The sequence below is a fragment of the Pseudoramibacter faecis genome (genome assembly GCF_036289405.1).
GTDB classification, from domain to species: domain Bacteria; phylum Bacillota; class Clostridia; order Eubacteriales; family Eubacteriaceae; genus Pseudoramibacter; species Pseudoramibacter faecis.
The window spans coordinates 1-55211 of sequence record NZ_JAYFFI010000010.1 but is presented as its reverse complement, the minus strand read 5'-3'; the positions used below and the strand labels follow the sequence as shown (position 1 = coordinate 55211).

The following is a 55211-nucleotide window of genomic DNA, read 5'->3' as shown; positions in this document are numbered from 1 at the left end:
CCAGCAGATTCACGCTGGTGCCCCGGCGCCCCACCGGCTCGAGCAGCGAATACAGCGACTGGCGCACGTGCACCATCGGAGGCCGCTGCCCTTCCCGGGTCAGCGCGTACATATAGCACGGCCGCACCCGCACGCCGGCGGCGGCTTCCGCCTTGCGGCACACCCGCTCCATATCGGTGCCAAGGAGCGCATCCACGCAGGTGATGCAGATCATCACCACGGCGGGCTTTTGGGAAAGGCTTTCCACCACCTCGCACACCGCCTGGGGAATCTTGGTCAGATGCCGCCCGGTAACCAGATCGGTTTCGTCCATCGTCAGGTAAAAAAAACGATGGCGATAGGCCGGCAGCTCCGAGAGCGCCGAGGTATTGCGCCCGCAGCACCCAGGCGAAACGATGAGCATCACCGACTCCGGCACGGCGAGGCCCGCTCGCTTGACACCAAAGCCCTCGGCCCCGGGAGAATTATAAGCCAAAGTTGCCGGCGAGCTGTAAATCAGCCGGGTATGACTGATGAGCGCACCGGGAATATCCGCCTTTCCCCGGGCGGAGAGCTGCGCCGCGGTGAAATAAATCGCTTCTGGTTGGCTATTGACGGCTGTCGTCATGGCGCTCCTCGTTCCATAATCTTTGGGCCAGGCCGGTGAAAATCCCGCTGATCGGCGCCTCCGGCGCCCCTTCGATAACCGTCATTCCCCGATCCTCGCAGGTGTTGATGGCATCGCTTCGCGGAATGTCGGCAATAACCGCGAGCCCCCGCTGGTCGGCAAAGGCGCGCACCTTGGCTTCCTCGTCCGGCACATTGCGCCGGTTGAGCACAATGCCGCCCATCTGCGCGTAATCCCGGTCTTCAAAATTGCGCACCGCCGTGCAGATATTGTCCGCCGCGTAAAGGGCCATCTTCTCGCCGGAGGTCACGATGAGCACGCGGTCGGCATAGCCCTCGCGGATCGGCGCGGCAAACCCGCCGCAAACCACATCCCCCAGCACGTCAAAGAGAATCACGTCCGGCGCTTCCCGGGCGATCAGATCCAACTCTTCCAGAATATTGAAGGTGGCAATAATGCCCCGCCCGGCACAGCCGAGCCCCGGGGTCGGGCCGCCGGTCTCGATGCAGAGCACCCCGCCGAAGCCCCGGGCCGAGATGGCTTCGAGGGTTTCCGGCGCCGCATCCTCCCGCAGCAGGTTCATCACCGGGGTCAGCGGCTCGCCGCCCAATAAATTGATGGTGGAATCGGCCTTGGGATCGCAGCCGATTTGAATCACTTTTTTCCCGAATCGGGCAAAGGCTGCCGCCAGATTGCTGGTGACCGTGGATTTGCCGATGCCGCCCTTGCCGTAAACGGCGATTTTAATCATAACTTTCTCCTGATGCCGGTTCGCTGCCCGGCGGTTTCGGCCGCGCCGCCGCGCAATAAAAAAACTTCCGCCGGCAGACGAAAGTGTGCATGGCCCGCCGAATCGAGGGACCCTCGAAACAAACGGTGCTCGGTGCATAACCAACTTCCTGCTCGGGGTGCGGCCTCGCGGTCAGTAGTACGCTTTGATGGTTTAATAACGCTCGATTGAAAGGCGCAACGCTCCTGATGGGCGTCCGCGTTTTGTCTCGGCGATTTTTGGGCGCGTCACCTTGTGCTTGGTGACGGCCTGCCAAAATGGCATTTTGATGATTGTCTTCATTATAAAGGATGAGACCGCTGCCGTCAAACGGCAACGGCTTTTCTGAAAATCCGGGCGCTTTTTCAGCCGGGAACTATCCGCCGCGCTTGACATCTGACGATTCAATAATATAATATAAATTATTATTTACGTTCAGCACGGCAACCCGCCAGACTACTGGAAGGATCATTTATGGGGGCTTCTATAAAAAATTACATCAAAAAAAATTGGCGACATCTCTTTACCTTTGCCTGCCTGGTCCTTCTGATTTTATTGACCTGGCTCGCCTTCGGCAACGCGGTCAAAACCTTTCCGCCGCTCTTCCGCCTGCTGCAAAAAGGCGACGAGCATCAAATCGCCGCCTATCTCGAGCGTCAGGGCCAGTGGCACGGCATTCTCGTGATCGTTTTGTTTTCGATCATTCAGGTGATCAGCATCGTGATCCCGGGAATGGCTATCCAGATCGCCGCCGGCCTGATTTACGGCTGGTGGAAGGCGTTTTTCATGTGTTATTTCGGTTTTGTGGCCGGCAATTGTCTGGTTTTTATTTTTGCCAGGCAGGTCGGCGACCGCCTGACCCATCACTTTACCTCGCGCAACAAGGACAGCTGGATCATGAGTAAGATCAACTCCAGCAAGCCGGAATTTGTCTTCGGCATGGCCTGCCTGATTCCGGGGATCCCCAACGGGATCATCCCCTACATCGCCGCCACGTCCAAAATCAGGTCCGTCGGCTTTGGCATAGCCGTCGCCGCCTCGAGCTGGCTGCAGATTCTGCTCAACTGCCTAGCCGGCGCCTTCCTGATGCGGGGGCAGTACCTCTTCGTGGTACTCTCTTTCGCCGCACAGGTCCTGCTTATCGTCGTGATGTTCTTAAAACGCGACTGGTTTCTGAGCAAGTTTTAAAAATCGTCATCAAAAAAGGATGTGCCCATTGATATGTACCCAAAATCCTGGACACATCCTTTTTATTTTGCTTTTTTGCGAACGACGCAAATCACCTGAGATCAACGCAAAAGAAATACCGGACCGACAATCGCGAAAATCGCCACAATCCCGGCGGCGATTCTCAGCAGCAGCACATTCTTCAGCAAATCGATTATGGGGATACCCTCCTGATTTACTCCAGTGCAGCGGCGCTGTCCTCCAAGCGAGAGATCACATGGATATTCTGGGGGCAGGCATCTTCGCACTGGCCGCAGGCAATGCAATCCGAGGCCCTGGTGCCGACCTTATCTGTCGCAAAGGCATAGGCCGCCTTGGCATCTTCCGTTTTATGGTAGAGAATTTCCTTATTCATCGCCGTGAAAATATCGGGGATCGGCATGCCAATCGGGCAGCCCGGCATGCAGTAATGGCAGGCGGTGCAGGGAATCGAGTCAATATCCGCGATGGCCTGCTGTGCCTGGGCAATCACCCGCTGCTCCTCGGTGGACAGGGGTTTGAAAGCCCGCATATAGCTCAGGTTGTCGTCCATCTGTTCGAGGGTGGACATCCCGGAAAGCACGGTGATCACCCCATCCAGCGAGGCGGCAAAGCGCACTGCCCAGGAGGCCGGCGATGCGGCCGGATTGGCTTCCTTTAAAATTTGAGCCACCGGCGCCGGCGGATCGGCCAGAAGTCCGCCCTTGACCGGCTCCATCACGACGATGGACACGTTGTGGGCGCGGGCCACTTCGTAATTCGCCCGGGATAAAATCTTCAGATCGTCCCAATCGGCATAATTGAGCTGCAACTGCACAAAATCCACGTCCGGGTGGTCGGTCAGAAGCTTATCCAGCAGGCCCGGCTTGTCGTGAAACGAAAAGCCCCAGTGCTTGATCAGCCCTTTTGCCTTCTGCTCCTTCACAAAGTCCCAGATGCCATAGTCGTCGTATTTGTCGAGGTTGTCTTCTTTGATCGAGTGCAGCAGATAAAAATCGAAATAGCCGGCACCGGTGCGTTCCAGACTGGTATAGAACTCCTGCTTGGCCGAGGCTTCGTCCTCACAGCCCATCCAGGCGCAAAGCTTGGTCGCCAGTTTAAAGGATTCCCGGGGGTAACGCTCTACCAGAGCCTTGCGGGCCGCATCCTCCGATCGGCCGTCGCCGTAAACATAAGCCGTGTCAAAATAATTGAGGCCGGCGGCCATAAAATGGTCGACCATGGCCTTGGTCTGCTCCAAATCGATCTCGGCATCGCTGCCGGCAACCTTAGGCAGGCGCATCAGGCCGAAGCCGAGATGCCCGATTTCCTGAAAATGTTGTTTGTCTTGATTAATCATCCTTTTTCTCCCAGCTCTTGTGTTTTTTGTTTATTATAATACAAAATTTGGACTTCTTTTGCAATTTTTAAATTTAATTCACAGACACAAAAAAACACCGAAACGACTGAAACGTTCCGGTGTTTATCATCATATTTTATTTACTGGTGGGGGCGTAGCGGTGAATCACGGCGGCCGCCTTGTTGATCGGCATGGTTTGCAGGACGATCTTGCCCGGCCCGGTGAGGGTGGTGTTGAACAGCCCTTCACCGCCGAGGAGCACGTTCTTCACGCCCTTAACCCGCACAATGTCCATCCTGACGCTTTCTTCCATCGCCACCAAATAACCGGTGTCGACCACCTTCGTTTCTCCGGCCGCCAGGTCGTAGGTGATGGCCGAACCGTCAATTTCAATAAACACCAGCCCTTCGCCGATGTAGCGCTGCATGATGAAGCCCTCGCCGCCAAAGAAGCCGGCACCCAGTTTTTTCTGGAAAAAGACCTTCATGTCCACGCTTTCCTGACAGGCCAAGAACGCGCCCTTCTGCGCGATCAGACTGTTGCCCGGCGAGATATGAATCGCCTTGATCTCACCGGGGAAACTCGAAGCAAAGGCAATTTCCCCCTCACCTCTCGCAATGTAATGATTAAAAAACATCGATTCTCCGCTGACCATGCGACCCATCATCTTTCCGAAGCCGCCGCCTTTGGTCTGCATCTCGATGGTGTTATCCATCCATGACATGCCGCCGGATTCACACTTGATGCTCTCCCCCGCGGCCAATTTACAAATCGCAACTGGTAAATTACCTCCTGAAATTTTGTATTGCATGCTTTCGCCTCCTTTGTAATGGTTTTGTTTTTTTAGCATATCAAGCGGAGGCTTTTTTGTCAAGCGCTATTATTTTTCGGCTTCGCCGAGGGGCACGCGGTTCACCGCCGTCACCATCTCCCGCACATAGGCCTCGACATAGGACCCGGCGTCCCGGCCGTGTTCGGCCACGAGGTTCACGACGGCCGAGCCCACAATCGCCCCGTCGGCAATGGCCGCCATTTCGACCGCCTGCTCTGGCGTGTGAATGCCAAAGCCGATGCCGATGGGCACATCGCTTACTTCGCGGATCGCCAACACCATCGCGTCGAGGTCCGTCGTGATCGCCGAGCGCATCCCGGTGACCCCCATGGAGGAGACGAGATAGATAAAGCCTTTGGCCTCGGCGGCGATTTTCTGGATGCGCGCTTCGGAGGTCGGCGCGATCATCGAGAGGACCGCCACCCCGTAGCGCTCGGCCACATCGGCGGCTTCGTGCTTCTCTTCAAAGGGAATATCGGGAATGATGGCCCCGTCGATGCCCGCCTCGGCGCAGCGCCTGAAAAACGCGTCGTAGCCGTAATGGAAAAAAGGATTGGCATAGCCCATCAGCACCATCGGGATATCGATGGTCTCCCGTAGGCGGCCCACCATGGCGAAGATGCCGTCCACCGTGGTGCCCGCAGCCAACGCGCGGATATCCGCTTCTTGGATCACCGGTCCTTCGGCGATGGGATCGGAAAAAGGAATGCCGATTTCGATCAGCGATGCCCCGGCATCCGCCATGACGGCAATGAGCTTTTCGGTGGTGGCCAAATCCGGATCGCCGGCAGTGATAAAGGGAATAAACGCTTTGCGATCTTTAAAGGCGTCTGCAATCTTACGCATCGATGTCCTCCTTCAGGTTGATGCCGCGGTAGCGCGCGATGGCCGCCACGTCCTTGTCGCCCCGCCCCGACAGGCAAACGACAATGCTGTCGTCCGGCGAGAGGATCGGCGCAAGCTTCATGGCCTGGGCCACGGCGTGGGCGCTTTCGATGGCGCAGATGATGCCCTCGGTGCGCGCCAGGTATTCAAAGGCGGCCACGGCCTCGTCATCGGTGACGGGCACATAACGCGCCCGGCCAATATCCCGCAGATAGGCGTGCTCCGGCCCGATGCCCGGATAGTCGAGACCCGCCGATATGGAATAGACCTCGCCGATCTGGCCGTCGTCATTCTGGCAGAAATAGGATTTCATCCCGTGGAAGATGCCCAGGGTGCCCGCGGCCATCGTGGCCGCGTGTTTGCCGGTGGCAATGCCCCTGCCCGCCGCCTCGCAGCCGATGAGGGCGACGCCGTCGTCCGGCTCGAAGGCGTGAAACAGGCCGATGGCGTTGCTGCCGCCGCCGACACAGGCCAGCACCGCGCGGGGAAGCTTCCCTTCGGCTTCGAGAATCTGTCTTCGGGCTTCTACCCCGATCACCGATTGATAGTCTCTGACGATTTCCGGAAAGGGGTGAGGCCCCATCACCGAGCCGAGCACGTAGTGGGTGTCGGCCACCCGAGAGGCCCATTCGCGCATGGCCGCGTTCACCGCGTCCTTAAGCGTCATCGTGCCGGTGGTCACCGCGTGCACCCTGGCGCCGAGCAGCTCCATCCGGTACACATTAAGCGCTTGGCGCTCGGTGTCAAGCTTGCCCATGAACACCTCGCAGGATAGGCCGATCAGCGCCGCCGCCGTGGCCGCAGCCACCCCATGCTGCCCCGCGCCGGTTTCGGCGATGATGCGGGTCTTTCCCATCTTCTTGGCGAGCAGGCACTGCCCCAGCACGTTGTTGATTTTGTGCGCGCCGGTGTGATTCAGGTCTTCCCGCTTAAGATACACCTTCGCCCCGCCGAGGTCCTTCGTCATGTTGTCAGCGCGATACAACAGCGAGGGTCTGCCGGCATAATTGACCAAAAGATCCGTCAGTTCTTTCTGAAAGGCCGGATCCTGCTGACTTTTGCGGTAGCTCGTTTCGAGATGAATGAGCTCATTCATGAGGGTTTCAGGCACGTACTGCCCACCGAAATGCCCGTAGCGCCCCCGGGCGTTCGGCACCTTTTCCATGGGTTGATAGCTTTTAGGATTGATCATTTTTTCCTCCAATCATCGTTCAAATCGTTTGTCAGAGCCCGAAAGCGCGCCACGCAGGCCGCGATCTTCGCCGGATCCTTGGCTCCGTCGGTCTCGACGCCGCTGCTCAGATCCACCCCCGCCGGATGAAGCCTGAGCGCCTCGGCGAGATTTTCGGCGTTGAGCCCGCCGGATAAAATAAAGGGCCGGCCCAAATCATCAATCTGCCGCCAGTCGAAGCGCTCGCCGGTGCCGCCCCGGCCGTTGTCGAGGATGATGATATCGGCCGTCGAAGCCTCCGCCCGCCACAAATCCTTCGCCGAGGCCATGGCGAAGGCCTGCACGATGGGGCAATGGACGCGCGCGCGCAGGGCCGCAATGGTCGCCTCGGTCTCGTGGCCGTGAAACTGCACCGCATCGATCACGCCTCGGCGCAGCAGCGCCGCGATCTCTTCAAGGGGATTGTCCGCAAAAACGCCGACCGCGGTGATGGCTGGATCCAGCATCGCGCGCATCGCCGCCGCCTCCCGGTGGCTTACACAGCGGCGCCGCCCCGGCGCAAAGACAAACCCGATTTGATCCGGCCGGCTGGCGTTGACCGCCGCGATATCGACCGGGCGCATCATCCCGCAGATTTTAATGCTCGCCATGACTGCCTGCTTTCAGCGCGCGCAGGGCCGCCTGCCGGTCGTCGGCCCGCATCAATGTCTCCCCAACCAGCGCCGCGTCCACACCGATGGCGTTAAGCATTGCCACATCCGCCGCACGCTTCACGCCGCTTTCCGAAACATAAAGCTTATCCCTCGGGATTTTTTCCCGCAGGCGCAGGGCATTGTCAAAATCCACCTCGAAGGTTCTGAGGTTGCGGTTGTTCACCCCGATGACCCGCGCCCCGGCGGCCAGCGCCGTCTCGATCTGGGCCGCGTCGTGAGCCTCCACCAACGCGGACAGGCCGAGGCCATCGGCAATTTCGATCCCGCGGGAAAGTTTTTTCTCGTCGAGAAGCGCCGCAATGAGCAGCACCGCCGAAGCGCCCAAGCACTTGGCTTCATAAATCTGATACACGTCGACGGTAAAATCCTTGCGCAGCACCGGCACGGCCACGGCGTTCGCGATCTGCTCGAGATAATCATCGCAGCCGAGAAAATAATCCGGTTCGGTCAGGCAGGAGACGGCCGCCGCCCCCGCCGCCGCGTAGTCCCGGGCGATTTCGAGATAGGGAAAATCCGACGCGATCAGCCCTTTGGAGGGCGACGCTTTCTTCACCTCGCAGATGAAGGCCAGCTCCGGCCCGGCCAGGGCCGCCTCGAAGGGAAAACCCGTGTCCGCCGACAGGGCCTCAACCCGGACGATCATCTCGCGAAGCGGCACGCGCTCTTTCGCAGCCGCCACCCGCCGCGCCGCTCCCGCCGCGAGGGTCTCCAAGATATCCGCCATTTCAAGCCTCCTTGAGCTTGGTGGTCAGCGCGACAAAATCGTCCAGCTGTTTGGCTGCCGCCCCGCTGTCGATCAGCGTCGCTGCCTTTTCAATCGTATCGGCCAAAGGGGCGCCCGTGGCAATGTGGATGCCCGCACCGGCGTTGAGGAGCACGGCGTTGCGCCGGGCGCCCGGTTCCCCGGCGAGCACCGAGCGGACGATGGCCGCGTTTTCCGCCGGGGTGCCCCCCGTCAGCTCCTGCTTGCGGCACAAAGCCATACCGTAATCCTCCGGATAAAGGGTATAATTCGTGAAGCGGCCGTCCGTCACCTCGCAGACCGTCGTCGGCGCGGATGCGGAGATTTCGTCCAGTCCGTCCTGGCCGTAGACCACCATCGCCCGGGTCACCCCCAGGTTGCTCAGCACCCGGGCCAGCGGTTCCACCAGGGATTCGTCGTAAACCCCCATGAGTTGCATCGTGGCCCCCGCCGGATTGGTCAGCGGGCCGAGGATGTTAAACACCGTGGGGATCGGCAGTTCTTTTCGCACCGGCGCCACGTATTTCATCGACAGATGATAGTTCTGGGCGAACATAAAGCAGAAGCCCAGCGCGTCGAGCACCTGCTTACTTTTTTCCGGCGGCAGATCGATGGCCGCGCCCAGAGCTTCGAGGCAGTCGGCCGTGCCGCAGCGGCTGGTCGCCGCGCGGTTGCCGTGCTTGGCTACCGGCACCCCGCCGGCCGAGACGACGACGGCGGCCACCGTCGAGATATTAAAGGAATTGGCCCGGTCTCCGCCGGTCCCGACGATTTCCAGCACCGGCCGGTCGTTGAGCAGCTTCACCGCATGACTGCGCATCCCCTTGGCGCAGGCGGTGATCTCCGTGATGGTAGCCTCTTTGATGGCCAGCGCCGTCAAAAAAGCCGAAATCTGATTTTGGGTGCAGTCCCCGCCCATGATCTCGTCCATGGCCGCTTCTGCGACCGCTCCGCTTAAATCCTCGCCGTCTGCCAACTTGACAATGGCTTCGTTAATCATCTGATCCTCCTGATTTTTCGTAAAATCCATCTGATCCTTCTGGTGTCCTGGTGAACCGGCTGGGAACGGGGCGATGCTTCTTAACAGCCTGTGCCGCTTTAAGCCATTAAAAAACGCCCTCGATGAAAATCAATTCATCAAGGGCGAGGCCTGTCATTTTTAATAATACGAAAAAGTCCCGCGGTGCCACCTTATTTTGTGTTCCCACACGCTTAGCAGGATACCAACATATCCCCGGCAACTAACGCATGCCCTCGCGTCGCGGCGTACTCGGCTGTCAGCCTTTGCCCGCGCCCTCTGCGGTCCATTTGCGAATCGGCGTTCCGCCCGGATCCCAGCATCCCGAGCTCTCTGAAAGTGCCCCTTTCGTTTGATCTCCGCATCGACGGTTTTCATAAAAGATTGGCTTTATTATAGGCGCCGCTTTTTCTGCTGTCAAGCGCCGCGGTGTATTTTTTGCGAAACAAGCTCAGCGCAGGGCGACCGCAAAGGTGTTCTCGCCAAAAGCTTCGCCGCCGTCGCCAAAGGCCGCCGCATAAAAAGTGCGCAGCGCCCAGACCAAAGGATTATCCGCAAGCCCGTCGGAGAGCACCTTCGGATCGGTGGTCAAGAGCTTCGCCGAATCGCCGCCGGCAAAGTCTGCCATGGCCTGATCGGAAATCTTGCGGATCACCGTGATGAGAAAGGTCTGAGCATCTTCCCAGTCCAGCGTGATCGCGCCTTCCGCATCGCCGATGTCCTCCAGGGTATCCATGATGCCCTCGAGCTCATACGCCAGCGCCGCAGACGCCCCGGCAACCACTTCGTAGCGATTTTGCACCCGGCCTGCGTCGAGTCCGTGGGCCGCCGCCTCCTCCGGCGAAAGGTCCCCCGCCGAGATCGCGGCCTGCTGGCCGTCCCGGGGCAAAAGCCGCATTTCAAAAATCCGTTCGTCTTCTGTCGTGAGGATCATATTGCTTCCTTTCTATCTCCATGCTATTTCGATGCCTTGTCCTCGTGGTTCCCGCCTTATCGGCGAATATCAATCTGGCAGCTGGCCATGGTTTCGAGGGCCGCCGCGTGTTTTGCCGGCGTGACCCCGGCGCAGCAGGCCGCGTCCACGGTGATGGGCGTCTCCGGCAGCGCCGCTTTGATGAGCAGCGCATTGGACACCACGCAAATATCCGTGCATAAGCCGACGAGCTCGATTTCGATCTCGCCCTGAGTCCGGGCGACCACCATAACGTTCATCAGATTCAGCGAGCCGAAGGTCGGCTTGTCGATCACATGATCCGCCGGGATCAGGGCTCCAATATCCGGATACAGCTGCCAGCCCGGAGTGCCGGCGATGCAGTGGGCCACCGGCAGGTGACGGCCTTCCCGGGTCTCGAGGTAATTTTCCGGGTGGGTGTCCCGGGTGGCATAAACGTCTTCCGGCGGATAAGCCTTGATTTTGGCGACCACCTTTTCGACGATGGCCTCGGCCTCCGGGGTGCCCAGACTCCCGTCGATAAAATCTTTTTGCATGTCCACCACGATTAGAATTTTGCGCATGGCTTTCTCCTTGTGAATATGAAATCTACGGGTTGATTTTGCTGCCGATAAAGGCGAAGAAGCGGGTCAACAGCCGCATGCAGGGGATCACCGCGATGGCAAAAACCACGAAGAGCATGAAGCACTGCGGGGAAACGGCATGGATATCAAACAGACCGCGCAGGGCGACGATTGCCGCCACAAGCCCGACGGCGCAGCCCACGATCACCCCGATACGGAATTTGTTCATGGGCATGGAAATGTTGTGCAGAATCATAAAACCGACGATGGCGAGCAGCAGCGTGGCCGCCACGGAGATATCCTTCGCCGCGACCCCGAAGGTCTGCCCGAAAACCACCAGCGCCGCGATGGCCAGAAAATCGGTGAGGGCCGCCGGCATGGCCCGCAGCAGCACCGTCTTGGCAAAATCGCCGCGGATGCGCCGGCTGTTGGCTTCCATCGCAAGGAAAAACGCCGGGATGCCGATGTTAAAGCCCGAAATCAACGAGATCTGCGACGGCGTCAGCGGATAGGTCACCACCGAAATAATGGTGAAGATCGACAGCAGCAACGAAAAGATATTTTTCACTAAAAACAGCGTCGCCGAGCGCTCGATGTTGTTGATGACCTGACGCCCCTCGGCCACGATCTGGGTCATGTGGGAAAATTCCGAGTCGAGCAGGGCCACCTGGGCCGCCTGCACCGCTGCCTCGGAGCCGGCCGCCATGGCGATGGAGCAGTCCGCGTCCTTCATCGCGAGAATGTCGTTCACCCCGTCGCCGGTCATGGCCACGGTATGCCCCTGGCTCTTTAATGCGCCAACGATCTGGCGCTTTTGTTCCGGCGTGACCCGGCCGAACACCGTCGTCTTTTTTACCGCGTCTGCGATTTTGTCCGCATCGGTGAGGATTTGCGCGTTTACATAGCGCTCCGCCCCGGCGATGCCCGCCCGGCGGGCCACCTCGGATACCGTCACCGGGTTGTCGCCGGAGATCACTTTCACCGCCACCCCCTGGGATGCAAAATAGGCGAAGGTGGCCGGCGCCGTTTCCCGGATCGGGTTTTGCAGCATGATAAAGAAAATCGGCGTGACGGTTGCGGCCAGGCCGTCTTCCGGCACCGGCACCGAACCCGCGCCGTATTCCCCGAAGACCACCACCCGCAGGCCCCGGCTGGCGTAGGCGTCGACGCTTCTGCGGTAGCGGGAGTAGTCCCCCGCGAGCACGATTTCCGGCGCGCCGAGCACATAGGTCGCGTCATCAAGCTGCACGGCGGAATATTTATAGCGCGACGAAAAGGGTAGCGCGCTGACAGCCTCGATCTCAACCTTTCCGAAATAATCGCAAAGGGCGCGGTTGGTGGCGTTGTCGTCGGGCAGCGCCCCCAGATAGCGGCCGACCTCGGCCCCATAATCCTCGATGGCGCGGGCCGTCATCGGGCGGGCGGCCACCGCCTCGGCGACGAGCATATCGTTGTCGGTGATGGTGCCGGTCTTGTCCACACAAAGCACGTCCACCCGGGCCAGGGCCTCGATGCTCTTCATGTCGTGGAGCATCACCTGCCGGCGGGCCAGCCGCACGGCGGAAACCGCGAGGGTGACCGAGACGAGCAGGTAAAGCCCCTCGGGAATCATGCCGATCAGCGCCGCCACCGCGGATTTGACCGCCGGCGCGAAGCCTGTCCCCTGGATGCCGATGCTCTGCACCAGCAGGATGGTGCCGATGGGGATGATGAGGATGCCGGCCACTTTGACAAACCCGTCGATGGTGCGCACCATTTCGGACTGTTCGCCATCGCCTAAGCTCTTGGCCTGCAGGGTGAGCTTGGCAATATAGGCGTCGGCGCCCACGGCGGTCAATTCCGCCCGGCACTCGCCGCTGACCACGAAGGAGCCGGACATCAGGGCATCCCCCGCCGTCTTCGTGATTTCATCGCTCTCTCCAGTGAGCAGGGCCTCGTTGACCGCCACTTCCCCGGCCAGTACCCGGGCGTCCGCTGGAATCTGGACGCCGGCGGACAGCACCACCACATCTCCGAGCACGAGGTCGTCCGTGGGCAGCGTCACCGGACGGCCGTCCCGCAGAGCCGTGGCCGTCGGCGCGTTCATAATCGACAGGTTATCGAGAACTTTTTTTGCGTGAACCTCCTGAAAAATCCCGATGAGGGTGTTGGCCACGATCACCGGCAGGAAGGTCAGGCTGTTAAAGGCGCCGGCGATGACGAGCAGCAGCGCCATCACCAAAAAAATCAGGTTGAAATAGGTCAGGGTATTTTCCCGGATGATGTCCTTCACCGTTTTGGCCGAGCTGTCCACCTGGGCGTTGCCCTGGCCCCGGCGGCGCCGGCTCTCGGCCTCCCGGCTCGTCAGTCCGGTTATTTGTTGATTGGCTTGATTCATGTTGATCGGTCTTCCATTCTTAAAAATTCACGGCGGTTTGATTGGCCTTTATTATAACACAGCTGGGCCCAAACGCATCCCCTTCTCCCGGGTTTTGGCACGAAAAAACCTCCGCGTTTGTGCGGAGGTCTGGGCCCGGGCGCTATTTAAGCTTGAGTCTGGCCATCGCCCGGGAGAGGGCCGCCCGGCTTTTGTGGTACTCGTGGAGGCTCTGCTTTTGGCGCAGGCGCTCCTCGGCGCGTTCCTTGGCCGCCCGGGCGCGGTTCGCGTCGATCTCTTCCGGCTTTTCTGCCGTATCCACCACTACCGTCACTTTGTTGTCGGCCACCTCGGCAAAGCCCATGCCCGTCACGGCGATCTGGGTGTTTCCGGCATCGTCCACCATGCGCAGCACGCCGTTGGTCATCGCCATCAACGTCGCCTCGTGATGAGCCAGGATCTGCTTCTCCCCGTCGGTGCAGGGGATGGTCAGCGAGGTGCAGGGCCCGTCGTAAAAAACGTGGTCCGAGGCCACAACCTTCAAATTAAAAACGGTCATAGCGCACCTCAGCTTTCGCCCTTGAGCTGTTTATCTTTGGCCCGCACGTCGTCGATGGTGCCGACGTTAAAGAACGCCGCTTCGGCCACGTCGTCGAGTTCGCCGTCCAAGATGGCCTTAAAGCCGCGGATGGTTTCCGCCACGGGCACATAAACCCCGGCCGCGCCGGTGAATTGCTCCGCCACATGGAAAGGCTGGGACAAGAAGCGCTGAATCTTGCGTGCGCGGGTCACCGTGAGCTTGTCCTCGTCGGAAAGCTCTTCCATCCCGAGGATGGCAATGATGTCCTGCAGCTCCTTGTATTTTTGCAGCATGGCCTGAACCCGGCGCGCCGTTTGGTAATGTTCTTCCCCGACCACGTCGGCCTCGAGAATGCGGGAGGTGGATTCCAGCGGGTCCACCGCCGGATAAATCCCCTGTTCCACGATCTTTCGCGAGAGCACCGTGGTGGCGTCCAAATGAGCAAAGGTCGTAGCCGGGGCCGGGTCCGTCAGGTCGTCGGCCGGCACATAAACCGCCTGCACCGAGGTGATGGAGCCGTTTTTCGTGGAGGCGATGCGCTCCTGCAGCTGGCCCATTTCGTTGGCCAGCGTCGGCTGGTATCCCACCGCCGAGGGCATGCGCCCCAAAAGCGCCGAGACCTCGGAGCCCGCCTGGGTAAAGCGGAAGATGTTGTCAATAAAGAGCAGCACGTTCTGGTGCATTTCGTCCCGGAAATATTCCGCCATGGTCAGGCCCGTTTCCGGCACGAGCATGCGCGATCCCGGGGGCTCATTCATCTGGCCGAAGACAAGCGCCGTCTTTTCGAGCACGCCGGACTCGCGCATTTCGGTATAAAGGTCGTTGCCTTCCCGGGAGCGTTCGCCGACCCCGGTGAAGATGGAATAGCCGCCGTGCTCGGTGGCGATGTTGCGGATCAGCTCCTGAATGAGCACCGTCTTGCCGACGCCGGCCCCGCCGAAGAGCCCGATCTTGCCGCCCTTGGCGTAGGGCGCGAGCAAATCGATAACCTTGATCCCGGTCTCAAGCATTTCCACCGCCGGGCTTTGATCTTCGAACTTCGGCGGCTCCCGGTGGATCACCCAGCGGGGAGTGTCGGCCAGCGCCCCGCCGTTATCCAAGGGTTCCCCGGTGACGTTAAAGAGGCGGCCGAGCACGGATTCGCCCACCGGCACCTCGATGCTCTTTCCGGTATCGGCCACGTCGATGCCGCGGGCAAGGCCCTCCGCCGCGTCGAGCAGAATGCAGCGCACGGTGTTGTCCCCGATGTGCTGAGAGACCTCCATGATAACATGCCGGCCGTCATGATCGGCGACCAGGGCGTTTTTAACGGCGGGCAGTTTCTCGTCCGCGAAGGTCACGTCGATAACCGATCCCATGACCTGTGTAATTTTTCCCTTCATCATTTTCCTTTCTGGGCTCTGGCGCCGCCGATAATTTCCGTAATTTCCTGGGTAATATTGGCCTGGCGCACGCGGTTGTATTCCAGCCGCAGCTCCGCCAGAATATCCTTGGCGGCATCCGTCGCGTTTTCCATCGCCATCACCCGGGCGTTTTGCTCCGAACAGTAGGATTCCACCAGCGCGCCGTAAACAAAGCCGACCACGTAGTCCGGCACGACGGTGCTGACCACCGCTTCCGCTGTCGGGTAGAGATCGAAGGTGTTCTGAATATCCTCGGCGGGCTCTGCCATCGTATTGGCGTCCAGGGGAAGCAGCCGAAATTTTTCGGCCGTTATCGTCGCCGCGTTCTGCATTCGGGTGTAAATTACATACACGTCGTCGATGTATCCTTCCCGGAACAGGTCGAAAATGCGGGTGCCGATGTCCCGGGCGCGGCCGAGGCTCGGATCCTGCGCGGTGTACATAAAATTCACATCAAAAGGGATGCGCCGCCGCCTTAAATAATGGACCCCCATCTGCCCGATGACATAAATCTGGTTGTTGGCCGTCTGCGCGAGGGAAGCCTCCAGCAGCTTGAAGATATTCTGATGGTAGGCCCCGGCAAGACCTTTGTCCCCAGTAATCACCAAGTAGGCCGTCTTGCGGTTTTCCGGCGCGATAGCGGGTCTTGCGTCGAAATACGGATGCTCAACATCCGGCAAGTGGTGCATCGCCAGCGACAACGCTGACTGAAGGGTATCAAAATAGGGCTCGGTGGCCTCCCGGGCCTTTTTCGCCCTGCGCATCTTGTTGTTGGAAATCATGTACATGGCATTCGTTATTTTCATCGTGTCCTCGACGGAGCCGATGCGGGTTTTCAGTTCTTTTGTGGATGCCATGTCAGGACCTCGACGCCATTAAATCCTTTGCCGTCGCTAAAATTTTTGCTTTGAGCGCGTCGTCTAATGATCGCTGCGTCTCAATGGTGTGGGCGATATCCGGCGCCTGGGTTCTAAACCCGTCGAGCAGGACGCGCTGTTCGGCTTTGATGCGCTCCACCGGCACCCCGTTCAGGACGCCGCCCTCCACACAAACCAGCGAGAGCACCTGATCCGACAACGACATCGGGCTGTGCACCGGTTGCTTGAGCAGCTCCATCAAGCGCTGGCCGTAGCCCAGCTGGGCCTTGGTGGCGTCGTCCAGATCGGAGGAGAACTGGGTGAAGGTCTCAAGCTCCCGGTATTGCGCCAGGTCGATGCGGATGCTGCCGGAGGCCGCCTTCATGGCCTTCGCCTGAGCCGCGCCGCCAACACGGGAAACCGAAAGCCCGACGTTGACGGCCGGGCGGGTGCCCGCGTGGAACAGCGCACTTTCGAGGAAGATCTGACCGTCGGTGATCGAGATGATATTCGTCGGGATATAGGCCGAGACGTCCCCGGACTGGGTTTCGACAATCGGCAGCGCCGTGATGGAGCCGCCGCCCAGCGCGTCCGACAGATGGCTCGAGCGTTCGAGCAGGCGGGAATGCAGATAAAAAACGTCACCCGGATAGGCCTCGCGTCCCGGCGAGCGGCCGAGCAGCAGTGACAGGGTGCGATACGCCACCGCATGCTTGGACAAATCGTCGTAAATGATGAGCACATCTTTGCCGGCGTGCATATAGTGCTCGGCGATGGCCGTGCCGGTGTAGGGCGCGATGTACTGCAGGGACGCCGGATCCGCCGCGGAGGCCGACACGATGATGGAATAATCCAGCGCGTCGTGGGCTTCGAGGGTGCGAGTCAGCTGGGCCACGCTCGAGGCCTTCTGGCCGATGGCCACATACACGCAAACCACATCCTTGCCCTTTTGGTTGAGCATGGTGTCCACTGCGATAGTGGTCTTCCCGGTCTGGCGGTCGCCGATGATCAGCTCCCGCTGGCCGCGGCCGATGGGAAACATAGCGTCGATAGAGAGAATGCCCGTTTCCATCGGCGTGTCGACCGGCTGGCGGTCGAGGATCCCCGGCGCGGGCGACTCCACCGGACGACTGCTGTCCGACGGGACAGCACCTTTGCCGTCGAGGGGGTCCCCCAGCGCATTCACCACCCGCCCGAGAAAAGCGTCCCCCACGGGCACGGCCATCTGCTCGCCGGTGCGGTGAACTTCCATCCCCTCGGCCACGTCGCGGTCCCGGCCGAACAAAATGCAGCGGATCAGATCGGATCCGATATCGAGCACCATGCCCCGCTCCCCGGATTCAAAGGTCACCACCTCGCCGTAAAAAGCCTTGTTCATTCCGTAAACGGAGACGATGCCGTCGCCAACAGTGAGCACCGTGCCCACCTCGCGGACGTTGTCGTCCCGGTTGAAATTGGCGATTTCATCCTCGAGTACGCGGATGATTTGTTCTGAATTCATCTTCTCACCTCCGAGCGTATGCGCTGCGATAGCTGGCCGAAGCTACCGGCGACGCTGTGATCGTAAACATAATCCTGAATGCGGATTTTATAGCCGCCGATGAGCGTCGGGTCTTTCACCACCACCCAGTCGATATCCCGCACGCCGAATTTTTCAAATACCAACACCCTGAGCATGGCGTGGCTGGGTTCTTCCCCGGCGTACCACAGGGTGCCGACGCCGCGGCCGGCCTCCACCGCCCGGCGCATCAGATAATTTTCGAAAATCGCGCCGATGCGGCCGATGGCCCCGTGGCGGCAGAGCACGCAAAGATACGGAACGATGGCCTCGGGAAAGATCCGCGCGATGGCCCGGGCTTTATCGGCGCTGGCCGCCGCAGGATTCGCCAGCACCCTTTTAAGCGCCGGGTTTTCCGCGAGAATGGTCCGCGTGTCGTCAATCACCGCATCCGAAAGCTTTAGGGCCATCAGCACCTCGGTGTCATTTTGAACCGCTTGATCAGCGAATTTCGCCATGGCAGACCTCCGTCGGCACCTCGCCGCTTTCCAGGGCTTTGCGCGCCGCCTGCATCGCCAGATCCGCGATGGCATCCTGAACTTCTCTTTCGGTTTGGGCGCGTTCTTCCGCCAGCTGCCTGCGGGCTTTCGCCATCAGGGCATCGGCTTCCCGCTGTGCTTCTGCCATTTTGTCCGCCGCCATTGCTTCCGCCTTGGCGCGGGTTTCTGCCATGAGCTTCGCGCTTTCTTCTTTGGCGTTTTCCATCGAAGTTTCGTACTGCGTTTTTAAATCCTCGGCCGCTTCTCTGGCCATTTTCGCCTGAGCAAAATCGTCCTCGACGATCCGGCGGCGTTTGGCCAGCGTCTGCTGCAGCGGCTTAAAGAGAAAATGGCGCAGCAAAGCGTAAAGAATCAGCAGGTTGATCACCGTAAAAAGCAGATTGATATCGATCTTTAACATGCCAGCTCCCTGCCCTTTCTAATCTTCCGATCGGCCGTTAATATCAAAAGCTTCATCAGGGAGTTAGCCCAGCATGATAATGATAAGCAGGCCGATGACGAAACCGTAAATAGCGGTGGCTTCCGCCAAGGCGCAGCCCAAAAGCAGGTTCTTGGTGATCTTACTTTCCGCTTCCGGCTGACGGGCGATGGCATCCATCGCCTTGCCCGTGGCAATGCCGATGCCGATCCCGGCGCCGATCCCCGTTAAAACTGCAATCCCGGCACCCAGTGCTACTAATAATGCATTCATTTTTTGACTCCTTCACTTTTCGTTTGTTTGAATAACGATTTGAAAACATAATCACCGCAAACCTACGCAATGGCCTCTTTCATAAAGAGCGCCGTTAAAAATACGAAAACATAGGCCTGAATCAGCCCGTCGAAAATGTCGAAATACATATTGAAAGGGATGGGCAGCACCGCCGGGCAAACGGCTTTGATAAGCTCCATCACCACAAAAGATCCCAGCACATTGCCGAACAGCCGCATACACAGCGACAGCGGCCGGATCCCGATTTCAAGAATATTGAACGGCGTCATGATGGGCATCGGCTCCGCAAAGCTCTTGAAGAACCCCTTGGCGCCCTTTTGATGCCACCCCGAATACTCGATCAGCACGATGGACATCAGCGCGAGGCCGATGGTCACGTTCAAATCCTTGGTCGGCGGCTTGAAGCCCGCCATCCCGATGAGATTGGACACGGCCAGATAAAGCAGCACCGTCGTTAAATACGGAATATAGCGCTTGCCGTCTTCCCCGAGGATCTCGTAAAAGAAATCGTGGCACCAACCCATCACCGACTCCAGAATCAGCTGCTTTTTGCCCGGGTGCTCGGCGGAAAGGCCATGCGTCATGAAAATCGCGAGCCCCACCAGAACCGCCATGATGATCCAGGTGACCACCACCGATTCGGAAATGCCGATGGTCACGCCGCCCAGTTTCAGACGGATGGCCGTCGCCACGTGCAGCTGAGCCTGCAAATCCTTTGAAAGATTGCCCAATTGATCACTTCCCTTCAGCGTCAGTCCGCTTGATAAAATACATGCCGCCGCCCGTCAGGCGGCTGCCGGGTCAGGCCCGGTCTGCTGTCGGCTGCGACGGCGCGAGCTGCTTCGCAAAAATCCTCCGGAAGAGCATCCGGACGAAGGGCCCGCAGAAAAACAGCTGAAAACAAAGGGCCATCGGGAAATTCATCGCGAGGGTCTGCAGCCAAACCGCCACGATCTGATTCCCCGGATGCTTGAACAAAAGCGTCGCCGCGAGGCTCATCAGCGGGCACATGACGCACACCGTCATCGCCGAGATCCCCAGGATGATCCAGGCGGGATTGTCCCGGCCCGGGGTGAACAGGCGAAAGGTCAGCTTCATCGCTAGCCGCCCGGCCACGAGCATCTCGAGCATGACGGCCACCGGCCACATGATCTTCAGCTCCAAAAAGGCCTTTAAAAAGACGGCGTTCTGCATCCCGCCGATGTTCAGGCAGATATTGTAGCAAATCATCGCGTAGACCATCAGGCCGGCCATCATCAGCGTTAAAATAAAGTCTTGAAATTTGTTCTGGGGCATTTTTCCCTCCGCTATTAATATGAAAATGAATTTAAGCACTAAAAAACAACACACGATGACTGCTCCAGAGTCTTTTTTCGTGTGTTGTTCGCACATGGCTCTTCACGTGTCGTTTCCAATTCGATACCGAAAAAAATCATGTCCTGATTTCATGGCTTATTAAATTGGGATTAGTATAAGCCTTTTATTTTTGTTTGGCAAGAGCTTTTTTTAAATTTTCAAACACGTTTTCATGGTTACAGGCGATTGAAAAGCTTATCGCCCTCCACTGAAAATGATATTTTTTTATCAGAGTCGATAACTCGGCGCCTTCGTGCGCTAGCGTTTTGCCAAGCGCCCTGAATATCCGCCGCTGAATACGGCTGTTTTGGCGCTTTTTCGCCATTCCACCCCTCGTTAATTTTTCTTCAAATGTGCGAGAAACACGCGAACAATGCGCATTGCCCCTTTTTTGTCAAGCTTTTTTCGCCGGCCGTGCACTAAATTTGGAACACCGGCGGCTTAAAGCGAAAGCGTCTCGAGGTCGTCGGGCACGTGCAGATCCCCGGCGTAATAGCATTTTCCTTCCGCGGCGTAGCGGGCTTTGCGGCGGGCGAGATCGCTGTCCTCCGTGTGATAGAGCACCAGATGCCGAACTCCGAGAGCCGCCGCGAGCTCGCAGGCGTTTTTCACCGTGGAATGATGCTTTTCGGCAGGGCGAAAGCGTTCGGCTTCGGCCTCGAGGCAAAAGGCCTCATGCAACAGCCAGTCGGCGCCCCGGGCGTATTTCTCCGCCGGGGGACGGCAGGGCTCGTCGCCGCAGCACACCAGCCGCCGATCCTTTGCATCGGCCATTACAAAGCCGAATTGCTTCGCCTTGACGGAATGGATATCAAAAAAGGTGAACGGCCGGCCGAGGATCTCCCGGGTCTCGCCGTCCGCCACGGGGATCAGGTGAATCCGACCGCCCAGAAAGCGGGTCTCCCCGGGATCCAGCAGGCTGCGGCAAAGGACCGAGATCAGGGTGATGCCTTCGTCGTGGGCGTGAATGCGCGCTTCGCCGGGATAGGCGCCCCTGCCCATTTGCCGGGCGATGCACCGCACCATCCAAATGACGCCGAGCAGATGGTCGATGTGTTTGTGGGTCACCACGATATCGTGAATATCCGCCATATCGATGCCTGCCCGCTCGAGCTGCGCCAAAATCCCGGATCCACCGCCCCCGTCTACCAGCAGGGTCTTATCACCGTCGCGCAGGGCAAAACAGGTATTGTAGCACCGAGTCGCCATGGCGTTGCCCGTGCCTAAAAAAGTACATTGCATCTCGACCTCTCACGCGATATCGCATTGCTCGCCCGATCGTCTTTTGATGCGACAGCGGGTCTTGATCCCATGAACGGCGACCAATCCCCCAGCCAGCGCCGCATAGCACAGCCAGATATTGGTCATCAGGCAGATGGCCGCCAGGCTGACGAAGGCCATCCACACCAGGGTCGAGCGCAGAGAAAACAGATAGCTGGCCTGGCGCTCCTCCTGATAATCCTCGAGCAGATGACGGTATTCCTCCGGCAGCTGATCTTTCAGCGACGCCATGAGCCGGGCCGGGTTTTTAATGTGATACATCACGCGCATCATCCGGGTGATGTCCCGGGCTCCGGGATGAGGATTGTTTTTCATCACCTCTTTAATCGCCTCGTTAAAGCCGTCCCGCTCTTCCTGAACCGCGTCGTTCTCCCGCCGCACCATCAGCAAAATGCCGATGTTCAGCGCGTTGATGGCCAAGAAAAGCCCCAGATACAGCCCCTTGACACCCCAGTCTGCCGGATGCTCGCCCAGGGCCAAAGTCGCCGGCTGGAACAGGGTAATAAGAAACATCAGCAGGAAGTGGAGCAAAATTTCCGAGCTGTTGCCCACAAAGGAATAATAGGTGAAAAAATTGGTGTGGACGTACCAGATCATCCCCAGCACCACAAAGCTGATGAGATAACCCGTGAGCCGGATGACAAAGGCCTGGGTGGCCGCCGAGCGGAGATTGCCCAGCGCCGGCACGGCGATCTCCAGCGCCATGACGGTAATCGCGATGGCGAGCACCGCGTCGAAAAAGGCCAGCATGCGTTCCTGCCGCTTCTCGATTAACGTTTCTCTGGGATTTTCAAACATGATCCTGCTCCCTTTCCGAATTCTGCCCGCTGACTTCCCACCGCGGCGATCCCAAATCTTCCCGATATTCCAGATAATTCAAAAACACTTTGACCGCAGCTGAAGCCGTCCCGCGATTTTGCAGCGCGAGACCAATCTGACGATACGCCGGGTGATCCAGCGGGCGAATCACCACGTTGTAGGGGATGCGGCGCAAAATCAGACTGGGCAGGATGCTGATGCCAAGTCCCTGCTCCACCATGGACATCACCGCATAATCGTCCCAGACCGTGAATTTCACCTGCGGGGTCAGGCCGCGTGCCTCGAAGACGGCCGAAATCTCCGCCTTGCCGCCTTTTTCCAGCAACATGAAGGGCTCCTTGGCAAAGGCCGCCACGGGAAAGGCCGCCCGCCCCGCCAGGGGATGATCCTTGGGGATCACCGCCATGAGCTCGTCCGCCGCGAGGGGAATCGTCTCGAAGGCCGGCCGGGTCGGCAGGCGCAAGAACCCCAAATCCACCCGACCTTCGGCGATCCAGCCCTCAATCTCCGAATAGTCTCCCAGCAAAAGCTCGTAGTCGATGCCGGGATAGTCCTGCTCAAAGCGCTTGATAATGCGGGGCAGCCAATGGGTGGCCACGCTGGAAAAGGTCCCGATGCGGATGAGTCCCTTTTGGATGCCGTTTACCGCGTCTACCTGCTCTTGCATGCGAAAATATGCCTGGCAAAGTCCTCGAGCATAGGGCAAAAGGCGCATGCCGTCGGAGGTCAGGCGCACGCCGGTGCGGTCCCGCTCCAGCAGGATGAGCCGCCATTCGTCCTCGAGGTCGCGGATCATCCGGCTGATGCCCGACTGGGAATAGTCCAGGGCCATAGCCGCCCGAGAAAAGCTCCCCAATTCCACGGTTTTAACAAAGGCCAAATATTTTTGTAAATTAGCGTCGATCATTTATCTGGTTTCCTCATGCTATGTATGCGATTATTTCGTTTTTCAAATCGTTCCCGTTGTGCTAAGCTGGGGGTAATCCTCAAAGAAAGCGAGAATCACCATGCATGCCTTGCAGTTTAGTTCCAACCGCGGCGCCGCCGTCGCCAAATACACCGCCGGTCTTTTGCTCTTCGGCCTCAACGGCATCGTCGCCGATAAAATTCACCTTTTCAGTGCGGCCATCGTTTTCTGGCGCACCCTTTTCGGCACGATGTTTCTGTTCGCGCTCTTTGCGACAAAAAAGCGGCCCCTCTCCCTCAAAAAGCACCGGCAGGACCTGCTTTTCGCCGCACTGTCCGGCGTGGTTATGGGACTGTCATGGATCTTTTTATACGAGGCGTACCGGCGCATCGGCGTGGGACTGTCCTCCATCACCTATTATTGTGGGCCGGTGCTCGTGATGCTCTGTGCGCCTTTTGTTTTCCGGGAGCAGCTCTCCCCCCGCCAAATCCTCTGCTTTGCCACCGTGTTTGCCGGCATTCTTCTGGTTTCGCTTCCGGGCTTGACGGACTATTCCCGCATAAGTGCGGTAGGCCTCGCCTGCGGCTTTGCCTCCGCTGTCCTCCATGCGCTGATGGTTATCTTCACGATGAAGGCGCCGCACATCACCGGGCTTAAAAACGCCCTGCTCCAGCTGGCGGTCAGCTTTCTAACGGTGGCGCTTTATCTGTTGCCGACCCAGGGGCTCACGTTTCCCGTCGGGGGCGGCCAGTGGTTTTGGATGCTCTTTTTGGGCATCGTGAACACCGGCATGGGTTGCTATCTATATTTTTCTGATCTGGCCCGCCTCCCCGTCGACACCGTGTCGATCCTCGGATATCTGGAGCCGCTGTCGGCGGTGGTTTTCGCGGTGATCCTCCTCGGCGAACGCCTGAGCCTGGGCGAGCTTTTCGGCGGCCTCTTGATTTTAGGTGGTGCTGTGCTCGCCATTCGGCGCGCGCGAGCCCCAACTGCCATGAGCCGCCCTGTGCAGTGTACCATACTGGGCCCATCCTTTTAAAGCCGGAACACAAAAAACCGGCCAGAGCCGGTTAAATATTGAGAAATCAAATTCAAAATCATTCGGCATCCCCGCCGTCTTACAGCAGCGTGATGGAATAAAGTGACAGCCGCGCGGCGGTCACCGTGATAAAGGCGAGAGTGATCGCCCACTTCACCGAGCGGTGCCAATTAGTATAATACCACATGAGAAAAACGCCGACAGGCCAGATGAGCATCAACATCGCAACGACAGGCCACACAACAGGCATGCCTTTTTTACTTAACGTCATCGTATTGGACCTCCCTTTTTCTTTGGTGCCCCCATCCTACGCCCTCCCTCCCGCCGCGTCAACCGGATGACAAATAATTAGCCGCCAATGTTTTTATTTCAGTGTAACTTGCACCGGTTACAGGTTCGTCGCCGATTGCCTCCTCGCGGCCGAAAGCCGCTTTGAAAATTTTCATCCGCGGCTGTAGCGCCGAATTATTCCCTGTTCAGGCCAAAATAATCTGCCGAACTTGTGTTATAATATCCATCAAACACAGGTTACCGGCGCCCGCTGCGGCGCTTGATTTGAAACAGGAGCATCGTTATGAAAAAAATGGTTCTGATAGGGCGCTCCGAATGTGGCAAGACCACGCTCAAGCAAGCCCTGAAAGGCAAAAAGATTCAATACGAAAAAACCCAGGCCGTCAATTATTTTGACGTCATCATCGACACGCCGGGCGAATACGCCGAAGAGGCCGACCTCGCTCGCGCCCTGGCTCTGTATTCCTACGAGGCGGATATCGTGGCGCTACTCATCAACGCCTGCGAGCAGTATTCCCTGTATCCCCCGGCCATCGACGGCGTCTCCGCCCGCCCGGTCATTGGCATCGTCACCCAGATCGACGCCCCCGGCGCCAATGTGCCCCAGGCCATCGCGTGGCTCAAGCTCACCGGGGCCAAACCCATTTTCCCGGTATCCTCCTGGACGGGAGAGGGCCTTTGGGACCTGCTCATGTATCTGCGGGAGCCCGGTGATGTCTTCCCTTTCACCAAAGAAGAACTCGAATCCCCCCGGGAGGTGCTCTCCACCAAATATGACGCGCCGAGAATCGGCTCGGAAATCGCCGATATGAGCGATACTGATTTTATCGACATCAACGACAAGCTTCGCGTGTCGGAGAACAAAGCCCATTCCCTGGTTAACCACAAAAACAATATGCACAACAAGCAGCGCGCCTGATGAAATCGCCCGGTGGCTTCGGCCGTCGGTTTTTTATGCGCAGTTTTGTGTTAGATGGCGTTGACTTCCCAGGCTTTTTCCGGTACAATGACTTTATTGTCAAACGACGTTTACTTTTTGCTGCACTTGCACCGTCGATGACGATCCGCCGAGAAAGAGGAGGCTTCCCATGAAATTTACCATTGCCCACGAAACGGCCCGCCGCCTGCGCATCCGCCTGGAACGGCGCAAATTGTCCCGCCTCACCGCGGATAAGCTCCGTCTGACCATCGCCGGATGGCCGGGCATCGACGGGGTGGCCATCACGCCTCAGATCGCCTCCGTCGCCATCGAATATACCGGCGAGCGCAGGGCCCTTCTGACCCGGCTGGCGGCACTGGATCTTTCACGCCTTGCGGTTTCGACCCGATCCCGGCAAAATTTTATCTCCGAGAAACGCTGCCGACAAAAAAAATGCGCTCCCGATCTCAAGCACCGGCAGGCCGGCCGGATTTTGATGAAAGCCGCCTTTGATCTGCTGGCGCCGGCGCCCTTCCAAACCGGCTATCACCTTCTGCAGATGGTCAGACTCGCCGCGCGTTAATCCCGGTTCAAATCCCGGGCTTTTTTTATTTTTTGAGATGGTTTACCGCTGGCAAGTTTTCGCCGCCATGGTACAATAGGAACGTTATCCGGACGAAACGCGCAGATCTGCGCGCAAATCATCCCACGAACCATCTTCTGAAAGGAGGCCGCCATGCCGACTGACATGACCCGGGGACCTATCTTCCCGATGCTGATGCGCTTTATGCTGCCGCTGCTCATCGGCGATATTTTTCAGCGGCTTTACAACATGGCCGACACCATCATCGTCGGCCGCACTCTGGGCGAAAACGCCCTGGCCGCCGTGGGTGCCACCGGTGGCTTTATGTATCTGGTGACGGGCTTCGCCATCGGCATCACCGCCGGCTTTACCGTGCTCACGGCCCAGCGCTACGGCGCGAAGGATGCCGAGGGCGTGCGCGCCTCGGTTTCCGGAGGGATCCTTTTGGGGCTTGGCCTCACGGCGCTGCTCACCGCGCTGTTTCTCCCCATGGTGCCGGTCGTGCTCACCTGGATGAACACCCCGACCGCCATCTTCCCGGACGCGGCCACCTATATAAAAATCATCTGCGCCGGGACCGTCTGCACCGTGTTTTACAACCTGTTCTCAGCCTACCTGCGGGCGGTGGGCAACAGCCGGGCGCCGCTGTTTTTTTTGATTTTCTCCGCCTGCCTGAACGTGGGGCTGGATTTGCTGTTCATCATCCGCTTCGGCATGGGCGTGGCCGGCGCCGCCCGGGCCACCGTGCTGGCCCAGGGGATTTCGGCGCTGCTCTGCGCCCTTTATATCTGGCGGCGGGTGCCCGGGCTGATCCCCCGGAAGAGCGAGTGGCGCCCCCGGGGAGCGGTGCTTCGCTTTGAACTGAAAATGGGCCTGCCCATGGCCCTGCAATACGCCATTACCGATTCGGGCATCATGATTCAGCAGGCGGCCATCAACCTCTTCGGTGCCACGGCAGTCGCCGCTTTCACGGCCGCTTCCAAGATCCAGAGCCTGCTGATGCAGGGCATGATCGCCATGGGCCAGACCATGGCCACCTATTGCGGGCAGAACCGCGGCGCCGGCCGCTTCGACCGGATCAAAGCCGGCGTGCGCCTGGCGGTGATCATCGAGTTGATATATTCGGTGATCGCCATGGGGCTGATGGTTTTCCCCCTGCGCGCGCTGATGGGATTGTTCTTCTCCGGCGACGCGGGGCTGCCGGCGATGATGCCTTGGGCGGGCGCCTACGCCCGCATCTGCATCACCTGCTACGTCCCCCTGGCGATGATTTTTATTTTTCGCAGCGGCATGGAAGGCTGCGGCTACGCCATGCTGCCGCTGGCCTGCGGCCTGACGGAGCTTCTCGCCCGGGGCCTCGCCGCCGCGGCCGGCATGCGGCTGCACAGCTTTCCGGTGGCCGCGGCCTGTGACCCGGCGGCCTGGCTTGCGGCCGGCATTGTCTCCGTGCTTATGTTTCGCTGGATGTTTGCCGATATGCGCCGCAAAGCCGAAGCCCGGCCGGTCCGCCAATCGATTTCGTGAAAGGATTTCCCCATGCACGCATCATCTTCATCATCCGAAAACCCTGCGGCCCGGACGCCGGCACTCGGCTTTCGCCGGACGCTTGCCAACGGCTGGCGCCATTTTTTAACCATCACCCGCCACAAGGCGCTGGTGATGCGCCACTGCTTCCGCGTCGGCCTTTACAAACAGGGCCTGCTCCACGACTTGAGCAAGTACAGTCCCAGCGAATTTATGACCGGGGTGCGCTTTTATACCGGGACCCACAGCCCCAATGCCGAATCCCGCCGCCAAACGGGCATCTCCCGCGCCTGGCTGCACCACAAGGGGCGCAACAAGCACCATTTTGAATATTGGATCGACATGAGTCTCGACGGCGATCACCGGCTGGTCGGCTTTCGCATGCCCTACCGCTACGTGGCCGAAATGTTTTGCGACCGGCTCGCCGCCTCCAAGGTCTACCGGGGCGCGGCCTACGATCCCGGCCATCCCTGGCAGTATTATCACGCCGGCATCGAGGGCTCGCCCTATCTGCATCCTAAAACCCACGAGGAGCTGTCCCGGCTTTTGATCATGCTGCGGGACGAGGGCGAAGCGGCCACCTTTGCCTGGCTCAAAGGAGAGCTGCGCCGCCGCAAACGCGCCCGGGACTACTACGGCTGAGAGGCGTCCGGCATTCAGCCTGAAGGACATTAAAGCACGGCCGCCGACATCCGACACCCCCGGATGTTTTTTATTGCCCGGTTTTGCCGTATCCGTCCTTAGGATACTCTCTTCAAAACGAAGCGCAAGGGCAAGTCGGGGAAATGTGTCCAAAAATCGGGACAGACACTTCTGCCCCGCCGGCTGTTTTTTCGCTTTTCTCGCGTGCGCGCCTTTTATATTTATGTTTTATATATAACAATAATGAAAACCGGCCAAATTGGCCGCATCGGGAGCGCCGGCTGTCCGCGTCGGTTCCTGCCGGACGGGCGCTTTTTGTCCCACCTCTCCCGGAATTTTTGATGCGCCGTCCCCACGCCGATGCCCTTCAGAGAAAGTCGCCGCAGCAAAGGGTAATCCAAAAAATAAAACGCGACCGCCTCCCATCGGACGATCGCGTTTTTTGCCGCGTTTTATTTTAAAGCATCCGGCGCACCGGATGGCCCGCCATCCAGGCCGTGACATTTTCGAACACCATATCGGCCCGGCGGTCAATGGATTCCTTCGTGTCGAAGCCCACATGGGGGGTGCACACCAGATTGGGCGCCCCCAACAGCGGATGACCGGCCGGCAGCGGCGGATCCGCCTCATACACGTCGATGCCCGCCTGGATGCGCCCGGCCCGCAGGGCCGCCGCCAGGGCCTCGGTATCCACCACCGGCCCCCGGGCGGTGTTGATCAGGATCGCTCCGGGCTTCATCGCATTGATGGCCTCCGCGCCAATCAGGCCGCGGGTGTCCGGCGTGAGCGGGGTATGCACCGAGACGATATCCGCCTCGGCCATCACGGCGTCAAGCGGCTTGTAAACCAAGCCGAGAGCCTTTGCCTCGGGCTTTTCGCTGCGGCTGTAGCCGATGAGCCGGCAGCTAAAGGCCTTGAAAATGGCCGCCGTGCGCAGACCGATGGCCCCGGTCCCCACGATGCCAGCGGTCTTGCCCGCCAGCTCGAATCCGGCGAGGTCGCCCTTGCCCGCCCCGGCCTGCACCGCCGCGTCGCAGCAGGTAATATTTCGCAGGCAGGCCAGGGTCAGCCCGATGGCCAGCTCCGCCACGGCGTCGTCGCAATAACCGCCGGTGTTGGCGATCACGATGCCCCGCCGCCTGCAGGTATCCACATCCACGTGGTCGATGCCCACAAAGGCCACGGAGATCATCTTCAGATTCGGCGCCGCGTCGATCACCGCTCCCGGCAGGGGATGATTGGCGATCATCACCACGTCGGCGTCGCCGATGCGCGCGGTCTGTTCGGCCGCGTCCGCCGCCAGCGTATCGTAGGCCGTAAAGGCGTGCCCTTGATCCGTTAGGGTCTTGCCCAGCGCGTCAAGCTTTTCCCGACCGATGCCCAAAGGTTCCAACAAAACAATTTTCATGATTGCCTCCCGTTCTCATCAAAATTTTGGTTTGGTTTTATTGTAGCACAATCCGTGTCCGCCGCGAACCTCAAAAAGCCAACGCGGCCATTGAATTTTTTCGGAGCGGCAGCCTTCCCGACATTGCCCTTGCGCTTGCCGGCATTTCGGCTACAATAAAACCGTCCCCGCTTTTAGCAGCATGCCGCAATTCGAACACACGCCTTCGCCGCCCTTCTCGAAATGAGCATTATCGCTGCAGCCCGTATTTTTATTCCGGCGGCCGGCGATTACGCGCGGGCGCGTCTTTGGCGACATCAGAATCGACAACCGCGACGAGACCGTGCTTCAAAATCGCTCTTCGGGCCGCTTCCGCATCACATCTGCGCACTTCGATAAAATAAATATCCCTGTCGATTGGATGCCCGGCGCCGAAATCCCGCGGGTCGACCATGCCGCCAATCCCGTTAATGCCCACCGGATCCGCATAATAATGGCCGGCCCGCACCGGACGAATCCCTTCCTGCTTCAAGGCCTTCCTGATCTGCCGCCAGGTGTCCCGGTCTTTCTTCTGATAGATCATCGTCATCTTTTGTCGGAAAAACATCGCGCGTCACCTCCTAATTGCGCATCGTTCTCAGGATCGCCTGAAGCAGAGAACTGATCCCGTCCGCCAGTTGCGATATCTTTTGGACGCGAACATAATCGGCGCCGTAAATATCCCGGACATTTTCCACATACATATTGGGTCCGGTGTATACAGCGCCCACATGAATCCCTCCGGCTTTTAATTGTTTCACCGCGCTTTTGGTGCTTTTGATGCCTTCCAGACCGCCGTAGCCCCGATCAAAAATGCTTCCCGTCTCCGGAGGCATCCTGGTGCTGTCATCCGGATGGGCATCCGTCATCACCAGAAGAATCCGTTTTGTTTCGTCATCTCCCCCGGCCATCAGCCGGCCGGCGGCAAGCAATGCCAGACCGTCGCGATTCCACCCGGCGGCGGTGTAATGGAAGATGCCGCTGAGATCCCGATCGCCGTAATCCTTAAGCATCTGCAGCACCGTGTAGCCTCGCAGCGAATGAAAGGCTATGATCCTCGTTTGAATCTGCACATTCGTTAAACTCTTGACCAGAACATGACTTTGCGCGGCAATCTGTTCCTGATACGGCAGCCGGGATGCCGACGCATCCAGGAGGATGGTCACCGCCAGGGCATTCTCGACCTCGTCGCCCGGCCGGGTAAACACCGTCGTTTCCCCGAGCAGCTTCAGCCGATACGCCTTTCGAACATCCAGCCGGCCCGCGCGGGACACGACCGGCAGCGGCGCCATATAGCTCGCCAGAATGGTTTTGAGCGCCGCCGTCAGCTTTCGCGTTGCCGCCGCCATCGCCAGGCGAAACTTTTGATAATAAGCACGGTTCGCCGCTGTCTGCTGCCGCATCTGCCGATTCACCAAAGCGGCTTCCTTCAGCTTCAGATGCGCCGGCGGCGATTTCACCTTCGCAATCCACAGCCGGCAATAGGCGTGATCCTCCGTGCACAAATCGTTTTCCAGGATTTTCATCGCGCCCTCGGGATAAATGCACGGCCCAAAGCACGCCTGGATATACGCCGCATCGCCCGCATCTCGCTCCGATTCGTGACGGTCCCCGAAGCGTCCGCCGCCGGCTTTGTCCGCATCCGAAAAGAACAAATCGTTTCGCGTCAAAAGCGAATCCTGATGGTAGATTTCGCGACGCAGCACCCTGTCGAGAAAATCTTTCAGCGGTCCTGACACGTCGCGTCCCCGCTGCGCCTCCAGATTAAAATCCGAAAAATGAAACCCCGTCATCAAAACATCCTTCAAATGGCTGATGACCGCCTGTGTCGACGCCCCTTTTTGCCGATATGCCAGCATGGCCGCCAGTTTCCTGGCTTTCGGCAAAAGCCGCGGCGGTTTGGCTTCGAGCACCGACGCCCATCGGTAAGCCGCCTGTTCAAAGCCCTGCGCATTCTTCTGCTCGCGATACGCCGTCCGGCGCGCATCTCGCGCCTGCATAAAGCTCCGGGCGTGCTCTTTTCGCAGTGACGTGAGCACAGGGCGCTGCGTCCGCTCCTGATAATAGAGCCAATTTTCTAAGGTCAGCCACACCAGCGTATCGTAGGCCGCCGCCCTCGCGGCATGCTGATAAGAAGCAAAAAACACCGCCATCTCTTCAGGATCCAGCCATTTCAGCGATAACCCGATCACGATATTAAGATAAAAATCCGCCGCATCGTCTTCGCCCAACGCCATAAACGGCGGATCCAGATCATATTGTCCCGCCGCATTCCATATGATGTTCAGGGCTCTTCTCTGCTGCGGGCTGTTATACCGATTCATCATCTTTCAGCCGTTAAACACCAGCGCCGGCGTGAGATCCGACGGCATCCGCGCGCGAATAACGTCTGCGATCAATGCCCGCTCATAGGGATCGAAGCTTTTGTTCACAACACACATTTCCAGCGCCTCGCCCATGGTCAAGCCGTTTCGAACCAATCGCAGACTCTCCAGAATGCCCCGGAGATCCACCGCCCGCTCTGAAATTTCCGCCTGCGCCGCTTTTTTCTGCAGCTCATAAAACAGCGTAACCAGCTGCTCGCCAATCTCGGGCTGGATGTCGGGATGAGCGGTTGCCATCAGTTTTTTCAGATCCGATTCCGCAATAACCGGCATCTCTATCACGGCAAACCGCGACACGAGGGCCTCGTTCAGGTCCCGCGTCCCCGCGTAGCCGTTATTCATCGTGCCGATAAACCGCGTCGCTTCGGAAACGTCGATCTTCTGATACCCCGGCACATCAATGACGCGACGGTAATCGAGGGTCGCGTGCAAAACCGCCAGCGCTTCGTTTTTCGCCATGTTCACTTCATCCAATATGCCAAATCCGCCGCTTCGGGCACAGGCGTAAATCGGTCCCGGCCGGAAAACAACCCGGGACCCGTCATACGTATCGGTCCCGATCAGGTAAGCCGCATCCACATTAATATGAAAGCTCACGTTCCATTCCGGCCTTTCCATGACAAAGGCCAGGCATTCCGCCAGCACATTTTTCCCCGTTGCCTTGGGCCCCGTCAGAAGCAGATTGCTGCCCGCGAGCAGCGCTGCCAACGCCTGGTGCCACACCTTTTCGCCGTAATAAATATATTCCGGTTTCGGCATTCGGTTTTCAAACGCGCTGTCGGGCTGGTTCTCCCGACGGAATTTCCGGACTTTCTCCATAACTTCCGGGGAAACGCCGACCTCCCGGAGCAAGTTGTCCGCCTTCATCACATCATCTCCTTATGTCCGCCGTGCGCTTTATTGATAAGCCATGACCAGAAAAAGCGGCTTGACCGCGACAACCTCATCGTATTCTTTCTGGGAGACCGTCACCTGATCGTTCAGCGCCTTCAAATCCGCCTTCACCGTCTCAAACGCCTCCGCCGCCGTCTCGCACCGCCCCATGCGAATGGCGCGAATCATCCGTTCCAGCACGATGGGATGGGCATAATGCCCCGGAATGGGAAAATGATCGATCGTATCGACATAATCCTCGCACGCCTTTTTGGCCGTCTCGTATTCTTTCGCCGCCGTCCGCTTGTTGCGCCGTCCCGTGGGGAGCACGCCGGCGGCCATAATGGTAAACATGAACGCGATGCCAAACAGCACAAAATAAATCGCGACGCCGCGGTGCTGCATCAAAGCATAAACGCCAAAGGCCACCGCCCCCATCGCGAGCAGCAAAATCACAAGCGCCGCGGTCTTATACGTCGCGCCGATGCTGTCGATCACCCGCTTCTGCCTGGCCGCGGCCGCAAGCCTCTCATAAAGCGCCGGCTGTATCTGCAATGCTTCCTGACATCTTTTCAGGTCGGCAACGGCCTTTTCCGCCGATTCAGACAGGTGCGCACGATACTTTTTTCTCTCTTCCCGCTCCGCCGCCCGAAGTTTCCGTTCTGCTTCTTCACTTTGTGTCGGGATGCCCGGATGATGCCTGGCCATGCGCGCGAGCAGAATATCCACGTTCTGTTCATGCTTGAAATTGCATTGGATCTCCCGGCCGTCTTTTAATTTCACCACGAAATAGGCCATCGATCCGAAAACACCCTTCCCCGTAAAGCCGCCCTTGGACATGGCGATGCGCTTCCATACCCGCGCGATATCTTCATAGCGGACGTAATACCGTCGATCGATAAAAAAACTGTTCAGATACAAAGCCTTCTCACCGATGCCGCAGGGGCCGATTTTCAAGCATTTTCGGCGATCCTGCCGAAGTTCCTCGCTTTCCAGCGGCCGTTTTCCGATCAAAGTCGGTTTGATAAGTCCCATGATCATTCTTTCCTTACATCACAACTTCAGCCATCCAAAAATAACCGCACTTTGCGCCAATCCTCAAAAGCTGATTCTCCGTGCCTTCACGCTATTGCTAAACGCCCTCGGCAAAAAGAGGATCCCCCCCCCGGTGCTTTAGACGCCATCCTGATGGATGGGAACACCCCACTAAAAGAAGATCCTCCGCTGCGGTCCGTCTCTTCGCGCAGGCGTTCATTAAACACAGAACGCCAACGCATCGAGAGACCAACCCGAGCCGTTAAAGAACAGGATCGGGGCCGATGTGTCTCTGTTTTCCAAACGGATGCCGGTCTTTTCTCCGCACTGTCACACAGACTGAACAACCTCCTTTTCGCGTTTGATCCTGCTGACATGCCGCATGAACAACGCCAGACAGAAAACGGCGAAGATAATGCCCACCGGATAAGCCACCATCGTGTTATTCGTCAAAGACGGAATCAAGCCCAGGCATTCCGGTGCCATCACAAAGTAGGTGCTCGTAACCGCCGACATGAACGCCGCCGGAACCGCCGCGATCCAGTAATTTTTCTTTTCCCTCGCCAGGAAGGAAGCGCCGCACCAAAGCGTCAGCATCGCCAGGGCCTGATTGGAGAATGAAAAATAACGCCAGATCACCTGATAGGAGAATAAGCCGAAAGATTGTCCAAAGCCGAGAAAACCGCCGATGGCAAAGCAAGGGATACACAGCTTCAGGCGATCGACGGCCCGCTTCTGACTGATGCCAATCCAGTCCGACAAGGTCAGTCTTGCGGAACGGAAAGCCGTATCGCCAGAGGTGATCGGGCAAACCACCACACCAATCATGGCGAGGATCACGCCAACCGATCCCATCGTTTTAATGCAGACATCATAAATGGCCGCCGACTGCCCGGCCTGCAGCGCTGTCGCCAGGCCGGCATTCAGTCCGCCGGTCACCTTATACAGCGAGCAGCCAGCCGCAGCCCACACCAAGGCGATGACCCCTTCAGCCACCATCGCGCCATAAAACACGAAACGGCCTTGTTTTTCACTTTTCAAACACCGGGCCATCAGCGGCGACTGGGTCGCATGGAACCCGGAAACCGCTCCGCAGGCAACCGTGATAAACATAAAACTCCAGATTGGCGTGCCGCTGGGATGCATATTATAAAAATGACTCCACAATTCCGGCGTATGATAACCGTTCAGCGGCAGCCCAATTGCAACGCCGATGGCCATGATGATCAAGCAAATGCCGAAGATCGGGTAAATTCTGCCGATGATTTTATCGATCGAAATAAAGGTGGCGATAAAGTAGTACGCAAAGATGATCGCCAGCCACACCGTTGTCGAGGCAAAGGTCCCGCTGACGCCTCTTTTTACCAGAAGTTCCACTATTAAACCGGCCGGTCCCACGGCAAAAACCGTTCCCACCATGATCAAAAGAATAACCGAGAAAAACCGCATGATCTGCTGCATGGTATGGCCGAGATAAATCCCTGTCACTTCGGCAATCGATTTGCCCTCATTGCGTTCAGACAGCATCCCTGAGAAATAATCGTGAACCCCTCCGGCAAACACCGTTCCAAAGGTGATCCAGAGAAAAACGACGGGTCCCCACAGCGCACCCTGCAATGCCCCGAAAATCGGGCCCAGACCCGCAATATTCAGCAATTGAACCAAAAACATCTTCCACGCGGGCATCACCACGTAATCAACGCCGTCATTAATGGCCACGGCCGGCGTCTCACGGTCGTCCGGCCCGAAGGTTTTGTCTACCAATTTGCCGTATGTAAAATAACTGGCAATCAGGATCAACAAACAAATAAAAAAACTAATCATAAAGTAACAACTCCTTCCCTGAAACAGGTGCGTTTAAAAGTATAAATTCTTTACTTAAAATTATAATTCTTTGTCCTCTTTTTTGCAAGTCCCCATTTATTTCGCCTAATAAAGCTTTTTTCTCTTGACCGCAGCCGATATCCCAAACTAAAGGGCCTGAATTTTGCGCTATGCAAAATCCAGATCTTTGATTTTTGATCCCCTTATGCGCTCAAATCGCTTTGCTGCAAATTCTGAACGGCCGTACTGCCCGCTTTTCTTTCATTCGCTGCCGCCCAATATGCTCAGGCCGTTTATGGCGCCCACTTAAAACTTTTCACCATATGCCGGGCGGCTGCATCGCATTCATCGGAGCCGTCCACATTGGTCTCATAAACCAGCACATAGCGCTGTTCCCCCACGATATAATATTGGGTGCCAACGCGGTCCGCCATCGGGAGATGATACACCAGCACGGTTTCTCCGCTTTTGGTTGTGGTGCCTGACGCCGTGATCTGACCATCGATCGCCCCTGTGTCTGTGCGGCCAGCCGCGTCATAATCGCCCGTCCAAAATCCGTCGCCTGTTCTTTTGCATAGTGGTTGCGTCCGCATGTCACTGAAATGTTGTTCGGGACCCCATTGCCCTTGTAATCGCTGAGAACGAAAAACGGTTTGACCGAGGTCGAGTGGCCGGCGTCTTTTTTCCAGCCTTTCGGGATCGAAAAGCGACCGTAATCGATCGTGACCATCCGACTGGCCGACGGCCTGGCCTTGGTCGGCCCTTGCCGGATTTGACGCCCACCCTTGCCGCATCCGGCCGCACTCATCGCAATGATCAATGCGGTTATGACGATGACAACGCCTTTTTTCAGCATAATCGGATTCTCCCTTCCTTCGGTTCCCATTGCATGACTTGTCTTTTGAACGCGGGTCACGTTCATTTTCTCAAATATAAAAGCAGCCCCAAAATAATCAGAATGATGCCCATGATCACCGCAACCGCCGCTTTTTTCCATTTGCCTTCGCCAATCGCCGTTAAATACATGGTGTCCACCACATCCAAACAAAACATCCCCTGCAGCAGGAGATGCAAAATAAATTTGATGACGCTCAGCTCGCCGCTTCGAAGTTTGCAAATGAGATAACCCAGGCTATAAGGTATCAGCGACAGCAGAATCAAATAATCAAACACCATGATGGCGCCGCCGGACAGCGGGCCGCCGACAAAAAGCAGTGTCGCCGATATTACAAACCCCAATAAAAAAATACCGATATAAAACGGAATCGCCAGATATTTGTTGATCACCATGCCGGCCATCAGGAGGTTTTTGTATCTTGGCGCACTGTGAACCAATGACCATATCAGATTAAAGACGGCCAGGCACAAATACAAAATGCCGACGCATTTCGCCGCCGCACCCAGGCCGGCCTTTGCCGCCGATTGATAAACCGCACTGTCCCATTTGATCAGCAACCAAAGCTCTGCATACAAAAAGAAAATCTGTATCGGTAAAATTCCATATTCCGACAATCGTCCTCGCAAGTCTTGCCCTTTTTCCATCGTGTTTGCCTCTCTGTTCCCGATTTATATTAAATGATATCAACCTTCCCTTTAACATATCGCCTAACATATCGCCGTTTTTTAAGACTCAGCCGTATTTCTATCCCGCCGGATAACATTAAAAGTCACGTCAAACACAGCCCAACACATGGGGACCGTGCGAAACATCCGCGGCCAAAAAATAAAATCAGGCATAAAAAAAACCGCCTCGGCGGCGGCATCGCAGTTTTCACATGGTGGGCCATCAGGGACTCGAACCCTGGACACCCTGATTAAGAGTCAGGTGCTCTAGCCAACTGAGCTAATGGCCCGTGTTTTTTCAGTACTTTGACAGTATAACCGCTGGTGTTTTAAAATGCAAGGCTTTTTTTCATTTTTTCGTTTAAAGACGGCGGCGCCGGGACACGCCTCGGCGCCGCTTTCGTCCGCTACTGTTCAAGCCGGCGAAGCATGGCCTCGGCCGCCTTTTTCCCGGAGAGCAGCATCCCGCCGAATACCGGCCCCATGCGCTGACCGCCAAATGTGGCGTTGGCCGCCATTCCGCTGACATAAAGCCCCGGATAAGCCTCCCGGGTGTTGGCCACCACCTGTTTTTCGCCATGGTCCGCCCACATGGGCTTCTCCCCTTCAAGGCCGCCGCTGGGCGTATTGAGCACCGGCCCCATCCGCTCGACCAATTTGGTCACCAGCGCAGCGTCATGCCCTGTCGCATCGAGGACAACCCGGGCATCCATCATCAGCGGATCCACCATCAAATGGGCCATTTCAACCGTCGACCAGTTGATCACCAGGCCCTCCAGCCGCCCTTCCCGCACGACGTCATCCTCCATGGTCACCAGGTTCATGATGGTCGCGTCGGACTGTGCCGCCCGAAAGATCAGGCCGGAAATGCACGCCACCGAGCTGACGGTATAATGCTCCGCATCATAAGCCTTGCAGGCGATGCCCATCTCCTCCAAAATGGGCAGGACGCTCTTCTGAACGACAATCTGATTCATCATCATGCCGCCGCCCCACATGCCGCCGCCGACGCTGAGCCTGCGGTCCAAAAGGGTGGTTTTGACCCCGGCCTTTCCCAGATAATAGGCGGCGATCAAACCGGAGGGTCCGCCGCCGACAATCACGGCATCGCTGGAAAGCACCTGTTTGAAACGATCGGTATAAGTCGTCAATATGGCTTCCGAAATTTTTGTATCACTTAACATCGTGGCTCCTTTTTCACTGCTTGTTGCCGAAAAGGTCAAAAGGCCGGCCAACAAAAAAACACATCTGCCGGAGCCAATGTGCCTAAAAGTCCCATTGCTCCCTCCGCAGCCACAACGCTGATCAGGTGATGAGGATCGTGTGCTCAATAGCCACTTCTCAGCCCAAAACATGGGCACTCCTGTTATGGTTTGTGTTCATTTGTTTGTGATTGTGTCCGCTCAGGACACCATTAAAGCTTTAATGAGCTTATTCTAATAAATACCCGGAGAACTGTCAAGCGGTTGAACTGTTTTTTATTGGATACGCTGTTAATCAAAGTTTTTCACAAAGGCCGGGGCTTGCGCCTCCTCGGCCAGTTTGAGGCGTCCCGCCCGGGCCACCGCGCGCACCCGGGTCTCGACATAAACCGTGCGCCAGCCGACTTTGCAGGTCATTTCCTCGGCGCGCACCTGGGCGGTGATCTGCGCGCTGCCCTGGCGCTCGGCCTTGGCCCGCACCCGATCCAGCGCCTTGGCCTCGGCATAGGCCACGGCGTCGGCCTTCTCTTTAAAATAAGTCGAGTGCCCGGCGACGTGGGCCACAAAACCGCCCTTCGCCTCGTCCGGACGCACCAGCGCATCCACCCGCTCGGCCACGGCCGCCGTCGCCGCACCCACGGCGCCCGCCACCTCGTAATGCTCGGGCACGATCACTTGCCTCCCGGTTTTCCCCGCGTCGGCCACCGCCGCATACCAAGCCCCCGCCGGTGCGCCGATAGCCACCACCGGTATCTCGGGAAGGACGTCTTTTTCATAGGCCGAAAGAATCGGATCCGCGATGGTCGCGAGCACCAACGCTTCTGCTCGCGCGGCATAATCCGCCGCGGCCATCTTGCAGGCATCGGCCTGGCTTTGGAGCGCCGCCTGCACCGGGGCCGCATCCCAGCGGTCGAGCCGCCCCCGGGCACAAAGCAAATCGGTGGGGGTCAGATCCCCCGCGCCGCCGCGGCACACCGGCAGCACCCGATGGGCGGTCAGCCTCGGGCCGCCCGTCCCCGGGGCGATGGCCGTGTCCCCGCCGAGACCATAAGTCGCAAGCTTAGCCGAATCCACCTGGGTTTGCCAGCTGCCCACCTTCGCCCCCACCGGCGAAAGGGTCAGGGTGTTGTTCTGCACCACGCCGGTATCCGTGGTGGTTCCGCCCATATCCGCCACGATGCCGTCGGCCGTCCCTGCCAGAGCCAGCGCGCCGAGGATGCTCGCCGCCGGTCCGGAGAGGATGGTCTCGATAGGCTTCTCCCGGATAAAATCGAGGCTCGCCAGGGAGCCGTCGCCTTTGACGATAAACACCGGCGCCGCGATCCCCTTGTCCGCCAGCGTGCGGGTGACCGCCGCCACAAACCCGGCGATGATGGGGATCAGGCTCGCGTTGAGCACCGCCGTAACCGTTCGGTCGGTGTAGCCCAGCTTGGTGGAAAGCTCATGCCCGCAGACCACCGGCATGTCCGATACGGCCCGCACCGCCGCTTTGACCGCGAGCTCCTGGCTGCTGTTGCGCACGCTCATCATCCCGGAGATGGCCATGCCCTCTACCTGGGGCGCCAGGCTCGCCACCGCCGCGCGCACTTCCCCGGGCGCAAGGGGCACGACCTCCCGCCCCTTGATGTTGATCTTGCCGGCCACGTGCGCGACGGCCGCCGCGGGCAAATCTCCCTTAGGCTCCCCGCCGATGAGGATGAGCCCGGTCGGCCGGCCCTGGCCTTCCACAATGGCGTTGGTCGCCAGCGTGGTGGAAAGCACCACCCGGTCGATGGCCGAAGGATCCGCGAGTGCGAGCCCGTCGATGCTCGCCCCGATGCCGATTTTCAAGTCGTCATGGGTGGTCGGCGCCTTGGCCTTGGCCAGCACCGCCGCCGCCTGGGAATCCCACAACACCGCGTCGGTAAAGGTGCCGCCGGTATCAATCCCTAAAACTTGTTTCATCCCTGCCTTCTTTCTTTGTGTCCATCCATGGCTGAACCCGCGCTCACGGATTGCAGATCGCGCAGGGGGTATAGCCCTGGCGGATCAAATCGGCCCGGCCGCCGGTATAAGTCTGTTTATTTTTTTCGGCCATGTGGGAAACCGCCGTGCAATTTTGCCGGTGAAATTTGTGAGCCCGCACATTGAGCACGTAAGTCGCCGAGATTTCTGTGTTGTTCTGGCTATGTTGAGAGGTCGTTTGATCGCTCGTCCCCGCGCTTTTTTTGATCGCCGCGGCATCCGTCGGTTGGCTCGCGTCTCTCGTGTTGTAGCCGGTGCTGTAGTCGATCTTCACGCCGGGCTGCACATTGTAGCAATACACATTAAAGCTCACGCCTTCGCCCTTGTCCTCCACCGATTTGGCCTCCATCTGAACGCCGCTCGCCACCAGATTATTGCCGTCGAAAATCGGCGTGACCCGGTAGAGCACGTGGTTGCCCGTCTCCTTCACGTAATCGGCCACCAAGTTCTCGAAAGGAAGCATCCCCTCCACATTCATATAGCGGGTGCCAGTGATGAGGTTGCGCGCGTTGGCGTTTTCCGCCGCCAGCTGATAACCAATCAGATGGCAGCGGTTGTAAAGCATCTTGCCGTCCACAAAGCGATAGGCTGCGTTGTGCCAACCGGTGGGGCGTACCGCGCTGATATCGCCGCGCCGCTCGCCGGCTTTAGGCATCGTCGCTTTGCTGATATTGGCCGTGGCCGTGCCGCAACGGCCGAAGGCATCCAGCGCGCTGTAGGTCTCGAAGCTTTTGGTGGTCAGCGCCGAATCGGCAAAGGTCGGCTCGTTATTGTTGATGGCAACATAGGCATCGCCGCGATATGCCGGAATCTTGGCCAGATCCGCCGTATTTGCCGCGATCTTTTTTGCCGATGCCGATGGATTCTGTGCCGTGCCGTCTTTCAGCGCGCAGCCGCCAAGGATCAGCGCCGCCGCCAACAGCAGCGACAACAGCCCCAGAGCCGCAACCTTTTGGGGCCTGTTTTGAGTTCTCGTCTTCATCGGGTATAAACCTCCTCGGTGATGGTCTCATGGGAGGTGCCGGCAAAATCCTCCCGGCCGGCCAGCTGCCACGTCCTGAGGTCGATATCCAGCGTCACATCCGAAGGGTAGTGCCGGTTCCAACGATAAATCACTAGGCCCTCGGCCTTTTCAGCCCAAGGCGCCAAGGGGCCGTCCTCCGCAAAGGCCACATCCCCCGGTCCGGTCGCGGCGAGAAAATCCGCCGCCAGGTGCAGGCGAGCCGCCGGCAGGCTGCTGCCCTCAAAAAGCACGGCCGCATCCGGCGCCGCATAAAAATCCGCCTCGGGAAATTTTCGGACCAGCCGCGCCATCAGCCCCGCGTCGCGGCTCTGGCGCCGGCGATTAAACCGCAGCCCGCCGCCGTCATCAACACACACCACTAAAATCATGCTCTGCTTCCTCGTTTCGTTTTTTTCGCGGTTTGACTCTACCCGAAAACGGCGCGCTTGTCAATGCGGCGAACGCCCATCAAAAAAGACGAAGGGCCTGCCTTCGTCTTAAGCGCATCGAGGTAGGGGTTTTAATCCTGATCGGTGCCGTAGTGAACGCCGCTCCAATACAGCCGACGGTTGATCTCGGCCTGATCCGGCAGGGTCACCCCGTCGAGCGCCCATTTCAAATATTCGTCGAAGCCGGTGCGGTCCACGATGTAGCCGATGTGTTCCTTGCCGGCCGGCGCTTCGGGATCGATATATTTTTTCGCGTAGGCATAGGTGTTTTCGATGATCTTCACGATGCTGTCCTCGTCTACCCACTTGATAAAGTTCTGGCCCAGGCGCGGATTCTTCTTGCCCGTGCGGCCGAAGAGGGTGAGCCTATAATAGCGCTTGTCGCTGCGGGTCCAGGCGCGGGTCGGGCAGGCCAGCACGCATTCGCCGCAGCCGATGCATTTTTCGTGATTGCGCACCGGGGTGAATATATTGAAGCTTAACGCTCCGGTGGATTTTTTGCGGCAGCGCTTCACGCAGGCCTGGCAGGACACACAACGGCTGGCGTCAAACTGGGGCAGCGTCATCCCCATGACGCCGAAGTCGTGCATGCGCACCTTTGCGCAGTCGTTGTGGCAGCCGGTGAAGGCCACCTTCACGTGCAGATCGTTGGGGAAAATCGCCTTTTCCACCCGGCGGGCCAGGTCAGTGGTGGTGTAGTTGGCGTAGGGGCAGACCCGGTTGCCGATGCAGGCGATGATATTGCGCGTCCCGGAGGATTCGTAGCCCGCGCCAAGCTCGCTCTGGTTGATGCCCAGCCGGTCGATCACCGGCTGCAGCGCGCGGTTGACCTCAGGCATCTTGTCGTAGGGAATGCCGGAGAGCTCAAAGCCCTGGCGGTTGGTGATGAAAATCTGGCCGTCACCGTAGGTCTCGGCAATATCTTTGACGATGCCGAGGGTTTCGGCATCGATCAGGCCGCCGGGCACGCGGACGCGGGAGGCCGCCACGCCCCGGACCTTGGTCACGCGAAAGGCGTTCTTTCTGACTTTTTTGGTGTTGATATCCACAGCGTCCTCCTTAATCGATTAAGCCCTTGCTCTCGGTGTAGTTAAACACCGGGCCGTCGAGACAAACGTATTTGTCGCCGATGCGGCAATGGCCGCACTTGCCCAGGCCGCAGCACATTTTTCGCTCCTGCGACACCCAAACGTTCGCCTCGGGAATGCCGAGTTCCAAAAGGCCGGCTGTCGAAAAGCGCATCATCGGCGGCGGCCCGACCACGATGGCCACGGTATCCGCCGCATCGCGCAGGGCAAGCTTCGGAATGTATTCGGTCACAAAGCCCTGACGGTAGTGATCGTTGCCGTTATTGCTGTCGGTGGTGAGGATCAGATTGATCGTTTTTTCCCAGCGGGCCAGGTCGTCCCGGAAGAGAATGTCGTCCGGCGATTTGAACCCGACGATCAGCGTGAGCGAGCGGCAGTCTTCGGGATGCGTCGCGAAATAATCCACCACGCCGCGCACCGGCGAAAGCCCCGTGCCCCCGGCGACCACCACGATGTCTTTGCCCCTGTAAAGATCGACGTCGAAGCCGTTGCCGTAGGGCCCGCGCAGCAGCAGGGTATCCCCCACATAACGCTCAAACACCTCGTTGGTCACCACGCCGACCCTGCGGATCGTCAGATCCACGAAATCCTCGCCGATGCCCGACACGGAGATCGGCGCCTCGCCGAATTTCGGCACGGACACTTCAAAAAACTGTCCCGGCCGCACGGCCCCGTCATAGCTCAGCCGAAAGGTGTATTCGATATCGGTATGGGGGATGACGGCCGTCACCGTCGACGCGAAGGGAATGTAGGGGTTCATGCCTGGCCTCCTTCCTGGGCGCGCACCTCGCCGTCCACCTTGTTGAGGATCACCGCGAAGTCGATGTATTCCGGACAAACGGCCGTGCAGCGCCCGCAGCCCACACACATGTTATGGCCGAAGCGCGCCCGATGGTCATACACCTTGTGCAGCGCCTTAAAGCGCATTCTCGCGCCGTTGCCTTGGCGGTAGCTGCCGCCGCCGGCCACATCGGTATAACCGTCGATCATGCAGGAGGCCTGCACCCGGCGCCGTTCGCCGATGCGCCCCGCGTCGTCGTAAAACAGATCCTGCATGGTAAAGCAGGTGCAGGAGGGGCACACCAGGGTGCAGCGGCCGCAGGCAATGCAGCGCTCGTCGTATTCCTTCCAGATGTCCGAGGCGCAAAGGGCCGCCCGGTCGGGAATCGCCTCCGAGAGGGCCACCTGCACCGCGTTGCCGTTCACGGTTTGCGGCGTCACGGCCTGCTCGGACGCGCCGATGCCGGCGAGGATGCCCTGCCACCCCGGATCCTTCACATCGAGCAGGAAATCATCCCCCGCCGCATCGATGGCCATGTCGTAATCCGGGGCCACATTGGCGCTCATGGAAACGCAAAAGCAATCCTCAAAACTGTGGTCGCAGCCCATCACCACGAAGCGGCAGTGCTTCCGCAGGCGCTTGTAATAAAAATCTTCCGCTCCGTTTTTCAGGTACATATCGTCCAGCGCTTCGAGGGCGCAGCGGTCGCAGTTGCGCAAAAAGATCACCGCGCCGCCGACTCTGGGAGATTTTGCCTCGGTGGTAGATTCTCCGGCAAAATAAAACAACGTCTGACGGATCGGCGTGAGCGCCTCTTTAAACGAATAGTCGGCGCGACGGTCGAAAACCACCTCGTCGATGGACGTCACCGTGTCATAGCGCACGATATCCGTCTCGGAAAACCGCCCTGTCCCGGTGAAAAGCTTCGGCGCGACCACCGTGAACCCCTCGGCCTGCCAGGCGTTAAACAACGCGTCCATCTGGGCGCGTCCAGCACGAAAACCCATAGTGCCTCCTTCTCTGATCCAATGCAAATCAAAACACAAATTGCGGCCGGCCGCCGCCGTGCAAACTTTGGTCGGACCGCTCAGCGGCTATTATAAGCACATTATAGCACCCTCGTCCGTTGGCATGACAACATTTTGACAAAAAAGTTTAGGCAATTGCGTTAATTTCACGCCGATGAACCGCCCATTGAAACCGCATGAAAAAAGAGGCATTGCTGCCTCTTTTTCATCTCATGAATAATCCGGAAAATGAATGACAAAGCGCGAGCCCTTCCCGACGGTGCTCGTCACTTCGATTCGAATCCGGTGCATCATCGCGCCGTGCTTAACAATCGACAACCCAAAGGCGATGAAATCTTTGGCCGGCGCGTTCAGATTGCCCTTTGTCACAATATTAAACGGCCGGAATAAGTGATAGGAACCATCTTTAACCGTTTTGACCGAAGGGGCGGCCCCATCGACCTTGACCGCCTTGACGCTTTTATCCATCGAGTCCAGAGAAATATAGCCGATGGCGCCGGTGTCGTCTTTGACTTTCGACATCACCACCGCCGTCGAATTGGAAACCGTCGCCACTTTCGTGGTTCGATCCACCTTTTCGGATCCCTTTTTCGCTTGAATGCCGGTCAGCTCGATAAAGGCGCCCGGGTCCCGGAGCCGTCTTCCCGGGAGACGACATGGATTTTCCCGCCTCCGCCGCAGCCTGCCAAAACAAAAACGCCCGCCAGCGCCGCCGCCATCATCGCCATCATTACCTTCTTCATGTTGTTCTCCTTTTAAAATACACGATGCGAGCCCTGCCGCATCCCGTTTGGATTTGTTTTTATGATAAAGGGGTATGTTAAATGCAAAAGCGCCGTCGTGTTAAATCTGTGTAAAATCGGCACACAAAAAGCCCCGGTTTCGGATGTATCTCCAAAACCGGGACTTGCTTTAACCGTCACGCGCCTGCCGTTAAATTTCGGCCGGACCGTTCCCGTCGAAACGATCGGCCCTCGGCGGAGCAGGCAGCGCCACGCCTTCTTAGGGCGTCGTTTGAGCCGCCGCGCCGCGGTCCCCGCCATCGTAGCCTTCAGCCTCAATGGCTTTCATCGCGATATAAAGTTCTGCGTTGGTCTGCTCCACGTAGGGCGACAGCCACAGCGCCAGATAAACATAGGCCGCCAGCGTCCAAAGCACCGATAGCGCGCCAAAACTGCGCATGCCGATTATCAGCGGCACGCCGCAAAGCAATCCCCAGCCGATAAACGACAGCGTCAGCACGAAGATACTGCCCTTGTAGCCATCTGTCATGGCCTTGGAACGCTCAAAGGCCGCCGACCGGTCAATGGCAGGATCCTCGGCCAGTATAAAAGGCACAAAATAATACTGGTAACTTTTGATAACCCCCGGCACGATGAACAGCAGCGACCACAGGCCGATGAACAGATACATCAAGAACAAGGTTTTAATCGCGTTGCCGTAATGATTTTTAAATCCAAAAAACAGATCCGACACCTGAGCGCAACCCTCGCGGTTGTTTAACACCAGCCGTGCGGCCCCGACCGACAGCGGGTTAACCACAAAAATCATGAGCGCCAGCCCTAAAAGGCTCATCACGGCCCGAGATGGTGTACTGGTTATCGCACCATAACACTTGCCGACCACACAGGAAACCGCGATATAAATGACAAAGGCGATTGCCGTCACACTGTAATGCGCCGCAATCGCGCGCTTTGCCTGCTGTTTTAAGGCCTTTCTTGTCCACTGCATTTTTCAAAACCTCCTTTAAAACCATTTAACCATGGCTGTCAGCCGATTGATGCGCCCAACAGTCTGTCGTCATATCTAAAAGGCCCGGGCGACGGTTCGTCTTTCCCGGACTGCTGTTTTTAAAGATAAATCGTATCGTCGCTGCTGCCGCCAAAATGGTTTGTCCCGTTGCCATCTCCGGCTTCAGGCGTCACGTCCTCGTAGGGCGTGGCCTGGGCCGGCCGGCCGCCGCCGTAGCCGGGCGTCGCCGCGCCGGCGCGAATCGCCGCATAAAGCTCCGCGTTCGTTTGAGCCATATAGGGCATCACCCAAAGAATCCCCACAATGCCGCAGGTGAGTCCCGAGACGATGCCCCAGCCGACAAACGACAGATCGAGCACGAAGATATCGCCTTTTTGCCCGTCGGTCAGCCGGCGGGATGTCTCCAGCGCGTCATGGTAATCCATATCCGGATTTTCCGCCAGCAGATAGGGCACCAGCCGATACTCATAGGCCTTCACGATCCCGGGAATCACAAAGAGCAAACTCCACAGGAAAACGAAAAGGGACATCATGAACATCGTCTTTAAAATATTGACATAATTGTTTTTGAAGCAGAAAACAAAGTTTTCCAATTCGGCCGGGCCCTCCCGGTTGTCCAGGATAAAGCGCGCCGCGCTGACCCCCAGCGGCAGGATCAGGAAGATCTCCGCCACGATCCCGCCGGCCACCGGAATGAGAACGCCCGTCCCGCCGCAGCCGGCCGCCACCAATATCACCAAAAAGAAAAAGAGAACGCTGGTTCCGTAATTTGCGCGAAAATGCGCTTTGGCCTCTGTTTTAAGCTGTGCTCTTGTCCAATTCATAAAAACCTCCATTTTTCAAATTAAGCCAATCTTAACATTCCTGTCCTTTCGACGCAAACTATTTTTAAATTCTTAACAAAATAATTGCTTCTTTTTTTTAAAAAACCTTGACAGACTTCGTTCTTCGTCGTATAATTGTACTAAGATATTAATACAAAAAAATTAAGGAGGCGCCCATGAAATGGCATATCGACCCCAAGCGGCCGATCTATCTCCAACTCATCGAGCAAGTGGAGCGACACATTATCTCCGGGGATTACCGCCCCGGCGACAAGCTCCCTTCTGTTCGCGAATTGGCAAAGGAAGCCGCTGTCAATCCCAACACGATGCAGCGGGCCCTGGCAACCTTGGAGCAATCCGGCCTGCTGTTCACTCAGCGCACCGCCGGACGTTATATCACGGAGGATACCCAATTGATTGAAAACATTCGGGGGCGGCTGGCGAGCGAAACCATCGCCACATTTTTAAAACAGATGCAGCAAATGGGCTTTGACCGCAAAAAAACCATCGCCCTGCTCATCCAAAAGGAGGACATTCATGAATAACTGTCTACTCGAAGCGAACGATTTGAGCAAACGCTACGGACGTCGCACCGCCCTCGACCATTTAAACCTCGGCCTTGAAGCCGGGCGCATCGTCGGGCTGCTCGGTCCCAACGGCAGCGGCAAAACCACCTTCATCAAAACCGTCATGGGCCTGCTCACCCCCACGGAGGGCAGTCTCACCATCGACGGGCTGGCCCCAGGCAAAGATGCTAACGCGCTAATCTCCTACCTGCCGGACCGCCTTTATTTTGACAAGCACATGAAGGTTTCGGCGCTGATCGCCAAAATGGCCGATTTTTATCCGGATTTTGACGAATCCCAGGCCCATATTCTCCTGTCGACCATGCAGATTGACGTCGAATCACCCTTCAAGGAACTCTCCAAAGGGATGATCGAAAAGGTGCAGCTCGTCCTGGTGATGAGCCGCCGCGCGAAGCTTTATCTGCTGGACGAACCTATCGGCGGGGTGGATCCCGCGGCCCGGGACACCATCATCCAAACCATCATCACCAACTACAACCCCAAAGCGCTGGTGCTCATCGCCACCCATCTCATCGCCGATGTGGAGTCCGTTCTGGACGAGGTGATCTTCATCAGGGACGGCCGGGCATTGCTGCACAAAAGCGTGGACGACCTGCGCGTCGAACAGGGCAAATCCGTGGACGATTATTTCAGAGAGGTGTTTAAATGTTAGGCAAATTATTAAAATACGAAATGAAGGAAACCTGGCGCCTGATGGCCATCAGCTATCTGGCGATCATCGCCTGCGCGCTGGTTTCGAGGCTGACCCTGCTCATCCCCGGAAACACGGGTAGCGTGATTCAGGCCATTTTCCAATCCCTTTACGGGGTCCTGTTCGTGGCCATTCCCATCTTGCTGCTGGTGATGATCGTCAAGCGGTTCTACGACAATCTTTTGGGCTCCCAGGGCTACCTGACGATGACCCTGCCGGTCCGCCCGGCCGAGCACATCGGCGCGAAACTGCTCTCCGCCGTCATCTGGACCCTCGCCACGGCGGTGGTGGTGCCGGCCACGCTGTTTATCATCGCCCGGGATCTGATGCCCCATCACTACCTATCCTTGGCGGAACTCTCCCAGGTGTTCGGCGCCATCGGCCGGTACCATCTGTGGCTGCCCATTGTCGAATGCGTGCTGCTGGTTCTGTTTGGGCTCGCCGCTTCGATTTTGATGTTCTACCTCGCCATGGCTATCGGCCAGTTGGTCAACCGGCACCGGGGCGCACTTTCCGTCTTTACCTATATCGGCATCAGCGTCGTCCTGCAAATTCTAAGTTTTATCAGCATAGCCAGTTCTTCCGAGCATCTTGAAAGCAGCCCTTTCAGAGCCCTCTCGACTGCCCAGGCGACACAGCTGGCCTCGGTTTATCTCGGCGTCATCCTGCTCATCCAGATGCTTCTCTGTGCACTCTTCTTCGGCCTGACCACCTGGCTGCTGGGCCGCCATCTGAACCTGGAATAACACCAATCTTGTGCGCATCCCCCTGCACAAAAAAAAACACCCCGCTGCATGTTGATATGTACCCTCTTTACTGGACATGAAAATGTACCAGTAAGGAGGGTGTTTTTGATTGCCTTGATTTTTATGCCCATGTGCCGGTTGCGGCAATGGCCGCCGACTGTGCCAACACCGCTTCCGCCTCGACCAGCAGGGCCCGCCGAGTATAGCCCGCCGCGGCAAAAACCGGCTTCGCCCCCAGCCACAGGGCATTCGCCGCCGCCCGCAGCAATCTGTGCCGGCGCCGGGAATCCCCCGGATCCACGCCGATTTTGTGCAGGGTCCAGGACTGAAAGACGATGTGCCGGGATTCGTCGTGAAGCATCTGCGCGCAAATGCGCTGCAGCACCGGCGAGTCCGTGCAACGGGAAAGGGCCGCATAATACGAAAGCGCCAGCATTTCTGCCGTCACCAGCACGGTGATCTCCCGCTTGAGGGTGCCGCCCTTGCGCAGCCGGCGAAAAATCCGGTCCAGCCAAACGCGGGACGCCGGCGCGACGCCATGATAATCCATATAGCTTTTCAGATAGGCCGAGTGGCGATTCTCCTCGCGGATAAACCCGCGGATCGCCGGCAGATAGGCCGCGTCTCCTGTGGCCTGCGCATAAGCCTCGGCACAAGCGAGCAGGCAGTGCCCGTCGGAGGCCTCCCCTTTCTGGAACCGGCGCACGCTGGGAAAGATCAGCCGTTTTTCATCGGCCGTCAGCGGCACCTCCCGAGAAAAATCACTGACGAGCCGATGCGCGTGATTCTCGTCAAAATAGGCCGCCCAATCCATATCCGCAGGATTGCCGATGCCCAGGGCGCTCAGATCAATCGTTGCCATTTGATTCTTTCTCCTTTTCATTTCAAATGTTCCTATGATAGCACAGGATCCCCTGAAAACGCAAAAAAGCCCCGAAGGGCTCCGTTTTACAAAAACGAAAAGTCCAGCTCCGGGTGCGTGGGCTCGAGCATGATCCGGTAATAATCGCTGTGAAAGGCAACGTGATGGTTCTTCCCAAAGCGGGTGAAACGCCCGTCGTTAAACGCAATCAGCCGCGTCTGGGGCACGGGCTGCCAATCGGCATCGGTGTAGGGCACCGTGGCAAACATCAGCACCTCGTCTCCCGGCGTCGTATCCGCCGTGTAATGCAGCTGCGCCGGTGCATTGTTCGCGTGCACATAAAACTGCTCCCCGTCGTAAAGAAAGAGGTTGAGCTTGTTGCGGTCCGCATTGGAGGCCAGCATGCTCTCAATCACATCGAAGCGCTCGTCCCCGTTAAGAAGGTGCCCCCGGCGGCGGGTTGCCTCGTCAATCAAATCCATCAAATAGAGCAAAAGCCGTTCGGAATCCGTTTCCCCGTCCTGCAGATTAAAATATTTAAGCAGCGCCGTGCCGTTAAACACGGTGCCGTTGTGAATCATCGTCCACTCCCGGCCAGTGCTGTCGTACGCCACGAAGGGATGGCAGTTGTCGACGTTGATGCTGCCCACGGTGGCGTAGCGGATGTGCGCCAACACGCGCTTGCGCCCGATGCCCTTGCCGATGAGCCGGGGCAGAAGCTTGGAATCGATGGCCCGCTCCGGATCCTTGTGCATGCACATCCTGCCCACATCGTCAAATTCAGCCAGGCCCCAGCCGTTGGGCTGATTCACGCTGCGCGCGTAAAAGCCTTTCAGTTCTTCTGTAATGACGTGATTTTTTTTAGACGAATAGGCAAATAATTCACACATAGCGGCCATCCCCTTAGCATAGTTTTCTGATATGTTTGTTTTATTTTAATGAGCTGACCGTGCTTTGTCAAGCTTTTTCTTGACGCCGGCCAAACAAAAAGCGGCAGATTATCTGCCGCCACGCATGGCCTGCGCCTACCACGAATGCTTGTGGGTCACAGTTGTAATGATGCGCTCGGCCACCTCGGCCGGCTTCATCCGCAGATCCATAGCCTTCTTCTGCAGACAGCGATGGGCCGCCTCCTCGCTGATGTCCAGGTGTCCCATGAGCACGAGCTTACCCCGGAAGATAATCTTTTGATCTGCGAGTTTGCGCTGCAAATCTTCGACCTTGCGGGTCAGCGCGATCACCCGTCGCTGCGTCCGGGCCAGCAGCGAAATATGCCGCGCCAGCACCGTCCCGTCCGGGAGATCGGCTTGGTCACCACAAAGGCCGCCGTTCCCGCCAACCGGTCCGCTTTGACAAATCACCAGTGCACACGTCAATGCCGAACCTCCTTCCCGCCGCCGATGCCGCCCGCGTTAATAGCCGGTGAAATAACACATTTATTCCCAGTCGTGCACCGTCGCCATGTATTCCTGCCATTCCGCACGTTTAATCGCTTGGAATTTTTCGGCCGGCTCCACCCCGAGCACCCCGATGAGCAATGGATCCGCCGCCATGGCGCCCAGCGCGTCGTTTAACGACATCGGCAAAAACACGCCGATCTCGGCATCGCCCACCGTTTCCTGCGGCAAAGGCAGCCCCCGCTCGAGGCCGTCGAGCCCAGCGGCCAGCATCACCGCATAGGTCAGATAGGGATTGCTGGCCGGGTCCGGACTGCGCACTTCCATGCGGCAGCGGCGCTCGGCGTCTGCTGGAATGCAAATCAGCGCTTCCCGGGCACTTTTGCCCCAGTTGATGCGGCTCGGCGCTTCCATGCCGGTGGCCGGCCGCTTGTAGGAGTTGACGATGGGGGTGGCCAGGGCCGTGATGCCCGGCATATGAGCCAAAATCCCCGCGGCAAAATGCCGGGCCTCTTCGGAAATATCGCCGTCCCGCTCGATAAAGAGGTTGTCGAGGCCGCGCATCAGCGACAAACATGTCCTCCAACGAATTGCCAATCATCATCGCTGCCTCTTGTCCCGCCGCGGCGCGGCGATCAATACGTGGCATACAAATTATTATAGGGATTGCCGGCGCTCGGTGTCAACTGATAAAAGGGTTCGCCGGCAAAGGTATCGGAATCCACCTCGAAGGTGTCGCAATAGCGCCCGATAAACGGGGCGAGCCGGGCCACTTCTTTCTCGCCGCAGCGTTTAACATCCACCTGCGCCGGCAGATTTTCCGGAGCGGCGGCGCAGCGGATAAACATTTCGCCGCCGTGCATGCCGGTGCCGCAGTAAGGCCCCACCGGCACCGCATCGGCTGCGCCGATGCCCAGCACCACGATGTCGCCGCTGTTCATCGTGTCGCCCGCCGCGTCCTGAGCGTTGCCTTACACGGTGATGTTGGTCCGGCTCAGATAGGCGCCAAGAGCGTTGCCCGACGCGCCAAACACCGTCAGCTCTTTGCCCGCCGCCCATGATGACCACCCGCGATTCCGGCGTCAGCCGCTTGCCAATGGCCAGCGCGTCGTCAAACTTCGTGAAGGTAAACGCGTTTTTCGCGCCGTCTGCCCCGTCGATCGGCGGCACAAAGAGCTTCGACCCCGTGGCGATGAGCGCCTTTTCATAAATGATGCGATCGCCGCCGGCCAGCTTTGTGCGCCGCCACGTCGATCGCCGTGACCGCTTCGCCCAGCCGGGCGTCAGGCCTCATAAAAATTCGCGCCGCGGTAGCGCAGGTGCTCGCGCTCCACCCGGCCTTCCAGCCAATAGGAGATCAACGGCCGCGAATACGTGTGATGGGGTTCGTCCGATACCAGCACGATCTTTCCGTCGGGATCGACCCGGCGGATGTCCTCCACGCCGCCGACGGCCGCCGCGGAATTGCCGGCGATCAAATATTTCGTTTGTATTTTTTTGTTCATGATCCCCTCCTAATCCCGCGCTTCATAAACGATGGCGCGGTTCGGGCAAACGGCGACGCAGGCGGGCGAGCCCGCGGCGTTTTCCAGACGAAGCTCGCACTTGAGCATCGTGTGGCCGCGGCCCATCACCAAACAGCCGTAGGGCACATGGCGATGCAGGTGCGGCAGCCCACACAGCGCTCGCGGTCGATTTTAACCACGCTGTCCTCGACGAAAAGCGCTCCGGTGATGCAGCCCTTCACGCAATAGGGCACCTCGCAGTGCCGGCAGGACACGGCGAAGTGAATGGCTACGCCGTCCTGTTTCCCATCCTCCACGCGGATGCGCGGCAAAGGCGGCGCCGGTGCTGCCGCGGAATCCGTCGATGGCGATAATGTCCGCCCCGGGGGCCCAGATGCCCTCGATGTCCGGGCAGACGGCGCGGATCGCCGATTCCTCGCTGGCGATATAAACCAGGTCGTCCTTTTCGCCGGCAACCATCGAACGCAGTTTGAGTCGGTCGTTGAGCGCCATGAGCCCCTTGTTGAACCCGCAGATGATCGGAAAGGGCCCGGTGATCAAAAGGCCCGCATAGGTATTGCGCAAAAGCTTGGCCCGGCGCGCCGCTTCTTCCGGCATGCGCGCGGTCTCTTCCCAAAAGGGTACCGCAATGATGCGCGTGATGTCTTCGTAGTCGAAGCCGGCCTTGCGCTTCAGGTAATCGATGATATAGGTGATGGCTTCCGTGTCGGTGAGCAGGCTGCAGGTGTAGCCGAACATTTCGATGGTGCGGCGGTCGGCGTCGTAGGAAAAGATTTCGCCGCTGTGCACCACCGGGTGATCCAGCAGCGCAAAGGGATGGCAGCCGCCCCATCACCCCGGCGTGTTGGTCGGGTAGCGGCCGTGGCCCGTCCAGCAATAGCCGTCGTATTCCTCGAGGCGGCAAAATTCGCCGACGTCCTCCGGGAAACCGACGGCCTTGAAGATGCCCATGTTTTTCCCGGAAGAAAAAATATATGCGCCTTCGATGGCGGTGTTGATATAAAAAACCGTGTCGACGATGAATTTTTCCTCGTCGATTTCGCCGCGGTCCTCCTGGATCCGGTTGAACAGCGGATTGACAAAATAGCGCCAGATCAGCAGCGCGTCGCCGATCCTCGGATGCTTTTTCACCGGGATGCGGCTCATGTTCACCACGTCAAAATAGCGGTCGAGGTAGCGCTCGGTTTCCTGGCGGGCCTTTAAATCGTCCTAAAACACGTGAAAGGCATAAGCGTCCGCGTATTCCGGATAAATGCCGTAGCCCGCGAAGCCGCCACCGAGCCCATTGGAGCGATCGTGCATCACCGCGATGGCATCGACGATCGTGCGGCCGCTGATACTGCGCCGGCCGGTCTTGTCGATGATGCCCAAGATGGCACAGCCCGACGGGATTCTGATTTCTCCTTCTTTCCTTAACATCACATTCTTCTTCTTTCCCCGGCGCGTTGCGGCGCCGCGTGCGTTACAAGCAAGGTCTTTCGCAAAGAAAAAAGACGCGCCCCGGCCGCCGACCGGCAGACAAATAAAACGCCATCCGCTTCACGCTTGATGGTTTTGTCTGCGCAGTCGACCGCCCAGGGGAACGCCTTTGTTCCATGGTCACACGCACCTTGATGTATACAATTTTTAGATTGCTGTTGTTAAACCACAGCCCGCCGTCTTTGGCAAGCCCTAATTGATCGAAAAGGATCGCAAATTTGTATACAGCATTCAAATTAATTTTTTTGTGCAAAATCCCTCGACTAGTCTTTCTGCATCGCCTATGCTATAGGCATCCTAAATAGCGAATCTGGCAAAGGTGCCCGCACGTTTTAGCAAGTGTGCCGGCGCTTTTTTTATTTTCGCCAAGCCATTCGGTTTTCAAGAAGGAGGCAATCATGTTTGACGTTTTAAACGAAGTCACAGATCAGAAGGACAGCGTCGTCGAGCTGTTCGGCTCGAAAGTCTTTAATATCACCGTAATGCGCAAGCGCCTGCCCAAGCATATTTATAAAAGCATGATGCGCACGATCAAAGACGATCTGCCGCTGGAAAGCGAAGTG

61 protein-coding genes, 1 tRNA gene and 2 pseudogenes (1 of these 64 running past the window's edge) are annotated in these 55211 nt (G+C 58.1%); 9 read left to right on the top strand and 55 right to left on the bottom strand.

The annotated features are described in order from the left end of the window. Together V3C63_RS07870 and V3C63_RS07865 are read right to left on the bottom strand one after the other, a co-directional pair. Positions 1-607: the 5' portion of a nitrogenase component 1 gene (locus V3C63_RS07870; protein ID WP_329887246.1), read on the bottom strand. It extends 725 nt beyond the left edge of the window; 607 of the gene's 1332 nt are visible here — the first part of the coding sequence; its start codon is at positions 605-607; the stop codon falls past the left edge of the window. Then, on the bottom strand, positions 588-1358 hold the full coding sequence (locus V3C63_RS07865; protein ID WP_329887245.1) for a nitrogenase iron protein NifH: 771 nt from the start codon (positions 1356-1358) through the stop codon (positions 588-590). Before V3C63_RS07865 ends, V3C63_RS07870 begins: the two co-directional genes overlap by 20 nt. 492 nt (positions 1359-1850) lie before the next feature. On the opposite strand from V3C63_RS07865, the gene V3C63_RS07860 reads away from it, so the two are divergent. Continuing rightward, a complete protein-coding gene (locus tag V3C63_RS07860; RefSeq protein ID WP_329887244.1) occupies positions 1851-2564 on the top strand; it encodes a TVP38/TMEM64 family protein in 714 nt (237 codons plus the stop codon). 214 nt (positions 2565-2778) lie between these two features. On the opposite strand, the gene V3C63_RS07855 is transcribed toward V3C63_RS07860, so the two are convergent. The 23 genes from V3C63_RS07855 to V3C63_RS07745 form a co-directional block, all read right to left on the bottom strand. After that, complete coding sequence (locus V3C63_RS07855) at positions 2779-3921, bottom strand: aldo/keto reductase (RefSeq protein ID WP_329887243.1); 1143 nt, start codon at positions 3919-3921, stop codon at positions 2779-2781. A gap of 136 nt (positions 3922-4057) precedes the next feature. Then, a complete protein-coding gene (locus V3C63_RS07850; protein ID WP_329887242.1) occupies positions 4058-4732 on the bottom strand; it encodes a TIGR00266 family protein in 675 nt (224 codons plus the stop codon). 69 nt (positions 4733-4801) lie between these two features. After that, positions 4802-5599: a tryptophan synthase subunit alpha gene (gene trpA, locus V3C63_RS07845; protein ID WP_329887241.1), complete on the bottom strand. Its 798-nt coding sequence runs from the start codon at positions 5597-5599 to the stop codon at positions 4802-4804. Continuing rightward, complete coding sequence (gene trpB / locus V3C63_RS07840) at positions 5592-6830, bottom strand: tryptophan synthase subunit beta (protein ID WP_329887240.1); 1239 nt, start codon at positions 6828-6830, stop codon at positions 5592-5594. The genes trpA and trpB overlap by 8 nt, the downstream gene beginning before the upstream one ends. Further along, positions 6827-7459: a phosphoribosylanthranilate isomerase gene (locus V3C63_RS07835; RefSeq protein WP_329887239.1), complete on the bottom strand. Its 633-nt coding sequence runs from the start codon at positions 7457-7459 to the stop codon at positions 6827-6829. The genes trpB and V3C63_RS07835 overlap by 4 nt, the downstream gene beginning before the upstream one ends. Further along, positions 7446-8246, bottom strand: coding sequence for an indole-3-glycerol phosphate synthase TrpC (gene trpC, locus V3C63_RS07830; RefSeq protein WP_329887238.1), 801 nt, complete (start codon positions 8244-8246; stop codon positions 7446-7448). The genes V3C63_RS07835 and trpC overlap by 14 nt, the downstream gene beginning before the upstream one ends. Position 8247: 1 nt before the next feature. Further along, complete coding sequence (gene trpD / locus V3C63_RS07825; protein WP_329887261.1) at positions 8248-9264, bottom strand: anthranilate phosphoribosyltransferase; 1017 nt, start codon at positions 9262-9264, stop codon at positions 8248-8250. A gap of 469 nt (positions 9265-9733) precedes the next feature. Continuing rightward, a complete protein-coding gene (locus V3C63_RS07820) occupies positions 9734-10216 on the bottom strand; it encodes a hypothetical protein (protein WP_329887237.1) in 483 nt (160 codons plus the stop codon). A 56-nt stretch (positions 10217-10272) separates the two neighbouring features. Beyond that, complete coding sequence (locus tag V3C63_RS07815) at positions 10273-10797, bottom strand: cysteine hydrolase family protein (RefSeq protein ID WP_329887236.1); 525 nt, start codon at positions 10795-10797, stop codon at positions 10273-10275. 25 nt (positions 10798-10822) lie between these two features. Then, positions 10823-13174 carry an HAD-IC family P-type ATPase gene (locus V3C63_RS07810; RefSeq protein ID WP_329887235.1) on the bottom strand — a complete coding sequence of 784 codons (2352 nt, stop codon included), beginning with the start codon at positions 13172-13174 and terminating at the stop codon, positions 10823-10825. A 142-nt stretch (positions 13175-13316) separates the two neighbouring features. Continuing rightward, the gene (atpC, locus tag V3C63_RS07805; protein WP_329887234.1) at positions 13317-13712 is read right to left on the bottom strand and encodes an ATP synthase F1 subunit epsilon; all 396 of its coding nucleotides are present in this window, start codon (positions 13710-13712) and stop codon (positions 13317-13319) included. An 8-nt stretch (positions 13713-13720) separates the two neighbouring features. Further along, positions 13721-15118 (bottom strand): F0F1 ATP synthase subunit beta, encoded by a 1398-nt coding sequence (gene atpD / locus V3C63_RS07800; RefSeq protein ID WP_329887233.1) that lies wholly within the window; start codon positions 15116-15118, stop codon positions 13721-13723. Next, positions 15115-15993 (bottom strand): ATP synthase F1 subunit gamma, encoded by an 879-nt coding sequence (gene atpG, locus V3C63_RS07795; protein ID WP_329887232.1) that lies wholly within the window; start codon positions 15991-15993, stop codon positions 15115-15117. The genes atpD and atpG overlap by 4 nt, the downstream gene beginning before the upstream one ends. 1 nt (position 15994) lies before the next feature. After that, positions 15995-17494 (bottom strand): F0F1 ATP synthase subunit alpha, encoded by a 1500-nt coding sequence (gene atpA, locus V3C63_RS07790; RefSeq protein WP_329887231.1) that lies wholly within the window; start codon positions 17492-17494, stop codon positions 15995-15997. Further along, positions 17491-18009 carry a F0F1 ATP synthase subunit delta gene (locus V3C63_RS07785; protein ID WP_329887230.1) on the bottom strand — a complete coding sequence of 173 codons (519 nt, stop codon included), beginning with the start codon at positions 18007-18009 and terminating at the stop codon, positions 17491-17493. Before V3C63_RS07785 ends, atpA begins: the two co-directional genes overlap by 4 nt. Further along, positions 17993-18451 (bottom strand): F0F1 ATP synthase subunit B, encoded by a 459-nt coding sequence (locus V3C63_RS07780; RefSeq protein ID WP_329887229.1) that lies wholly within the window; start codon positions 18449-18451, stop codon positions 17993-17995. Before V3C63_RS07780 ends, V3C63_RS07785 begins: the two co-directional genes overlap by 17 nt. Positions 18452-18514: 63 nt before the next feature. Next, positions 18515-18742: an ATP synthase F0 subunit C gene (gene atpE / locus V3C63_RS07775; protein ID WP_329887228.1), complete on the bottom strand. Its 228-nt coding sequence runs from the start codon at positions 18740-18742 to the stop codon at positions 18515-18517. Positions 18743-18804: 62 nt separating this feature from the next. After that, positions 18805-19494: a F0F1 ATP synthase subunit A gene (locus V3C63_RS07770; protein ID WP_425355367.1), complete on the bottom strand. Its 690-nt coding sequence runs from the start codon at positions 19492-19494 to the stop codon at positions 18805-18807. 70 nt (positions 19495-19564) lie between these two features. Then, positions 19565-20059 carry a DUF2798 domain-containing protein gene (locus V3C63_RS07765; RefSeq protein WP_329887227.1) on the bottom strand — a complete coding sequence of 165 codons (495 nt, stop codon included), beginning with the start codon at positions 20057-20059 and terminating at the stop codon, positions 19565-19567. Between the two features lie 184 nt (positions 20060-20243). Beyond that, positions 20244-20444 carry a hypothetical protein gene (locus tag V3C63_RS07760; protein ID WP_329887226.1) on the bottom strand — a complete coding sequence of 67 codons (201 nt, stop codon included), beginning with the start codon at positions 20442-20444 and terminating at the stop codon, positions 20244-20246. 116 nt (positions 20445-20560) lie between these two features. Continuing rightward, the gene (locus V3C63_RS07755; RefSeq protein ID WP_329887225.1) at positions 20561-21361 is read right to left on the bottom strand and encodes an MBL fold metallo-hydrolase; all 801 of its coding nucleotides are present in this window, start codon (positions 21359-21361) and stop codon (positions 20561-20563) included. A 9-nt stretch (positions 21362-21370) separates the two neighbouring features. Next, positions 21371-22198, bottom strand: a complete 828-nt coding sequence (locus V3C63_RS07750; protein WP_329887224.1) for a TMEM175 family protein — start codon at positions 22196-22198, stop codon at positions 21371-21373. After that, positions 22191-23123 (bottom strand): LysR family transcriptional regulator, encoded by a 933-nt coding sequence (locus V3C63_RS07745; protein WP_329887259.1) that lies wholly within the window; start codon positions 23121-23123, stop codon positions 22191-22193. The genes V3C63_RS07750 and V3C63_RS07745 overlap by 8 nt, the downstream gene beginning before the upstream one ends. A gap of 103 nt (positions 23124-23226) precedes the next feature. Between V3C63_RS07745 and V3C63_RS07740 the strand changes: the two genes are divergently transcribed. Next, a complete protein-coding gene (locus V3C63_RS07740) occupies positions 23227-24165 on the top strand; it encodes a DMT family transporter (RefSeq protein WP_329887223.1) in 939 nt (312 codons plus the stop codon). Positions 24166-24244: 79 nt separating this feature from the next. Here the strand turns inward: V3C63_RS07740 and V3C63_RS07735 are convergent, their stop codons facing one another. Then, positions 24245-24436 (bottom strand): hypothetical protein, encoded by a 192-nt coding sequence (locus V3C63_RS07735; RefSeq protein WP_329887222.1) that lies wholly within the window; start codon positions 24434-24436, stop codon positions 24245-24247. A 303-nt stretch (positions 24437-24739) separates the two neighbouring features. Here V3C63_RS07735 and V3C63_RS07730 point away from each other — a divergent pair, with 303 nt between their 5' ends. The 4 genes from V3C63_RS07730 to V3C63_RS07715 all read left to right on the top strand — a co-directional run bounded on the left by V3C63_RS07730 (position 24740) and on the right by V3C63_RS07715 (position 28124). Continuing rightward, positions 24740-25375, top strand: coding sequence for a EutP/PduV family microcompartment system protein (locus tag V3C63_RS07730; RefSeq protein ID WP_425355366.1), 636 nt, complete (start codon positions 24740-24742; stop codon positions 25373-25375). Between the two features lie 169 nt (positions 25376-25544). Beyond that, positions 25545-25958 (top strand): hypothetical protein, encoded by a 414-nt coding sequence (locus V3C63_RS07725; RefSeq protein ID WP_329887221.1) that lies wholly within the window; start codon positions 25545-25547, stop codon positions 25956-25958. 153 nt (positions 25959-26111) lie between these two features. After that, entirely contained in the window at positions 26112-27482 is a 1371-nt protein-coding gene (locus tag V3C63_RS07720) for an MATE family efflux transporter (protein ID WP_329887220.1), read from the top strand. Positions 27483-27494: 12 nt separating this feature from the next. Further along, positions 27495-28124, top strand: a complete 630-nt coding sequence (locus tag V3C63_RS07715) for a DUF5662 family protein (RefSeq protein ID WP_329887219.1) — start codon at positions 27495-27497, stop codon at positions 28122-28124. A 457-nt stretch (positions 28125-28581) separates the two neighbouring features. On the opposite strand, the gene V3C63_RS07710 is transcribed toward V3C63_RS07715, so the two are convergent. The 20 genes from V3C63_RS07710 to V3C63_RS07615 form a co-directional block, all read right to left on the bottom strand. After that, on the bottom strand, positions 28582-29532 hold the full coding sequence (locus V3C63_RS07710) for a 2-hydroxyacid dehydrogenase (RefSeq protein ID WP_329887218.1): 951 nt from the start codon (positions 29530-29532) through the stop codon (positions 28582-28584). Between the two features lie 250 nt (positions 29533-29782). Continuing rightward, a complete protein-coding gene (locus V3C63_RS07705; protein ID WP_329887217.1) occupies positions 29783-30118 on the bottom strand; it encodes a hypothetical protein in 336 nt (111 codons plus the stop codon). Positions 30119-30131: 13 nt separating this feature from the next. Next, entirely contained in the window at positions 30132-31877 is a 1746-nt protein-coding gene (locus V3C63_RS07700) for a vWA domain-containing protein (protein ID WP_329887216.1), read from the bottom strand. Between the two features lie 3 nt (positions 31878-31880). Next, complete coding sequence (locus V3C63_RS07695; RefSeq protein ID WP_329887215.1) at positions 31881-32801, bottom strand: MoxR family ATPase; 921 nt, start codon at positions 32799-32801, stop codon at positions 31881-31883. Between the two features lie 30 nt (positions 32802-32831). After that, positions 32832-33842 (bottom strand): ATPase P, encoded by a 1011-nt coding sequence (locus V3C63_RS07690; RefSeq protein ID WP_329887214.1) that lies wholly within the window; start codon positions 33840-33842, stop codon positions 32832-32834. A gap of 330 nt (positions 33843-34172) precedes the next feature. Then, positions 34173-35666, bottom strand: a complete 1494-nt coding sequence (locus V3C63_RS07685; protein WP_329887213.1) for a carbon starvation CstA family protein — start codon at positions 35664-35666, stop codon at positions 34173-34175. A gap of 293 nt (positions 35667-35959) precedes the next feature. Next, positions 35960-36121, bottom strand: a complete 162-nt coding sequence (locus tag V3C63_RS07680) for a hypothetical protein (RefSeq protein ID WP_329887212.1) — start codon at positions 36119-36121, stop codon at positions 35960-35962. 463 nt (positions 36122-36584) lie between these two features. Continuing rightward, complete coding sequence (locus tag V3C63_RS07675) at positions 36585-37208, bottom strand: DUF6652 family protein (RefSeq protein ID WP_329887211.1); 624 nt, start codon at positions 37206-37208, stop codon at positions 36585-36587. Between the two features lie 234 nt (positions 37209-37442). After that, positions 37443-37519, bottom strand: a tRNA-Lys gene (locus tag V3C63_RS07670). A 117-nt stretch (positions 37520-37636) separates the two neighbouring features. Continuing rightward, positions 37637-38413, bottom strand: coding sequence for a sulfide-dependent adenosine diphosphate thiazole synthase (locus tag V3C63_RS07665; RefSeq protein ID WP_329887210.1), 777 nt, complete (start codon positions 38411-38413; stop codon positions 37637-37639). A gap of 309 nt (positions 38414-38722) precedes the next feature. Next, positions 38723-40375, bottom strand: a complete 1653-nt coding sequence (locus tag V3C63_RS07660; protein ID WP_329887209.1) for a hydantoinase/oxoprolinase family protein — start codon at positions 40373-40375, stop codon at positions 38723-38725. Positions 40376-40418: 43 nt separating this feature from the next. Next, complete coding sequence (locus tag V3C63_RS07655) at positions 40419-41417, bottom strand: DNA/RNA non-specific endonuclease (RefSeq protein WP_329887208.1); 999 nt, start codon at positions 41415-41417, stop codon at positions 40419-40421. Next, a complete protein-coding gene (locus tag V3C63_RS07650) occupies positions 41414-41827 on the bottom strand; it encodes a hypothetical protein (protein ID WP_329887207.1) in 414 nt (137 codons plus the stop codon). Before V3C63_RS07650 ends, V3C63_RS07655 begins: the two co-directional genes overlap by 4 nt. Positions 41828-41958: 131 nt before the next feature. Then, on the bottom strand, positions 41959-42936 hold the full coding sequence (gene asrC / locus V3C63_RS07645; RefSeq protein ID WP_329887206.1) for a sulfite reductase subunit C: 978 nt from the start codon (positions 42934-42936) through the stop codon (positions 41959-41961). A 10-nt stretch (positions 42937-42946) separates the two neighbouring features. Further along, positions 42947-43735 carry an anaerobic sulfite reductase subunit AsrB gene (asrB, locus tag V3C63_RS07640; RefSeq protein ID WP_329887205.1) on the bottom strand — a complete coding sequence of 263 codons (789 nt, stop codon included), beginning with the start codon at positions 43733-43735 and terminating at the stop codon, positions 42947-42949. Continuing rightward, the gene (asrA, locus tag V3C63_RS07635) at positions 43732-44763 is read right to left on the bottom strand and encodes an anaerobic sulfite reductase subunit AsrA (RefSeq protein ID WP_329887204.1); all 1032 of its coding nucleotides are present in this window, start codon (positions 44761-44763) and stop codon (positions 43732-43734) included. Before asrA ends, asrB begins: the two co-directional genes overlap by 4 nt. A gap of 231 nt (positions 44764-44994) precedes the next feature. Then, positions 44995-45357 carry a type 2 periplasmic-binding domain-containing protein gene (locus tag V3C63_RS07630; RefSeq protein ID WP_329887203.1) on the bottom strand — a complete coding sequence of 121 codons (363 nt, stop codon included), beginning with the start codon at positions 45355-45357 and terminating at the stop codon, positions 44995-44997. A gap of 32 nt (positions 45358-45389) precedes the next feature. After that, a complete protein-coding gene (locus V3C63_RS07625; protein WP_329887202.1) occupies positions 45390-45527 on the bottom strand; it encodes a hypothetical protein in 138 nt (45 codons plus the stop codon). A gap of 259 nt (positions 45528-45786) precedes the next feature. Continuing rightward, positions 45787-46515, bottom strand: coding sequence for a DUF975 family protein (locus V3C63_RS07620; protein WP_329887201.1), 729 nt, complete (start codon positions 46513-46515; stop codon positions 45787-45789). Between the two features lie 119 nt (positions 46516-46634). Beyond that, the gene (locus V3C63_RS07615) at positions 46635-47360 is read right to left on the bottom strand and encodes a DUF975 family protein (protein ID WP_329887200.1); all 726 of its coding nucleotides are present in this window, start codon (positions 47358-47360) and stop codon (positions 46635-46637) included. A gap of 176 nt (positions 47361-47536) precedes the next feature. On the opposite strand from V3C63_RS07615, the gene V3C63_RS07610 reads away from it, so the two are divergent. The 3 genes from V3C63_RS07610 to V3C63_RS07600 are packed head-to-tail and all read left to right on the top strand — an operon-like array spanning position 47537 to position 49384. Beyond that, on the top strand, positions 47537-47905 hold the full coding sequence (locus V3C63_RS07610; RefSeq protein ID WP_329887199.1) for a GntR family transcriptional regulator: 369 nt from the start codon (positions 47537-47539) through the stop codon (positions 47903-47905). Beyond that, positions 47898-48599 (top strand): ABC transporter ATP-binding protein, encoded by a 702-nt coding sequence (locus tag V3C63_RS07605; protein ID WP_329887198.1) that lies wholly within the window; start codon positions 47898-47900, stop codon positions 48597-48599. Before V3C63_RS07610 ends, V3C63_RS07605 begins: the two co-directional genes overlap by 8 nt. After that, positions 48593-49384, top strand: coding sequence for a hypothetical protein (locus V3C63_RS07600; protein WP_329887197.1), 792 nt, complete (start codon positions 48593-48595; stop codon positions 49382-49384). The genes V3C63_RS07605 and V3C63_RS07600 overlap by 7 nt, the downstream gene beginning before the upstream one ends. A gap of 121 nt (positions 49385-49505) precedes the next feature. On the opposite strand, the gene V3C63_RS07595 is transcribed toward V3C63_RS07600, so the two are convergent. The 9 genes and pseudogenes from V3C63_RS07595 to V3C63_RS07560 all read right to left on the bottom strand — a co-directional run bounded on the left by V3C63_RS07595 (position 49506) and on the right by V3C63_RS07560 (position 54588). After that, positions 49506-50246 (bottom strand): ferritin-like domain-containing protein, encoded by a 741-nt coding sequence (locus tag V3C63_RS07595; RefSeq protein ID WP_329887196.1) that lies wholly within the window; start codon positions 50244-50246, stop codon positions 49506-49508. 86 nt (positions 50247-50332) lie between these two features. After that, positions 50333-51136, bottom strand: a complete 804-nt coding sequence (locus V3C63_RS07590; protein ID WP_329887195.1) for a class II glutamine amidotransferase — start codon at positions 51134-51136, stop codon at positions 50333-50335. Between the two features lie 135 nt (positions 51137-51271). Then, positions 51272-51622 (bottom strand): ANTAR domain-containing response regulator, encoded by a 351-nt coding sequence (locus V3C63_RS07585; protein WP_329887194.1) that lies wholly within the window; start codon positions 51620-51622, stop codon positions 51272-51274. Between the two features lie 60 nt (positions 51623-51682). Continuing rightward, the gene (locus tag V3C63_RS07580; protein WP_329887258.1) at positions 51683-52207 is read right to left on the bottom strand and encodes a type I glutamate--ammonia ligase; all 525 of its coding nucleotides are present in this window, start codon (positions 52205-52207) and stop codon (positions 51683-51685) included. A gap of 71 nt (positions 52208-52278) precedes the next feature. Then, entirely contained in the window at positions 52279-52584 is a 306-nt protein-coding gene (locus tag V3C63_RS07575) for a hypothetical protein (RefSeq protein ID WP_329887193.1), read from the bottom strand. 166 nt (positions 52585-52750) lie between these two features. After that, positions 52751-52813, bottom strand: a pseudogene (locus V3C63_RS11810) (hypothetical protein); the annotation flags it as partial. A gap of 113 nt (positions 52814-52926) precedes the next feature. Then, entirely contained in the window at positions 52927-53148 is a 222-nt protein-coding gene (locus V3C63_RS07570) for an FAD/NAD(P)-binding oxidoreductase (RefSeq protein ID WP_329887192.1), read from the bottom strand. Positions 53149-53273: 125 nt separating this feature from the next. After that, positions 53274-53390 carry a 4Fe-4S binding protein gene (locus V3C63_RS07565; protein ID WP_329887191.1) on the bottom strand — a complete coding sequence of 39 codons (117 nt, stop codon included), beginning with the start codon at positions 53388-53390 and terminating at the stop codon, positions 53274-53276. Beyond that, positions 53341-54588: pseudogene (locus tag V3C63_RS07560) on the bottom strand (class II glutamine amidotransferase domain-containing protein). Before V3C63_RS07560 ends, V3C63_RS07565 begins: the two are co-directional and overlap by 50 nt. Positions 54589-55211 lie beyond the last annotated feature (623 nt).

What these genes read in the sequence shown, in the direction of transcription:
- V3C63_RS07695 (WP_329887215.1), bottom strand. Translation starts at nt 32,801, where the DNA reads ATGAAGGCGGACAACTTGCTCCGGGAGGTCGGCGTTTCCCCGGAAGTT.
- V3C63_RS07735 (WP_329887222.1), bottom strand. Translation starts at nt 24,436, where the DNA reads ATGACGTTAAGTAAAAAAGGCATGCCTGTTGTGTGGCCTGTCGTTGCG.
- trpB (WP_329887240.1), bottom strand. Translation starts at nt 6,830, where the DNA reads ATGATCAATCCTAAAAGCTATCAACCCATGGAAAAGGTGCCGAACGCC.
- V3C63_RS07740 (WP_329887223.1), top strand. Translation starts at nt 23,227, where the DNA reads ATGCATGCCTTGCAGTTTAGTTCCAACCGCGGCGCCGCCGTCGCCAAA.
- V3C63_RS07590 (WP_329887195.1), bottom strand. Translation starts at nt 51,136, where the DNA reads ATGTGTGAATTATTTGCCTATTCGTCTAAAAAAAATCACGTCATTACA.
- atpG (WP_329887232.1), bottom strand. Translation starts at nt 15,993, where the DNA reads ATGGCATCCACAAAAGAACTGAAAACCCGCATCGGCTCCGTCGAGGAC.
- V3C63_RS07730 (WP_425355366.1), top strand. Translation starts at nt 24,740, where the DNA reads ATGAAAAAAATGGTTCTGATAGGGCGCTCCGAATGTGGCAAGACCACG.
- V3C63_RS07865 (WP_329887245.1), bottom strand. Translation starts at nt 1,358, where the DNA reads ATGATTAAAATCGCCGTTTACGGCAAGGGCGGCATCGGCAAATCCACG.
- V3C63_RS07850 (WP_329887242.1), bottom strand. Translation starts at nt 4,732, where the DNA reads ATGCAATACAAAATTTCAGGAGGTAATTTACCAGTTGCGATTTGTAAA.
- V3C63_RS07705 (WP_329887217.1), bottom strand. Translation starts at nt 30,118, where the DNA reads ATGTTTTTCCGACAAAAGATGACGATGATCTATCAGAAGAAAGACCGG.
- V3C63_RS07580 (WP_329887258.1), bottom strand. Translation starts at nt 52,207, where the DNA reads ATGCGCGGCCTCGACAACCTCTTTATCGAGCGGGACGGCGATATTTCC.
- V3C63_RS07650 (WP_329887207.1), bottom strand. Translation starts at nt 41,827, where the DNA reads ATGATTTTAGTGGTGTGTGTTGATGACGGCGGCGGGCTGCGGTTTAAT.
- V3C63_RS07725 (WP_329887221.1), top strand. Translation starts at nt 25,545, where the DNA reads ATGAAATTTACCATTGCCCACGAAACGGCCCGCCGCCTGCGCATCCGC.
- V3C63_RS07655 (WP_329887208.1), bottom strand. Translation starts at nt 41,417, where the DNA reads ATGAAGACGAGAACTCAAAACAGGCCCCAAAAGGTTGCGGCTCTGGGG.
- V3C63_RS07600 (WP_329887197.1), top strand. Translation starts at nt 48,593, where the DNA reads ATGTTAGGCAAATTATTAAAATACGAAATGAAGGAAACCTGGCGCCTG.
- V3C63_RS07715 (WP_329887219.1), top strand. Translation starts at nt 27,495, where the DNA reads ATGCACGCATCATCTTCATCATCCGAAAACCCTGCGGCCCGGACGCCG.
- V3C63_RS07810 (WP_329887235.1), bottom strand. Translation starts at nt 13,174, where the DNA reads ATGAATCAAGCCAATCAACAAATAACCGGACTGACGAGCCGGGAGGCC.
- V3C63_RS07660 (WP_329887209.1), bottom strand. Translation starts at nt 40,375, where the DNA reads ATGAAACAAGTTTTAGGGATTGATACCGGCGGCACCTTTACCGACGCG.
- V3C63_RS07675 (WP_329887211.1), bottom strand. Translation starts at nt 37,208, where the DNA reads ATGGAAAAAGGGCAAGACTTGCGAGGACGATTGTCGGAATATGGAATT.
- atpD (WP_329887233.1), bottom strand. Translation starts at nt 15,118, where the DNA reads ATGATGAAGGGAAAAATTACACAGGTCATGGGATCGGTTATCGACGTG.
- V3C63_RS07700 (WP_329887216.1), bottom strand. Translation starts at nt 31,877, where the DNA reads ATGATGAATCGGTATAACAGCCCGCAGCAGAGAAGAGCCCTGAACATC.
- atpA (WP_329887231.1), bottom strand. Translation starts at nt 17,494, where the DNA reads ATGAATTCAGAACAAATCATCCGCGTACTCGAGGATGAAATCGCCAAT.
- V3C63_RS07860 (WP_329887244.1), top strand. Translation starts at nt 1,851, where the DNA reads ATGGGGGCTTCTATAAAAAATTACATCAAAAAAAATTGGCGACATCTC.
- V3C63_RS07750 (WP_329887224.1), bottom strand. Translation starts at nt 22,198, where the DNA reads ATGTTTGAAAATCCCAGAGAAACGTTAATCGAGAAGCGGCAGGAACGC.
- V3C63_RS07720 (WP_329887220.1), top strand. Translation starts at nt 26,112, where the DNA reads ATGCCGACTGACATGACCCGGGGACCTATCTTCCCGATGCTGATGCGC.
- V3C63_RS07610 (WP_329887199.1), top strand. Translation starts at nt 47,537, where the DNA reads ATGAAATGGCATATCGACCCCAAGCGGCCGATCTATCTCCAACTCATC.
- V3C63_RS07690 (WP_329887214.1), bottom strand. Translation starts at nt 33,842, where the DNA reads ATGGGACTTATCAAACCGACTTTGATCGGAAAACGGCCGCTGGAAAGC.
- V3C63_RS07785 (WP_329887230.1), bottom strand. Translation starts at nt 18,009, where the DNA reads ATGGCGAAATTCGCTGATCAAGCGGTTCAAAATGACACCGAGGTGCTG.
- V3C63_RS07595 (WP_329887196.1), bottom strand. Translation starts at nt 50,246, where the DNA reads ATGGCAACGATTGATCTGAGCGCCCTGGGCATCGGCAATCCTGCGGAT.
- asrB (WP_329887205.1), bottom strand. Translation starts at nt 43,735, where the DNA reads ATGAACCCCTACATTCCCTTCGCGTCGACGGTGACGGCCGTCATCCCC.
- V3C63_RS07665 (WP_329887210.1), bottom strand. Translation starts at nt 38,413, where the DNA reads ATGTTAAGTGATACAAAAATTTCGGAAGCCATATTGACGACTTATACC.
- trpD (WP_329887261.1), bottom strand. Translation starts at nt 9,264, where the DNA reads ATGATTAACGAAGCCATTGTCAAGTTGGCAGACGGCGAGGATTTAAGC.
- trpC (WP_329887238.1), bottom strand. Translation starts at nt 8,246, where the DNA reads ATGGCGGATATCTTGGAGACCCTCGCGGCGGGAGCGGCGCGGCGGGTG.
- asrA (WP_329887204.1), bottom strand. Translation starts at nt 44,763, where the DNA reads ATGGGTTTTCGTGCTGGACGCGCCCAGATGGACGCGTTGTTTAACGCC.
- V3C63_RS07710 (WP_329887218.1), bottom strand. Translation starts at nt 29,532, where the DNA reads ATGAAAATTGTTTTGTTGGAACCTTTGGGCATCGGTCGGGAAAAGCTT.
- V3C63_RS07625 (WP_329887202.1), bottom strand. Translation starts at nt 45,527, where the DNA reads ATGAAGAAGGTAATGATGGCGATGATGGCGGCGGCGCTGGCGGGCGTT.
- V3C63_RS07615 (WP_329887200.1), bottom strand. Translation starts at nt 47,360, where the DNA reads ATGAATTGGACAAGAGCACAGCTTAAAACAGAGGCCAAAGCGCATTTT.
- V3C63_RS07820 (WP_329887237.1), bottom strand. Translation starts at nt 10,216, where the DNA reads ATGATCCTCACGACAGAAGACGAACGGATTTTTGAAATGCGGCTTTTG.
- atpE (WP_329887228.1), bottom strand. Translation starts at nt 18,742, where the DNA reads ATGAATGCATTATTAGTAGCACTGGGTGCCGGGATTGCAGTTTTAACG.
- V3C63_RS07760 (WP_329887226.1), bottom strand. Translation starts at nt 20,444, where the DNA reads ATGGCGAAAAAGCGCCAAAACAGCCGTATTCAGCGGCGGATATTCAGG.
- V3C63_RS07605 (WP_329887198.1), top strand. Translation starts at nt 47,898, where the DNA reads ATGAATAACTGTCTACTCGAAGCGAACGATTTGAGCAAACGCTACGGA.
- V3C63_RS07835 (WP_329887239.1), bottom strand. Translation starts at nt 7,459, where the DNA reads ATGGCGAGCATTAAAATCTGCGGGATGATGCGCCCGGTCGATATCGCG.
- atpC (WP_329887234.1), bottom strand. Translation starts at nt 13,712, where the DNA reads ATGACCGTTTTTAATTTGAAGGTTGTGGCCTCGGACCACGTTTTTTAC.
- V3C63_RS07570 (WP_329887192.1), bottom strand. Translation starts at nt 53,148, where the DNA reads ATGAACAAAAAAATACAAACGAAATATTTGATCGCCGGCAATTCCGCG.
- V3C63_RS07765 (WP_329887227.1), bottom strand. Translation starts at nt 20,059, where the DNA reads ATGCCCCAGAACAAATTTCAAGACTTTATTTTAACGCTGATGATGGCC.
- V3C63_RS07575 (WP_329887193.1), bottom strand. Translation starts at nt 52,584, where the DNA reads ATGAACAGCGGCGACATCGTGGTGCTGGGCATCGGCGCAGCCGATGCG.
- V3C63_RS07685 (WP_329887213.1), bottom strand. Translation starts at nt 35,666, where the DNA reads ATGATTAGTTTTTTTATTTGTTTGTTGATCCTGATTGCCAGTTATTTT.
- trpA (WP_329887241.1), bottom strand. Translation starts at nt 5,599, where the DNA reads ATGCGTAAGATTGCAGACGCCTTTAAAGATCGCAAAGCGTTTATTCCC.
- V3C63_RS07755 (WP_329887225.1), bottom strand. Translation starts at nt 21,361, where the DNA reads ATGCAATGTACTTTTTTAGGCACGGGCAACGCCATGGCGACTCGGTGC.
- V3C63_RS07620 (WP_329887201.1), bottom strand. Translation starts at nt 46,515, where the DNA reads ATGCAGTGGACAAGAAAGGCCTTAAAACAGCAGGCAAAGCGCGCGATT.
- V3C63_RS07780 (WP_329887229.1), bottom strand. Translation starts at nt 18,451, where the DNA reads ATGTTAAAGATCGATATCAATCTGCTTTTTACGGTGATCAACCTGCTG.
- V3C63_RS07855 (WP_329887243.1), bottom strand. Translation starts at nt 3,921, where the DNA reads ATGATTAATCAAGACAAACAACATTTTCAGGAAATCGGGCATCTCGGC.
- V3C63_RS07815 (WP_329887236.1), bottom strand. Translation starts at nt 10,797, where the DNA reads ATGCGCAAAATTCTAATCGTGGTGGACATGCAAAAAGATTTTATCGAC.